Source organism: Rhodococcus sp. IEGM 1408 (genome assembly GCF_033142235.1).
In the GTDB taxonomy this organism is placed as follows: Bacteria; Actinomycetota; Actinomycetes; order Mycobacteriales; family Mycobacteriaceae; genus Dietzia.
Genome location: NZ_JAWLRW010000004.1, coordinates 179,014 through 234,611 on the forward strand (window position 1 = coordinate 179,014; position 55,598 = coordinate 234,611).

A 55,598-nucleotide genomic window follows, 5' to 3' on the forward strand; every position below is an offset into this window, starting at 1 on the left:
GCTAACCCCCGGGCGCGGGGGGGGCCGCGTGGCGCGGCCCGCCCGGCGACGAGGGAGGACAGATCACTTCGAGTAGAACTCGACGATCAACTGCTCCTGCAGCGGCACATCGACCTGCGCGCGCTCGGGGAGCTGGTGGACGAGGACGCGCAGGGTCGTGGGGACGACCTGCAGCCACGCCGGGACGGGACGCTCGCCGAGCGACTCGGTGGCGATCTCGAACCAGTCCATCTTGGTGGACTTGGGGCGCACGTCGACGATGTCGTACTGCGACACCCGGTAGCTCGGGATGGTCACCTTCTGGTTGTTGACCAGGAAGTGCCCGTGGGCCACGAGCTGACGGGCCTGGCGACGCGTCCGCGCGAGACCCGCGCGGTAGACGACGTTGTCCAGGCGCGACTCCAGGATCTGGAGCAGGTTCTCACCGGTCTTACCAGCGCGGCGGTGGGCCTCCTGGTAGTAACGGCGGAACTGCTTCTCCATGACGCCGTAGGTGAAGCGGGCCTTCTGCTTCTCCTGCAGCTGAGTGCGGTACTCAGACTCTTTGATCCGCGCGCGACCGTGGTGGCCGGGCGGGAAGGGACGACGCTCGAATGCAGCGTCTCCACCTACGAGGTCCACGCCCAGACGGCGGGACTTGCGGGTGGCGGGGCCGGTGTAACGTGCCATTATTCTCTACGTTCCTTCCGGCTCAGACTCGACGCCGCTTGGGCGGGCGGCAGCCGTTGTGCGGCTGTGGGGTGACATCGGAGATGGTGCCCACCTCGAGGCCGGCGGCCTGGAGCGAGCGAATCGCGGTCTCGCGGCCCGAACCCGGGCCCTTGACAAACACGTCAACCTTCTTGACGCCGTGCTCCTGCGCCTTGCGGGCCGCGTTCTCGGCGGCGAGCTGAGCGGCGAAGGGCGTCGACTTGCGCGAGCCCTTGAAGCCGACGTGACCGGAGGACGCCCAGGCGAGGACGGCACCGGACGGGTCGGTGATCGACACGATCGTGTTGTTGAACGTGCTCTTGATGTGGGCGTGGCCCAGCGGGACGTTCTTCTTTTCCTTGCGACGGCCCGTCTTCTTGGGGCCCGCAGCGCGTGACTTGGGGGGCATTACTTCTTCTTTCCGGCGACGGTCTTCTTCGGGCCCTTACGGGTACGGGCGTTGGTCTTGGTGCGCTGACCGTGGACGGGGAGACCCCGACGGTGACGCAGACCCTGGTAGGCCCCGATCTCGATCTTGCGACGGATGTCGGCCTGCACCTCGCGGCGGAGGTCGCCCTCCACCTTCAGGTTGGTCTCGATGTCGTCGCGAAGGATCGTCAACTGCTCGTCAGTGAGGTCCTTGGTACGCAGGTCCGGGCTGATACCCGTGCGCTCCAGGATCTGCACCGAGCGGGTGCGACCGATGCCGAAAATGTAGGTAAGCGCGATCTCCATACGCTTGTCACGTGGGAGATCAACGCCGGCAAGACGTGCCATGTGGCGCTTCTCTTTCGTCGTGCGGTAGGTCTGCTCCCCGACCGTCCCCGGTACGGATGGTCATCTCTCGATGAGAATCCGATCGGGGCCCTGGCCTCCGCGTCCAGGGGTACAAAACCCGCCTCGGCCATTAGCCGAGGCGGCTGGTGCGGGGAGTTGAGGTTCTTTACTTGTACCGGTAGACGATCCGACCGCGCGTGAGGTCGTAGGGCGACAGCTCCACGACCACCCGGTCCTCAGGGAGGATGCGGATGTAGTGCTGCCGCATCTTGCCGCTGATATGAGCGAGGACCTTGTGTCCGTTTTCGAGTTCGACGCGGAACATAGCGTTCGGCAACGGCTCGACTACGCGACCCTCGACCTCGATGGCTCCGTCTTTCTTTGCCATGCTGGTTACGGTCCTCCAAGATTCCCCGGGTGATGTCTACCGGATTGTGGTGCACTGGTGGGCACACCGACGTGTAAGCCTACGGGAGCGCTAGCCTGAGCGCCAATCGGACGGGCAGCCCGTGTGCGCCGCCGGCGATCGCGCGGCTCAGACGTAGCAGGCGCGACCCGCCGGCACCCCGTCGAACCTCTGCTGCAGCCAGTCCAGCGCCGCGGGCAGCTTCTCGACGGCACCGATCAGATGCTCGGGCGCGACACCCGGCTCCCAGGTGAGTGGCGTGCCCTCCCGGCAGTACCGCTTGGCGGTGTCCTCCGCGTCCCAGAACGGCACCAGCGGATCAGTACCGGAGTGCCACATGAAGACCGCGACCTTTGGCACGTCCGGCGAGAGCCTCACGCTGTTCTCCGCGAACGCGTCCATCAGCCCCGTCTCCGCCATGAGGTCCCCGCCCTGCAGGACCATCGGAACGGATCTGAACGCACCGAAGGTCAGCAGGGACGCCGTGCACCTGCCCTTCAGCTGGTTGTAGAGCGCCCAGCCGTCCGGCGTGAGCTTCTCATCGAGCCGGATGTCCTCCGGGTACTCCCTGGCCATTCCCACGGCCGCCGCGAACGCCAGACCGAAGGCCGGGTGGGGCCAGTTGCCGATCATCCGCGCCATGGTGGTCATGTCCGTCGGGACACCACCCTGGGCGACGCCCACCAGGTTGACGTCCGGAGCGTAGTCGTCGTGCATGTTGGCCGTCCATGCGCTCGCGATTCCCCCTCCGGAGTACCCGAGTGCGCCGAATCGGCTGTTCCGGGAGTCGAACCGCGGATAGTCCCGGACCGCCCGCATGCCGTCGAGCACGATCCGGGCCGAGAGCTTGCCGCCCGGGTAGGCGACCTTGGGCCCGAGGTGGTCAGGGATGATCACCGTCCATCCCTGGTCAAGGCGCAACCTCAGGAACACCATCGCGCTGTCCTGCACGGTCTCCAGCGTCGGGTTGACCAGGGTCTCGGTGGGCGCGCACCTCTGGCCGAGCGCGTTGAGGTAGTGCTGATAACTGAGGACCGGGCCATCTGGCCTGGCGTTGTGGGGACGGATCACCGTCGCCGTGGCGAGAAGAGGCTGGTCGCGGGAATCCGTGGACCGGTACGCGATCTCGGTGACGGGGTAGCCCAGGAAGGCGGGCATGGTGACGTCCCGGGTGTTGATCACCTGACCGTTGGCAGCAACCGCCAACATCGCAGGGTCCGCGTGGTAGAAGGGCCCCGGCTGGGGGTCCTCCATGAGGGAACCCGCCCCGCCCTCCATCAGCGACTGCGCTCGAGCACCCGGTACCGGGCCCACCACGTGCAGGATCGCCATGAGGGCGGCTGTGAATACAGCGGCGATGACGCGTGCCGAAGTGGAGCGGGCGGCGTCCGCCCTGCTGAGTGCGAGCATATGTTGTCCTCCGGGCGGTCCGATCCTGACGGGACACCTTAACCCGGGGGGACTCCTATCGGTCCGTTCACCCTCCCCGAGCGCGTCGGGATTCCGGACACCTCGAGTTGACGCTCGCCACCCGGGCGTCAGGGGTCAGCTGCCGGGAGGGCGCGGGGTCAGGATGCGGGGGCCGTCCACTGTGACCGCGACGGTGTGTTCCCAATGGGACGCCGGTGATCCGTCGACGGTGACGACGGTCCAGTCGTCGGACAGGGTCCGGGTGTCGGTCTCACCGCCGAGGACGAGCATCGGCTCCACCGCGAGAACCGAACCCACCTGGAGTCTCGGTCCCTTCCCGGGCTTCCCCTCGTTGGCCAGGAACGGCCACTCGTGCATCTCTCGACCGATCCCGTGGCCACCGAACCCGTCGACGATCCCGAGCGACACCCCCAACCGCTCCTCGGCGCGGCGGGTCGCCACCTCGAGGGCATGGGAGACGTCGGTGAGACGGTTCCCGGGGAGCATGGCGAGGATCCCCTCCTCGAGGACCTCGCGGGTCGCCTCATTGAGCTTGGCCACGTCGGGCGCCAGTGAACCGACGCCGAAGGTCCAGGCCGAATCCCCGTGCCATCCGTCCAGGATCGCCCCGCAGTCCACCGATACCAGGTCACCCTCCCCCAGTACGGTGTCGTCGCCCGGGATCCCGTGGACCACCACCTCGTTGACGGAGGAGCAGATCGACCCGGGGAATCCCTCGTAGCCCTTGAAGGACGGGACCGCCCCGGCATCTCGGATCAACTGCTCGACCAACGCGTCCAGCTCTGCCGTGGTCGCCCCGGGCACCGCGGCGTCACTCGCGGCGACCAGGGCGCGGCCGACGATGCGTCCCGCCGCTTCCATGGCGTCCAGCTCACCCGGTGTGCGAGCAGCGACCGCACCCTTGCGCGATCTCCCCAACACGATCGGTCAGCGATCCAGCGCCGACAGGGCGCGGGCGTTGATCTCGTCGACCTCGCCGACCGCGTCGATCGTCTTGACCTCGGAGCCGTAGTACTCGAGCAGCGGGGCGGTCTCGGAACGGTAGACGGACATCCGGTTACGAATGACGTCCTCGGAGTCGTCCTCGCGACCACGGGCCAGCATCCGCTTGACCACGGTGTCCTCGTCCACCCTGAACTCCAGTACGGCGTCCAGCGACAAGCCGGCCTCGGCCAGCATGGCCTTGAGCGCATCTGCTTGCTCGGTGCTCCGAGGGTAGCCGTCGAGGAGGAACCCCTCGGTGGCGTCCGGCTCGCCGATGCGAGCTTCGACCATGCGGTTGGTGACATCGGCGGGGACGAGGTTGCCCGCATCGATGTAGCTCTTGGCTTCTCTGCCGAGATCCGTGTCCTGCGAGATGTTGGCACGGAAGAGGTCGCCTGTGGAGATGTGCGGCACTCCGAGCTTCTCCGACAACAGAGCCGCCTGGGTTCCCTTGCCGGCGCCGGGGGGGCCGAGGAGGACGAGACGCATGGTAGGAACCAGCCTTTCTACAGTCGGAAATTCTCCGGGTGAAGCGGTTATTTCAGGAAACCCTCGTAGTTGCGCTGCATGAGCTGTGCCTCGATCTGCTTCACGGTGTCGAGGCCCACAGACACCATGATGAGCACTGCCGTGCCGCCGAAGGGCATGTTCTGCATATCTCCGCCGCCGCTCCCCATGTCGAGGAAAATATTCGGCAGTACGGCGATGAGCCCGAGGTAGAGCGAACCGAACAGCAGGATCCGGTTGAGTACGTAACCCAGGTACTCGGCGGTGGGGCGGCCCGGGCGGATGCCCGGGATGAAGCCGCCGTACTTCTTCATGTTCTCGGCCTGCTCCATCGGGTCGAACTGGATGGCCACGTAGAAGTACGCGAAGAAGATGATGAGGGCGAAGTACAGGAGGATGTAGCCCCAGCTCGAGGGGTTCTGCAGGTACTGCATGATGTACCGCTGCCAGAAGCCGTCGCCCGAGGGGTCCGGGCCCTGGATCAGCTGGGTGATCAGGATCGGCACGTACATGAGTGACGACGCGAAGATCACCGGGATGACGCCGGCCTGGTTGACCTTGAGCGGGAGGTAGGTGGAGGTGCCGCCGTACTGGCGACGCCCGACCATGCGCTTGGCGTACTGAACCGGGATCCGGCGCTGACCCTGCTCGACAAAGACGACGGCGACCACGATGAGGATCACTGCCAGCATCACCGCGGCGAACTTCATCGTCGAGGCGTTCTGGTAGATGTTGACGCCCTCGGCCGGGATGCGCGAGGCGATGCCGGCGAAGATCAGCAGCGACATGCCGTTGCCGACACCGCGGTCGGTGATGAGCTCACCGAACCACATCACCAGGGCGGCGCCGGCGGTCATCACGACCACGATCGTGAGGAGGGTCAGGATGTCGCCGTCCATCAGGACGGACTGACCGTTGCCGAGAAGCTGCCCTCGATCGGCGAGCGCGACGATGCCCGAGGACTGGAGGACGGCCAGCGCGATGGTCAGATACCGCGTGTACTGCGTCATCTTGGCCTGGCCGGACTGCCCCTCCTTCTTGAGCTGCTCGAAGTAAGGGATGACCACCGTCAGGAGCTGCACGATGATGCTCGCGGTGATGTACGGCATGATGCCGATCGCGAACACGGAGAGTTGCAGGAGGGCGCCACCCGAGAACAGGTTGACCAGGGAGAACAACTGCGCGTTGTCTCCGGTCATCGCCGTGTCGAGTAGTCCCCGGAGTTTGGGGTAGTCGACACCGGGCGACGGGATCTGCGCGCCGAGCCGGTAGAGGATGATGATCCCGAGGGTGAAGAAGATCTTCTTCCTCAGGTCCCGGTCCTTGATCGCGGACGCGAGTGCGGAGAGCACATGTCCTCCTGGTCATGGACGGCTCGTAGCCGCCGCCGTCGTCGAATGCAGATGCGCCGGGTGGGTCAGACCGACGGCAGTGGTGCCGGAGCCCGAACGCACAACAGGAAAAACTCTATCAAGATAAGTGCAGGGGCCGGATCCGAGACTCTCGGACACGACCCCTGCACCCGTTGCCGGGCCCCTGTGGGACCCGCCGGGGAATCAGGCCCCGGACTCCGACGCGGTTCCGCCGGCGGCTTCGATCTTGCTCTTGGCCGAGCCGGAGACCTTGTCGACGGTCACGGTGACGGCAACGGAGATCTCCCCGTCGCCCAGCACCTTGACCGGCTGGTTCTTCCGGACCGCACCGACGGCGACGAGCTCGGCGACGCCGACCTCCCCACCCTTCGGGAACAGTCGCTCGATGTCGGACACGTTGACGACCTGGAAGACGACCTTGTTGCGGTTCTTGAAGCCCTTCAGCTTCGGGAGCCGCATGTGGATCGGCATCTGGCCGCCCTCGAACGCCGCGGGGACGTTCTTGCGTGCCTTCGTACCCTTGGTACCGCGACCAGCGGTCTTGCCCCTCTTACCGCCCTCACCGCGACCCACGCGGGTCTTGGAGGTGTGGGCACCGGGCGCCGGGCGCAGGTGGTGCAGCTTGATGGTCATGGCGTCACTTCCGTCTCTTCGACCACGACGAGGTGGCTCACGACGTTGATGAGACCCCGGTTCTGCGAGTTGTCCTCACGGACAACCGACTTCCGGATGCCCTTGAGTCCCAACGTACGCAGGGAGTCCTTCTGGTTCTGCTTGGTCCCGACCGTGCCACGGACCTGGGTGATCTTGAGGTTCCCCATGATCAGGCCCCCTGTCCGGCACGCGCGCGGAGCATGCCCGCGGGCGCGACGTCCTCGATGGGCAGTCCACGGCGAGCCGCGACCTCCTCGGGACGGTGCAGACCCTTGAGCGCGGCCACGGTGGCGTGCACGACGTTGATGGCGTTGTCCGAGCCGAGCGACTTGCACAGGATGTCATGGACACCTGCACACTCGAGCACGGCGCGAGCGGCGCCACCAGCGATGACACCGGTACCCGGCGAAGCCGGACGCATCATGACGACGCCTGCGGCGGCCTCACCCTGGATCGGGTGCGGAATGGTGGAGCCGATGAGCGGGACGCGGAAGAAGTTCTTCCGAGCCTCCTCCGATCCCTTCTGGATCGCCGCCGGCACCTCTTTGGCCTTGCCGTAGCCGACGCCGACCATGCCCTTGCCGTCGCCCAGGATCACGAGGGCGGTGAAGCTGAAGCGACGACCGCCCTTGACGACCTTGGAGACGCGGTTGATGGTGACAACCCGCTCGATGAACTGCGACTTCTCTTCTTCGCGACCCCGGCCACGGCCGCGGTCGTTTCCGCCACGGCCGCCGCCGGCGCCTCCGCCGGTGCGCCCCTGGGCGTTGTCGGTGGTGGTCTTGCTGTCTGCGGCGGGCCCTGTGCTTCCGCCGTCACGACGCTGACGTCCCGGCATCAGACGGTCCTTCCGTTAGCGGTCAGTGCAATGTTGTTGGTCATCAGAACTCCAGCCCACCCTCGCGGGCGGCGTCGGCGAGCGACGCGATCCGGCCGTGGTACTTGTTGCCACCACGGTCGAATACGACGGCCTCGATGCCGGCGGCCTTGGCGCGCTCGGCCAGGAGCTGCCCGACCTTCGCGCTGCGGGCCTTCTTGTCGCCCTCGAGAGTGCGCACATCGGCCTCGATCGTCGACGCGGCAGCCAGCGTGCGGCCGGCCAGGTCGTCGATGATCTGGGCGTGGATGTGGCGCGAGGAACGGTTGACGACCAACCGCGGCCGCGCGGGGGTACCGGCGACCTTCTTGCGGAGGCGGAAGTGGCGCCGGGCACGACCGATACGACGCTTCGTCGATGCGTCTTTGCCCAGCGGGGAACGCTTCTTTGTGCTGCTCATGGTCACTTACCCGTCTTTCCGACCTTGCGACGGACCTGCTCGCCCGCGTAACGGATGCCCTTGCCCTTGTACGGGTCGTGCTTCCGCAGCCGCTTGATGTTGGCGGCGATCTGACCCACCTGCTGCTTGTCGTTCCCGGAGATCGAGAACTTCGTGGCGGTCTCGACGGCGAACGTGATGCCGTCCGGAGCCACGATCGGGACCGCGTGCGAGTAGCCCAGGGCGAACTCGAGGTCCTTGCCCTTGGCCAGGACGCGGTAGCCGACGCCGAAGATCTCCATGTTCTGCTTGTAACCCTCGGTGACGCCCACGACCATGTTGTTGACCAGGGAGCGGGAGAGCCCGTGCAGGGAACGGTTGTCGCGGTGGTCGTCGGGACGGATCACCGTGATGGTGTTGTCCTCGACCGACACCGTGATCGGTGAGGGAAGGTCCTGGGTGAGCTCACCCTTGGGACCCTTGACGGTGATCGTCTGGCCGTCGACCTTGATGTCGACACCGGACGGAATGCTGATCGGAGCTTTGCCGATACGTGACATATCTCGCCCCTTACCAGACGTAGGCGAGGACTTCCCCGCCCACCTTCTTGTTGTGCGCCTGACGGTCCGTGACCAGACCCTGGGACGACGAGATGATGGCGATACCCAGGCCGCCGAAGACCTTGGGAAGGCCGGTGGACTTGGTGTACACGCGCAGGCCGGGCTTGGAGATCCGCTTGATGCCTACGATCGTGCGCTGCCGCGACGGGCCGTACTTGAGGTTGATGGTGAGCTTCTTGCCCACCTCAGCGTCCTCGACGGCGTAGTCAGCGATGTAACCCTCTTGCTTGAGGATCGCAGCGATGTTGCCCTTGAGCTTGGAATGCGGCATGGAGACGGTGTCGTGGAACGCCGAGTTGGCGTTACGCACACGTGTCAGCATGTCCGCGATGGGATCTGTCATCGACATGGATTGACCATGTTCCTTTCTCGTAACGGTTCCCATGCAACACGGCGTCGGGTGGCCTGTGGGCCACCCACGTTCGTCGTGGGCCTATCACGAAGAGTGCGAATGTTCTGTTGTGTGGGGCCCGATACCTCTGGAGGTGATCGGGGGTCCCGCCGCGCGTGGCGCTCTTCTCACCACTTGCGACCTGACGACTGGGCCGTCTGTCCGGCGTCGGGGTCCCGCTTCGAGCGGAGCCCCGGCGCGGACGGCCGGTCCGGCCCTGACGCGAGGTCAGTCCTCCTTGAAGGGGAACCCGAGGTGCTTGAGCAGTGCCCGACCCTCTTCGTCGTTGGTCGCCGTGGTGACGACCGTGATGTCCATGCCGCGGGGACGATCGACCTTGTCCACGTCGATCTCGTAGAACATGGTCTGCTCGTTGAGGCCGAACGTGTAGTTGCCGTGGCCGTCGAACTGCTTGCCGGAGAGTCCGCGGAAGTCGCGGATCCGCGGGAGGGCGACGGTCGTGAGGCGGTCGAGGAACTCCCACATGCGGTCGCCGCGCAGCGTGACGCGCGCACCGATCGGCATGCCCTCGCGCAGCTTGAACTGTGCGATGGACTTGCGGGCCCGACGGACCTCCGGCTTCTGGCCGGTGATCAGGGTGAGGTCGGTGATGGCGCCGTTGATGAGCTTGGCGTCACGGGCGGCGTCGCCGACACCCATGTTCACGACGACCTTGACGACGCCCGGGATCTGCATGACGTTGACGTACTCGAACGTCTCGTTCAGTGCCGGGCGGATCTCGGAACGGTACCGAGCCTTCAGACGCGGCGTGTAACCGGTGGGAAGAGCAGTATCAGTCATGGTCACAGGTCCTTACCGGTCTTACGCGAGACACGCACGCGCTTACCGTTGTCATCGGTACGGACGCCGACGCGGGTCGGCGTGCCGTCGGCGTCCACGATCATCACGTTGGAAACGTGGATCGGGGCCTCCTGCGTCACGATGCCACCCGAAGAGGCGCCACGCTCAGCAGCCGAATCGGCGGTGTGCTTCTTGATCCGGTTGACGCCCTCGACGAGGACCTTCTCCCGATCCGGGAAGGCCTGGATGACCTTGCCCTTCGCGCCCTTGTCCTTGCCAGCGATGACGAGCACGGTGTCGCCCTTGTGAATTCTCATATCAGAGCACCTCCGGCGCCAGCGAGACGATGCGCATGAACTTCTTGTCGCGCAGCTCGCGGCCGACGGGGCCGAAGATGCGCGTTCCACGCGGATCGTTGTCGTTCTTGATGATGACGGCGGCGTTCTCATCGAACTTGATGTACGAGCCGTCCGGGCGACGGCGCTCCTTGGCGGTGCGCACGATGACCGCCTTGACGATCTCGCCCTTCTTGACGTTGCCACCGGGGATGGCATCTTTGACGGTGGCGACGATGATGTCGCCGACGCCTGCATAGCGACGCTTGGATCCACCGAGAACGCGGATGCACAAGATTTCCTTGGCACCCGTGTTGTCGGCGATCTTGAGTCGCGACTCCTGCTGGATCATTGTTCTCCTGACCAGGTCAGTTCAGATGTGTGCCGGATACCGACCCGACACACGCGGTCATGCGACCCGGCGCCACGCCTTCAAGACGCGGACAGCTCGGGCAACTGGTCCAGTGTAGGGCTCCCGGACCCCGAGCCCCAAATCAGCCTCAGCTGCCGGCGGACCCGCCGAGCGAGCTGGACGACCCGGTTGACCCGGTTGAACCAAGCGACCCCGTCGAACCGAGAGACCCTCCCGAGCCAGCGGACCCCTCCCCCAGCCCCCCTGTCGTCGTCCGACCGTTCGGCGCAGCCGGCGCCAGCCCCGACAGGATGTGGTCCATGCCCGGGAGCATCTGGGTGACGAACACCGGCCAGTTGTGGATCCCGGTGGGCATGTAGTTCATGCGCAGGTTGACCTCGTCCACGTCGCCCAACGCGGCTTCCAGGGCCCTGGTGCTCTCGTACGACCCCTTCTCGAGGATGTGACCGTCGATGAGGATCATCTCGTTGCTCCCGAAGTGCCCCAGCTCGGAGGAGCCGACCACACCCGTGGCAGCGCTGAGGTAAACCGTCTTGCCGGCGAGCCCCGAGGGGTTGGCGACGGTGTCGTGGCTCAGCCACTCGGCCGAACCGCGCGGGCCCCACATGTTGGTGACCTCGCCGTTGCGGGCCGCCACGGTCAACCGGGTGTACTGGTAGCCGAGCTCGTCGGTGGTCGAATACGCCCCGCTGACTCCCGCCACCGCGCCGAACATCTCCCGGGTGTTGGCGAGGTGCACCGCGGACGCGGCACCCATTGACAGCCCCATCACACCCCAGTCACCGTTGTGCGCGAGCCCGTCGACCGTGCCCGGTAGACCCCCCTCCAACAACTCGGGGAGTTCGTCGGTCAGGAAGGTCTCCCAGTTGTTCGGTCCCAGGACCGGGTCGTCCGTCTTCCAGTCGGCCCACATCGAGGCCGGGGCGCCCGTCGGCGCGATCACGTTGACCGCCCGCTCACGCAGCGCCGGGTCCCCCCAGCCCATCCCTGTACTCCACCCCGACGGCGTCTCGCTGCCCACCCCGTCCAAAAAATAGACGTTGGGGGCGTTGACACCGGCCGGTGCACGGTAGACCTCCACGCGCACGGTGCGTTGCATGGAGGCGGAGGTCACGGTCCAGACCTCCGCGCGCTGGTCGTCCGGGTTCACCGAACCCGGGAACAACGGCCTGACCTCACGAACCGTGGACGAGGTGATCGAGTCGTCCCTCGTGACCAGGGGTCCGCTCGGCGCCTCGGAGCTCCCCGGTCGGGGGAACTCACCGGATCCGGCAGCGGCGACCGAGCCGAGCACGGAGGTCAGCGGGATCGGCGCGCCGAGCTGGGTCAGGGCGGCCACGCTGAGCGACGGGGTGCCGAGAAGGCTCCCGGGCGCCACGCTCGGGACGAGAGATCCGGGATCCAGGCTCTGCGCTCCCGCAGGCCCGGTGCCTGCTGCTGCGAGCGCGGCCACCAGAGCCAGGGCAGCTGCGCGGATACCGGTTCGGGCACCCGGCGCCACTCCCCCACGTCGGTCGGTCTGCGGGTGTGCGGTCATGTGACGATCCTGCTCTCGTTCGAGCCGCGGCCCCGGGAGCCGGAGGCCCAGGGGTCGCGCGGGCAATTTCGGCCCATCAGCCGCTGACACAATACAAGGATGTCGTATCAGAGAGAATTTTGTTACATCAGAAACGCCACAGGCCCGGCCCCGGATGATCCGGGGCCGGGCCTGTGGTCTTACGGGGAGCGGTATTACTTGGCGCGCTCCAGCACCTCGACGAGCCGGTACCGCTTGGTGGCGGACAGCGGGCGGGTCTCCATGATCCGCACGCGGTCGCCGACACCGGCGGTGTTGGCCTCGTCGTGAGCCTTGACGCGCTCGGTACGACGCATGATCTTGCCGTACTTCGGGTGCTTCACGCGGTCCTCGAGCTCGACGATGATGGTCTTCTCCATCTTGTCGGACACGACGTACCCGATCCGCACCTTGCGGCTGTTGCGCTCGGTGTTCTCGCTGGCCTCAGTCACAACTGCATCCTTGTCACTCACTTAGCATCACCCGGCGCTGCCGACAGCCCGAGCTCGCGCTCGCGGATGACGGTGTAAATGCGAGCGATGTCGTGACGAACGACCCGCAGGCGACGGTTGTTGGTCAACTGACCGGTGACCATCTGGAAGCGCAGGTTGAACAGCTCTTCCTTGGCCTCACGCAGACGCGCGGTGATCGCGTCGGCTTCGAGCTCACGCAGCTCGGGGGCGGTGATTCCATTTGCCATCAGAACTGCCCCTCTCGGGTCACGATGCGGGTCTTGCACGGGAGCTTGTGCTGCGCACGGCGCAGGGCCTCCCGAGCGGTCTCCTCGCTCGGGTACGACATCTCAAAGAGGATGCGACCCGGCTTGACGTTGGCGACCCACCACTCCACAGAACCCTTACCGGAGCCCATGCGGACCTCGGCAGGCTTCTTGGTGAGCGGACGATCCGGGTAGATGTTGATCCACACCTTGCCGCCGCGCTTGATGTGGCGGTTGATCGCGATACGAGCGGACTCGATCTGACGGTTGGTGATGTAGGCGGGCTCGAGAGCCTGGATGCCGTACTCACCGAACGTCACCTTGTTGCCGCCCTTGGACCCGCCCTTACGGCCGGGGTGGTGCTGCTTGCGGTGCTTGACGCGCTTGGGGATAAGCACTGTCACGCCTCCCTGGTCTGATTCTGCGGAGCCTCAGCAGGTGCCTCGACAGCCGCACCGGAACCAGCGCGGCCGGTCTCGGTGCTCGTGGCTGTGGTGCCCTGGGCTCCGGAGCGACGCGGCCGGCCGGCAGCGCGCTCGCGACGCGGCGCCCCACGGTCCGCGGCACCGCGGTTGTTGGACTGGGTGAACTGATCGGACTCGCGGCGACCGCCGACGACGTCACCCTTGTAGATCCACACCTTGACGCCGATACGACCAAAGGTCGTCTTGGCCTCGTACGTGCCGTAGTCGATCTCGGCACGCAGCGTGTGGAGCGGGACGCGACCCTCGTGGTAGCGCTCCGAGCGAGACATCTCGGCGCCGCCGAGACGACCGGCGCACACCACCTTGATGCCCTTGACCTGCGGCTGGCGCATGGCGGACTGGATGCCCTTACGCATCGCGCGGCGGAACGCCACGCGATTGGACAGCTGCTCCGCGATGCCCTGGGCCACGAGCTGGGCGTCGGCCTCGGTGTTCTTGATCTCGAGGATGTTGAGGTGGACCTGCTTCGCGGTGAGCTTCTCGAGCTCTCCACGGAGACGGTCCGCCTCAGCACCACGACGACCGATCACGATGCCCGGGCGGGCGGTGTGGATGTCGACGTTGACACGGTCACGGGTGCGGGAGATGTCCACGCCCGAGATGCCGGCCCGCTCCATGCCCTTGGACAGGAGCTGACGGATCTTGATGTCCTCGGCCACGTAATCCGCGTACTGCTTGTCGGCGAACCACTTGGACGTCCAGTCCGAGGTGATGCCGAGACGGAAGCCGTGCGGCTGGATCTTCTGTCCCATTTAGCGGGCACCTCCCTGGTTGCGACGTCCCCGGCCGGTCGAACCGGCCTTGTCGGGAACGCTGGTCACCTCGACGGTGATGTGGCTCGTGCGCTTACGGATTCGGAACGCACGACCCTGTGCACGCGGCCGGAACCGCTTGAGGGTCGGGCCCTCGTCGGCGAACGCCGCGGACACGACGAGGGTCCGGGGATCCAGGTCGAGGTTGTTCTCGGCGTTCGCGATCGCGGAAGCGAGGACCTTGCCGACCGGCTCGCTGGCAGCCTGCGGGGCGAACCGCAGGGTGTTCAGCGCGTCGGAGGCGTCCTTGCCGCGGATCAGGTCGATCACGCGACGCGCCTTCATGGGCGTGACGCGGACGAACTTGGCGGTGGCGCGGGCGGTGAGCTGCTGCTCGACCTGCGCCGTGTCGTCTGCGGTCTTCTTCGTTTCAGTGCTCATCGACGCTTACTCTTTCGATCGTCCTTGATGTGCCCCTTGAACGTGCGCGTCGGCGCGAACTCGCCGAGCTTGTGACCCACCATGGAGTCGGACACGAACACGGGCACATGCTTGCGGCCATCATGGACGGCGAACGTGTGGCCGATGAAATCGGGCAGGATCGTCGAGCGACGCGACCAGGTCTTGATGACCTGATGAGTGCCCTTGTCGTTCTGCACGTCCACCTTCGCGAGGAGGTGTTCGTCGACGAACGGACCCTTCTTGAGACTACGAGGCATCCTAGTTTCCCTCCTTATCGCTTCTTGCCGGTGCGACGGCGACGGACAATCATGCTGTCACTCGCCTTCTTGGGCTTACGGGTCCGGCCCTCGGGCTGGCCCCACGGGCTGACGGGGTGACGTCCACCGGACGTCTTGCCCTCGCCGCCACCGTGCGGGTGGTCGACGGGGTTCATGACGACACCACGGACGGTCGGGCGGACGCCCTTCCACCGCATACGGCCGGCCTTACCCCAGTTGATGTTGCCCTGCTCGGCGTTGCCGACCTCGCCGATGGTGGCGCGGCAGCGCACGTCGACGCGGCGGATCTCACCGGACGGCATGCGGAGGGACGCGTACGCACCCTCCTTGCCCAGCAGCTGGATCCCGGCGCCGGCCGCGCGGGCCATCTTGGCCCCGCCGCCCGGGCGCAGCTCCACCGCGTGCACGACGGTGCCCGCGGGGATGTTGCGGAGCGGGAGGTTGTTGCCGACCTTGATGTCGGCGGTGGCGCCCGACTCGATCCTCATACCCTGCTTGAGATTGCGCGGGGAGAGGATGTACCGCTTCTCACCGTCCAAGTAGTGCAGGAGGGCGATGTTGGCGGTGCGGTTCGGGTCGTACTCGATGTGCGCGACCACGGCGTCGACGCCGTCCTTGTCGTTACGACGGAAGTCGATGACGCGGTACTGCCGCTTGTGTCCACCGCCCTTGTGGCGGGTGGTGATACGGCCGTGGCCGTTACGTCCGCCGGTCCTGTTCAGGGGGCGAAGCAGCGACTTCTCGGGCGTCGAGCGGGTGATCTCGGCGAAGTCCGAGACGCTCGAGCCGCGACGGCCGGGCGTCGTGGGCTTGTACTTGCGGATAGCCATGAGGTTCTCTCGTCCTTAACTCTGCCCGCCCTCAGGCGGTCAGACCCGGGATCTCGATGGGCTTGCTGTCGGCCGCGAGGGTCACGATGGCGCGCTTGGTGCTCTTGCGCTGACCGAAGCCCGTGCGGGTGCGCTTGCGCTTGCCCTGACGGTTGGCGGTGTTGACGGACTCAACGGTGACACCGAAGATCTCCTTGATGGCGATCTTGATCTGTGTCTTGTTGGCGTCCGGGGCGACCAGGAACGTGTACACACCCTGCTCGAGCAGGCCGTAGGCCTTCTCGGAGACAACGGGGGCGAGGATCACGTCCCGGGGATCGGCGATGGTGCTCACTTGTCGGCCTCCTTCGCGGCGGTGGTCGTCGTGCCGGCGACTCGCTTGCTCGCCTGCGTGACGAACGCGTCCAGGGCCTCCACCGTGAAGATGACGTCGTCTGCGTTCAGGACGTCGTAGGTGTTCAGCTGATCCGGAGCGATCGGGTGGACGTGATCGAGGTTGCCCACGGAACGCCATGCTGCGACGTCCTCGCGACCGACGACGACCAGGAACTTCCGGCGATCGGACAGGCTGCCGAGGAAGTCACGGACGCCTGCGGTCGACGGCTTCTGGCCCTCGACGAACTCGCTGACCACGTGGATCCGCTCGCTGCTGGCCCGGTCGGAGAGGGCACCGCGGAGGGCGGCGGCAATCATCTTCTTGGGCGTGCGCTGCGAGTAGTCGCGCGGCTTCGGTCCGTGGACCGTGCCACCACCGGTGTAGGCGGGGGCGCGGGTCGAACCCTGACGGGCGCGGCCGGTGCCCTTCTGGGCGAAGGGCTTGCGCCCACCGCCACGGACCTCGCCGCGGGTCTTGGTCGAGTGCGTGCCCTGCCGCGCCGCGGCGAGCTGTGCGACGACGACCTGGTGCATCAGGTGCAGGTTGGGCTCGACGCCGAAGATCTCGGCGGGGAGCTCGACCGACCCGTTGGCCGAACCGGCCGGGGTACGGACGTCGAGCTTGAGATTCACGGTGTTCTCCGTCGTGGTCATGCGCGCGCACCGCCCTTCACTGCGGATCGGACCATCACGAGGCCGCCGTTGCGACCCGGGATGGCACCCTTGATGAGGAGGACGCCGGCCTCGGCGTCGACCTTGTGGACCGTCAGGTTCATGGTGGTCACACGGTCATTACCCATGCGACCGGCCATCTTCTTGCCCCTGAACACGCGACCCGGGGTCGACGCGCCACCGATGGAGCCGGGCCGACGGTGCACGGCCTGGGTGCCGTGTGAGGCGCCCTGTCCGTGGAAACCGTGCCGCTTCATGGTGCCGGCGAAGCCCTTGCCCTTGGAGGTGCCGGTGACGTCGACGAATGCGCCGTCCTCGAACACGTCCGCGCCGATCTCCTGGCCCAGCTCGAAAGCTGCGGCCTGCTCGGCGTTGTCGAGCCGGATCTCCGCGAGGTGACGACGCGGCGTCACACCCGCCTTGGAGAACTGGCCCGTGACGGGCTTGGTGACCTTACGGGGGTCGATCGCGCCAAAGGCGATCTGGATGGCGTTGTAGCCATCGGTCTTCTCGTTTCGGATGCCTGTGACGACGCACGGCCCGGCCTTGATGACGGTAACCGGGACAACCCGGTTGTTCTCGTCGAAGACCTGGGTCATGCCGAGCTTCGCGCCCAGGATTCCCTTGATCTCGGTAGTACTCATGTGTTCACTGTCTCCGCTGCACGTTGCTTGCTGACCGCTGCTCGGTCGGAGGTCACTGGATATTGACGTCGACGCTGGCGGGCAGGTCGATGCGCATGAGCGCGTCCACGGTCTTAGGCGTGGGGTCGAGGATGTCGATCAACCGCTTGTGGGTACGCATCTCGAAGTGCTCACGCGAGTCCTTGTACTTGTGCGGTGAGCGGATGACGCAGTACACGTTCTTCTCGGTCGGCAACGGCACGGGGCCTACGACGCGAGCTCCCGTACGGGTGACCGTCTCGACGATCTTGCGCGCCGAGGCGTCGATAGCCTCGTGGTCATAGGCCTTGAGCCGGATGCGGATCTTTTGTCCCGCCACTTGGTCCTCATTCTCCCCCCGCCCGTGAAGGCGGATGTCGTGAGCGCCCCCGCTCGGCGGGGGACACTGCTGTGTTCGCTGAACATGCGTGACACCGTCAGACCGTCGAACACCCGGTCACATGCATCGATACTCCGTCGTGGAGGGCTGCCGTCGCGCGCTCACGAACGTGACACGACTTCAAAGCTCCCCAGAGGACGGAGTGCCGCACACCCGCGAACGAGGGTGAGACGAAACCGATCCGCTGCCGCTGTTGATGATGTGTCACGACGTGTCCACGCGGTCGGGCGTGTCGCCCTTCCGCTTTTCCAGCGGGTGATCTCTCACCCGCCCGTCGTGCTCGCCCGCCCAACCCGACTCCCGGCGGGAACCCTGAGGTATCCACGCTGGGTCGCCGACTTGTCCGGGCAACTCGACCAGTATGCCGCATGGATGACCGGGGAACAAAATCGAGGCCCCGCCGGCCCGTGAGCCGCCGCCGTCCCCTCGCCCGCTTGGGTACCGTCGGAGGGATGAGCGCGAGCCGCGCCACACACCCAGGAGGCCTGAACGTGAACAGTCGACGCGAACCACGCGACCCCGTCGCCTACAAGCGGGATCGACGTCGGGCCGTCCTGCAACACCACCCCGACAAGGGCGGCGACCCCGACCAGATGCTCCGCGCACTCGAGGAGGTCGATCGCCGACACGGGGTAGTCGGCCCCGGCCGCGCGGATCACGGCGCGAGCGCCGAGCAGGTTGCTGCCATCGCCGTGACCGCCCTTGCCGGCGTTGCCGCGGTCGGTCTCTCCGTGGCGATGAGCCTCCTGGGCCGACGGAGATGATCTGATCCCCCGATAGTCCCGGACGTCCTCTGCAACGAGAAAGGGGCGCCCCACCTTCCGGTGGGACGCCCCTCGATCGTGTGGTTCGGACTATCTCGTCCGATCCGTCATGTCACTCGATCACTTGATGATCTTGGTGACCTGACCGGCGCCGACGGTGCGGCCACCCTCGCGGATGGCGAAGCGCAGGCCCTCGTCCATGGCGACCGGCTGGATGAGCTCGACGCTCATCTCGGTGTTGTCGCCCGGCATGACCATCTCGGTGCCCTCGGGAAGGGTAACGACACCGGTCACGTCCGTGGTACGGAAGTAGAACTGCGGACGGTAGTTGTTGAAGAACGGCGTGTGACGCCCGCCCTCGTCCTTGGACAGGATGTACGCCTGGCCCTCGAAGTTGGTGTGCGGGGTGTACGCGCCCGGCTTGATGACAACCTGGCCGCGCTCGACGTCCTCACGCTTGAGGCCACGGACCAGCAGACCGACGTTGTCGCCCGCCTCGCCGTAGTCGAGGAGCTTCCGGAACATCTCGATGCCGGTGACGGTGGTCTTGGAAGCCTTCTCCTTGATACCGATCAGCTCGACGTCCTCGTTCACCTTGACCGAGCCACGCTCGATACGACCGGTGACGACGGTGCCACGACCGGTGATCGTGAAGACGTCCTCGACGGGCATGAGGAACGGCTTCTCCATCTCGCGGACGGGATCCGGGACGGAGTCGTCGCAGGCCTGCATGAGGTCGACGATGGCCTGGACCCACTTCGGGTCACCCTCGAGCGCCTTGAGCGCCGAGATGTGCACGACGGGGGCGTCCTCGTCGAACTCCTGCGAAGCGAGAAGCTCACGCACCTCCATCTCGACGAGCTCGAGGATCTCCTCGTCGTCGACCATGTCGCACTTGTTCAGGGCGACAAGGATGTAGGGCACGCCGACCTGACGGGCGAGCAGCACGTGCTCACGCGTCTGCGGCATCGGGCCGTCGGTGGCGGCGACGACCAAGATCGCGCCGTCCATCTGGGCGGCACCGGTGATCATGTTCTTGATGTAGTCCGCGTGACCCGGAGCATCGACGTGCGCGTAGTGGCGCTTCTCCGTCTGGTACTCGACGTGGGAGATGTTGATCGTGATACCACGAGCCTTCTCCTCCGGCGCCTTGTCGATCTGGTCGAACGCGAACGCCTCGTTGAGCGTCGGGAAGGTGTCCGCCAGGACCTTCGTGATGGCCGCGGTGGTGGTGGTCTTGCCGTGGTCGACGTGACCGATGGTGCCGATGTTAACGTGCGGTTTCGTCCGCTCGAACTTCGCCTTCGCCACTTGTGGTCCTCCTGGACTGTTCTGTCCCCACTGGGTCGTGGGCACATTCATGATGTGTGGGTACTGATCTTACTCGTCGTGCCGTGGGGCACGTCCGGCGGCCACCCGGGGGTTCGACCGTGCGCCGCCGGTATCGGTCCCGCCCTCCCTGTTTCAGCAGGGCGGGACCACTACCGGTTACTCGCCGGTCGCCTTGGCGATGATCTCCTTGGACACGCTCGCCGGAACCTCGGCGTAGTGAGAGAAGACCATCGAGTAGTTGGCCCGGCCCTGCGTCTTCGACCGGAGGTCGCCGACGTAGCCGAACATCTCGGACAGCGGAACGCTGGCCTTGACGACGCGGGCGCCGGAGCGCTCCTCCATCGCCTGGATCTGGCCGCGACGGGAGTTGATGTCGCCGATCACGTCGCCCATGTAGTCGTCGGGCGTGATGACCTCGACCGCCATGAGCGGCTCCAGGATCACCGGCTGGCATCGACGTGCGGCCTCCTTGAAGGCCATCGAGCCGGCGACCTTGAACGCCATCTCGGACGAGTCGACCTCGTGGTAGGCACCGTCGAGCAGGGTGGCCTTGACGTTGACCATCGGGTACCCGGCGAGGATGCCGTACTGCATGGCGTCCTTGATGCCGTGATCCACGGACGGTATGTACTCCTTGGGCACGCGGCCACCGGTGACCTTGTCCGAGAACTCGTAGGTCTCCCCCGCCTCGATCTGCTCCTGCGGGAGCGGCTCGAGACGGATCTGCACCTTCGCGAACTGGCCGGAACCACCGGTCTGCTTCTTGTGCGTGAAGTCGAACTTCTCCAGGGTGCCCTTGATGGTCTCCCGGTAGGCGACCTGCGGCTTACCGACGTTGGCCTCGACCTTGAACTCGCGCCGCATGCGGTCCACCAGGACGTCCAGGTGGAGCTCGCCCATCCCGCCGATCACGGTCTGGCCGGTCTCGTCGTCGAGCCGCACGGAGAACGTCGGATCCTCACGGGCCAGCTTCTGGATGGCCGTGCCGAGCTTCTCCTGGTCAGCCTTGGTCTTCGGCTCGATCGAGACGTCGATCACCGGCGCCGGGAACGTCATGGACTCGAGGATGACCTGGTTGTTCAGGTCGCACAGGGTATCGCCCGTGGTGGTGTCCTTGAGGCCGATGAACGCGTAGATGTGGCCGGCGACGGCCTCCGAGACGGGCATCTCCTTGTTGGCGTGCATCTGGAAGAGCTTGCCGACGCGCTCCTTCTTCCCCTTGGTCGCGTTCATGACCTGGGTGCTCGGGTCGATCCGGCCCGAGTAGACGCGGACGAAGGTGAGCTCGCCGAAGAACGGGTGCACGGCGATCTTGAACGCCAACGCCGCGAACGGCTCGTCCTTGGCGGGCTGACGGCTGACGACCTTGTCCTCGTCGCCCACGGCGTGGCCCTCGATCGAGCCGACGTCCAGCGGGTTGGGCAGGTACGCGATGACCGCGTCGAGCAGAGGCTGAACGCCCTTGTTCTTGTACGCCGAACCACACAGCACCGGGTAGATCTCGGCGTTGACGGTCATCTTGCGGATCGCGCCCTGGATCTCGGCCTTCGTCAGCTCCTCGCCGCCGAAGTACTTCTCCATGAGGACCTCGTCGCTCTCGGCGACGGTCTCGAGGAGCTTCTCGCGGTACTCGTCAGCCTTCTCCTGGAGCTCCGCGGGGATCTCCTGGACGGTGGCGTCGGTGCCGACGGGCGTGACGCCCGGCCACACGTAGGCCTTCATCTCCACGAGGTCGACGACCCCGTCGAACGCGTCCTCGGCGCCGATCGGCAGCTGGAGGACGAGCGGCTTCGCACCGAGACGGTCGATGATGGTCTGGACCGTGTAGTAGAAGTCCGCGCCCATCTTGTCCATCTTGTTGACGAAGCAGATGCGGGGGACGTCATACTTCTCGGCCTGACGCCAGACCTGCTCCGACTGGGGCTCGACGCCCTCTTTGCCGTCGAACACCGCGACCGCGCCGTCGAGGACGCGGAGCGACCGCTCCACCTCGACGGTGAAGTCGACGTGGCCCGGGGTGTCGATGATGTTGATCTGGTTGTTGGCCCAGAAGCAGGTCACGGCGGCCGACGTGATCGTGATGCCGCGCTCTTTCTCCTGCTCCATCCAGTCGGTCGTTGAAGCACCGTCGTGCGTTTCGCCGGCCTTGCGGTTGACACCCGTGTAGAACAGGATGCGCTCGGTGACGGTTGTCTTACCGGCGTCGATGTGCGCCATGATGCCGATGTTGCGGACCTTGTTGAGGTCGGTCAGCACGTCCTGTGCCACGGATGGTCCCCGATCGTGAGTCGTCGGTGGTCCGTGCGGTCTGAGTCGACCGTCCGAACCGGGTCTGGTGTAGAAATGCCAGCACGCTCTCTCGTGAGAGCGAATACGGGCCCTTGTTCAATAGTGCCACCCTGCGGGCGACAGCGGGACCCGGGCCGGGGCGTCGAATCGACACCGCGCCGGACCGGGCCCCACCGGATCACCAGCGGTAGTGCGCGAACGCCCGGTTGGCCTCGGCCATCTTGTGGGTGTCCTCGCGGCGCTTGACCGCGGCACCCAGACCGTTGGAGGCATCCAGGATCTCGTTGGCCAGACGCTCGACCATGGTGTTCTCGCGACGCTGCCGTGAGAAGGTCACCAGCCACCGCATGGCGAGAGTCGTGGAGCGCCCGGGGCGGACCTCGACGGGCACCTGGTACGTGGCGCCACCGACACGGCGGGAGCGGACCTCGAGTGCGGGCTTGACGTTGTCGAGCCCCTTCTTGAGGGTGACGACCGGATCGGTACCGGTCTTCTCGCGGCAGATCTCGAGGGCCGAGTAGACGATCCGCTCGGCGGTCGTCTTCTTGCCGTCGACGAGGATCTTGTTGACGAGCTGCGTGACCAGCTGCGACCCGTAGACCGGGTCGTTGATGAGGTTGCGCTTCGGGGCGGGACCCTTACGAGGCATTACTTCTCCTTCTTGGCGCCGTAGCGGGAGCGGGCCTGCTTGCGGTCCTTCACGCCCTGCGTGTCGAGGGAGCCGCGGATGATCTTGTAACGCACACCCGGGAGGTCCTTCACTCGACCGCCACGGACGAGCACCATGGAGTGCTCCTGGAGGTTGTGACCCTCACCGGGGATGTAGGCGGAGACCTCGATACCGCTGGTCAGGCGAACACGCGCGACCTTACGGAGAGCGGAGTTCGGCTTCTTGGGGGTGGTGGTGTACACACGGGTGCACACGCCGCGCCGCTGCGGCGAGCCCTTGAGGGCAGCCGTCGCGGACGATGACTTCTTGTCCTGGCGGCCCTTGCGGACCAGCTGGTTGATGGTGGGCATGAACCGTCTTTCTCTAGCTGGCGGCCTCCTCGCGGGGCGACCACCGGTCACTGGGACGTTGCTCGTATCCGGACTCTCGCGCTCCCCGACGGGCGCACGGGCGACCACGTCAGCCGCTCTCGCTGGCCTACTGGGCACGATCCTCCAGCTCGCGTACTGCGAGCACGATGGTCAAGCCTAACCGCCACCGAGAGGATCGGTCAAAACGTGGCCGAGATGACACCGTCGGCCTGCGGCTCCCCCGAATGCGCGAGCACCAGATCCAGGGTCTCGGCCCAGAACCGGATCACCTTGTCCCGGCGGGCCGAATCGTCGGACAGCACGTCCGCGAGGCCGAGTCCGCGGGCCAGGTCCAGGGTCGCCTGGAGGCCCCTGCGCACACCCGTCTCCCGGGGGTCGCGCCCCAGGGCCGCGGCCGCGATGGCCAGGACCTCGCGGGACATGTGGTTCTCGAGCGGCAGCACGCGGTCGCGGAGCGCGGGGTCACTGGCAGCGGCGGTCCATACGTGGAGCGCGGCCTTGAACAGATCGGAGGTGTAGTGCTGGACGATCAGCCGCACCACGGCCACCGTCCGCTCCGGGCCGGGGCCCGGCAGATCGAGGCCCACGCGGCGGACGTCCTCGAGCCGCTGTTCGATCATGTGACCGAGAGCGGCCGTGATGAGGTCCTCGCGGGTGGGGAAATGGTGCTGCGCGGCGCCCCGTGAGACGCCGGCGGCGGCGGCCACCGCTCCCACGGTGGTCGCCGCCCAGCCCTGCGTGGCGAGCAGGTCGATGGAGGCGCCGAGCAGCCGTTCCCGCGTGATGCGGCTACGGTCCTGTTTGGGGGTTCGCTGCTCGGGCTCCGTCATAGCTGCCTCCTGTTACCAGTCCTGCTCGTCATAGATGATCACGCCGCGGATGTTCTTGCCGTCCCGCATGTCCTGGAAGCCCTGATTGATCTCCTCGAGCCGGTACGTCTTGGTGACGAGCTCGTCGAGCTTGAGGTTCCCGGCACGGTACTGGTGGAGCAGATGCGGGATCTGCTTGCGCGGGCCGGTGCCGCCGAAGATGGCGCCCTGGAGGGTCTTCTGCTGCATCGCCAGGTCGAGGATCGAGATCTGTGCGTCGACGGCCATCATGTCGCCGAGGCCCACCACCACGCAGCGACGCCCCTTGCCGGTGAGCAGGAGCCCCGACATGAGCATGGAACCCTCGACGACGCCCGGGGTGAGCAGAACGAGGTCGGCCATGCGGCCCCAGCTCAGCTCGCCGACGAGGGCCATGGCCTCGTCCATCGACGCGCAGGTGTGGGTGGCCCCGAACTCCATGGCCTTCTCGCGCTTGAACTCCACCGGGTCGACGCCCACGATCACGCGGGCACCCGCAGCCGCGGCGCCCTGCACGGAGTTGATCCCGATGCCGCCGACGCCGACGACCACGACGACGTCACCCTCTTTCGCCTGCCCGATCTCGGTGGCCGACCCCCATCCCGTGCACACGCCGCAGCCGAGGAGAGCGGCCTTGTCCAGCGGGATGTCCTTCTCGATCTTGACGACCGATGACTGGTGGACCGTGACGAACGGGGAGAACGTACCGAGCACACACATCGTGGCGACGGGCTCGCCGTCCGCGGTGTGGACCCGGTACGAGTCATCCGTGATCGCCCGACCGGTCAGCAGACCGGCGCCGTTGTCGCAGAGGTTCTGCAGACCCTCGGCACACGGCGGGCAGGTTCCGCAGGCGGGGATGAACGCCAGGACCACGTGATCGCCCTCTTCGAGGCCCATGACCCCGTCCCCGACCTTGGTGACCACACCCGCGCCCTCGTGCCCACCCAGGATCGGGTAGGTCTCGAACTGCAAGTCACCGGTGAGGAGGTGCTCGTCCGAGTGACACAGGCCCGTGGCGGCCAGCTTGACCTGGACCTCACCGGCCCTGGGGTCACCCAGATCAACTTCGACGATCTCCCAGCCGTCCTGCTTCGGCTCCCGGATGATGGCGGCCTTTGTGCGCATGCAAACTCCTCGAAAGAGAACTGGTGGCGTGGTACTGGTCATGTGACCAGCACCACACCACACGTTACTCGGCGGCGGCCGCCCAGGAGGGCGGTCGGCGCTCAAGAAATGCCGTCATCCCCTCGGCTACCTCCGGCGTGGTGAACAGTCGCGCCGTCACCCCGGCCAGGTCGTCTCCACGGGCGTCGAGTTCGGCCAGCATCGGCCCCGCGAGCAGGGCCTTGTTCTCCCTCAGGCCCTGCGGCGAGCAGGGCCGGAACGCGGCGACGAGCTCGTCGACAGCTGCATGGACGTCGTCCACGGCCTCGGTGAGCAGACCGATCCGCCGGGCGTGCGCGGAGTCGAACTTCTCCCCCGTCAGCAGTGCCCGAGCGAGGTCTCGCGAGCCCACCCGCGCCGCCATCGGCACCGAGATCATGGCCGCCGCGAGCCCGAGCCGGACCTCGGTGAGGGCGAACGTCGACGTGGGGCCGGCGAGCGCGAAGTCGCAGGCGGCCACCAGGCCCATCCCGCCGGCGCGGACGTGGCCGTCGACGGCCGCGATCACGGGCTTGGGGTGCGAGATGATCGCGCGCAGCAGACCCAGGAAGATCCGGGTCCGCTCCGCGGCCTGCTCCTCGGGGCTCCCCTGGCTCGCGGAGGCCTCCGAGAGGTCGGCACCGGCGCAGAACGTCCCGCCGGCGTGGCCGAGGACCACGACGCGGGCGCCGTCGTCGGCGGCCGCCCGGTTCAGTGCCTCGTGCAGCTGCGCCACCAGGGCGCTCGAGATGGCATTGCGGTTGTGCTGTGAGTCCAGCGTCAGCCGCGCTGCCCCACCCCGGACCTCGTAGTGCACAAGGGTCTGGCCACCCGCCGTCTGCTCACTCACCGTCTGATCGCTCACCTGCTGTTCATCCACCCCGGCCACCTCAGTAGCTCTTGGGCAGCCCGAGCGAATGCTGGGCCACGTAGTTGAGGATCATCTCCCGGCTGACGGGGGCGATGCGGGGCAGGCGCGATGCCGCGAGCAGGCCGGCCAGGCCGTACTCCACCGACAGCCCGTTGCCGCCCAGGGTCTGGATGGCCTGGTCGACCGTGCGGGCCGAGACCTCGCCGGAGGCGTACTTGGCCATGTTGGCCGCCTCCGCCGCGAGGTCGTCGAGCCCGGCGTCGACGAGGGCCGCCGCCTTCCGCATCATCAACCGGGCCAGCTCGAGCTCGATCTTGCACTGCGCCAGCGGGTGCGCGATGCCCTGGTGGGCACCGATCGGGGTCTTCCACACCGTGCGCTCGTTGGCGTACTTGGTGGCCCGGTCCATCGCGAAGCGCGCGGTGCCGATCGCCATGCCCGAGGCCATGATCCGCTCAGGGTTGAGACCGGCGAACAACATGAGCAGCGCGGTGTCGCCGTCACCGATGAGCGCCTCGGCAGGCAGCCGGATGTCGTCGAAGTACAGCTGGAACTGCCGCTCGGGCGTGCGCACCTCCGTGGGGATGTGCGTCTTCTGCAGGCCCGGGGCGTCGGTCGGGACCATGAACAACGCCGGCTGGAGCTTGCCGCTGGTGGCGCCCTCGAGGCGGGCCACCACGAGGATGGCGTCGGCCTGGTCCACGCCCGAGATGTAGGTCTTCTGCCCGCTGAGCAGGAAGTCCGAGCCGTCGCGGCGCGCGGTGGTGGTGATGGCGTGCGAGTTGGAACCGGCGTCGGGCTCGGTGATCGCGAAGGAGGTGATGGTCTCGCCGGAGGCGATGCCCGGCAGCCACTGCTTCTTCTGGTCCTCGGTTCCGAAGCGCGAGATGATCGAACCGTTGATGGCGGGCGAGACCACCATCATCAGCAGCCCGGCGCCGGCGGCCGAGAGCTCCTCCTCGACGATCGCGAGTTCGGTCATCCCGGCCCCGCCGCCGCCGTACTCCTCGGGCAGGTTCACGCCGAGCAGCCCGAGCTTGCCGGCCTCGTTCCACAGCTCCTCGGTGGTCTCGCCGGCGTCGGACTTCTCGCGCATGTACTCGATCCCGTAGCGCGAGCCCAGGTCGTAGGCGACCTTGCGGAGGGCTTTCTGCTCGTCGGTGTCGACGACGGGATTGGGGATCTGTGAGATGTCGGTCATCGTGATCACTCCTGGGGGGTGGTGGTGTCGGTGGCGGCGTCGGTGCTGGCGGTGTCGGTGGCGGCGTCGGTGCTGTCGAGATCGGCGGGATCGGCGACGACGGCAAGGATGGTGCCGGTCTCGACCTGCGAGCCGACCTCGACGGGCAGCTCGGTGACGATGCCGTCGACGGCGGCGGAGATGGTGTGTTCCATCTTCATGGCCTCCATCCACAGCAGCGGCTGGCCGGCGGTGACGGTGTCGCCCACGGAGACCGCGACGCGGATGACCGAGCCCGGCATGGGGGCCAGCAGCGAACCGGCGGCGACCTCCGCTCCGGGATCGGTGTAGCGCGGCGGCTCGACGAGCGAGACCGGGCCGAGAGGCGAGTCCACCTCGACGACGGTGTCCGATCCGACCACCTCGTACCGGGCCACGGAGAAGGTGCGGAGCACTCCCCTGACCTCGAGGTCCACCGCGTCGGGGCGGACCTGCTCGACGCGGACGATGTCAGCGAGATCGCCGTCCGCGTGGGCTCCGGAGCGGTCGCGGATGTACGTCACCTCGAGCTCGTCCTCGCCGAACCGGTAGGTCCGCTTCTGGAGCGTGCGGCCGACATTGCGGAACCCTGCCTGGGCCAGAGCGACCGGGCCGGCGGCGTGGTCGGCGGTACCGGACACGATCGCGGCGGCGAGGGCCGATATCGCCGTGGCCTCGGGGCTCGCGAGCGGGGCGGCGAGCCCCCCGGCACCGTTCTCGTCGACACCGTGGTCGTCGAGGAACGCGGTGGACAGGTTGCCGGCGATGAACTCCGGGTGCCGCAGCACGCGGACGAGCTGGGCACGGTTGGTCGTCAGACCGTGGACCTTCGCCCGACCGAGGGCACCGGCGAGCGAGGCGCAGGCCTCGGAGCGGGTGCGGCCGTAGGAGATGATCTTGGCGAGCATCGGGTCGTAGTGCACGCCGATGAGCGCGCCCTCGGCCCCGGGCTCGACCCCGCTGTCCAGCCGGATACCCGGCCGGTGGGGGCCCTCGAAGTACGAGGACACACCGGGGACGTCGAGCGCCCACAGCGTGCCGGACCCCGGCGTGTAGTCGTGTGCCGGGTCCTCGGCGTAGAGGCGGGCCTCGAAGGACCACCCGTGGGAGGCCGGGGGCTCAGCGGACGGCAGGGGCAGGCCCGCGGCCACGTCGAGCTGGAGGGCGACGAGATCCAGGCCGGTGGTGGCCTCCGTGACCGGGTGCTCCACCTGGAGACGGGTGTTCATCTCGAGGAAGAAGAACTCGCCGTCGTCGGTCGCCAGGAACTCGACCGTGCCGGCACCGGTGTACCCGATCGCCGCGGCGGCGTCGCGGGCGGCGGAGTACAGCTTCTCCCGCATCCCCGGGGTCCGCTCCACGAGCGGGCTCGGGGCCTCCTCGATGACCTTCTGGTGACGCCGCTGGATCGAGCACTCGCGCTCGCCCACCGCCCAGACGGTGCCGTGGGCGTCGGCCATGATCTGGACCTCGATGTGACGCCCCCGCTCGAGGTAGCGCTCGCAGAACACGGCGTCGTCGCCGAAGGCGGACCTGGCCTCGCGCTGGGCATTGGCGATCTCGTCGTGCAGCGAGTCCAGCGTGCGGACCACGCGCATTCCGCGGCCACCGCCACCGGCGGAGGCCTTGATGAGCACCGGGAGGATGTCCTCGGTGACGTCGGCGGGCTCGAGGTCGGTGAGCATCGGGACGCCCGCCTCGCCCATCATCTTCTTGGCCTCGATCTTGGAGCCCATGGCCTCGATGGACTCCACCGGCGGGCCGACCCAGGTGAGACCGGCGTCGATCACGGCGCGGGCGAACCCGGCGTTCTCGGACAGGAAGCCGTACCCGGGGTGGATGGCGTCGGCTCCGGCAGCGCGCGCGGCCTCGATGATGAGGTCGCCGCGCAGGTAGGTCTCGCCGGGGGTGTTGCCCGGGAGCCGGACGGCGGCGTCGGCCTCACGGGTGTGCGGGGCATCGGCGTCGGCGTCCGAGTAGACGGCCACCGTGGTCATGCCGAGCGCGCGGGCGGTGCGGTGGACGCGTCGGGCGATCTCGCCGCGGTTGGCCACCAGGACTGAGGTGATCGGCGGCTGCGCGGCCGATGGGGTGGGATTGGGTGTGCTCATGATTTCGTTCCTCACATCCGGAAGACGCCGAAGCGGTCGGTTCCGGCGACTTCTCCGGAGTGGATCGCGGACAGGCTGAGGCCCAGCACAGTCCGGGTGTCGCGGGGGTCGATGACGCCGTCGTCGTAGAGCATCCCGGACAGGAAGGCCGGCAGAGACTCCTTCTCGATCTGGTCGGAGATCATCGTCTTGAGTCCGTCGATCGTGTCCTGGGCCATCTCCTCGCCACGCGCGGCGGAGGCCGCCGCGGCCACGGAGGTGACCACGTCGGCGAGCTGCTGGGCCCCCATGACGGCGGACTTGGAGCTGGGCCAGGTGTAGAGGAACCGCGGGTCGAAGGCGCGACCGCACATGCCGTAGTGGCCGGCGCCGTAGGAGGCGGCGGTGATCAGTGACAGGTGCGGGACCTCCGAGTTGGAGACCGCGTTGATCATCATCGCACCGTGCTTGATGATGCCGCCGCGCTCGTACTCGGAGCCCACCATGTACCCGGTGGTGTTGTGCATGAACACCAGCGGGGTGTCGTAACGGTTGGCCAGCTCGATGAACTGGGTGGCCTTCTGTGCCTCCGCGCTGAACAGCACGCCGCGGGCGTTGGCGATGATGCCCACCGGGTAGCCGTGGATCTCGGCCCAGCCGGTCACCAGACTGGCGCCGTACATCGGCTTGAACTCGTCGAAGTCGGAGCCGTCCACGATCCGGGCGATGATCTCGCGCGGGTCGAAGGGGATCTTGAGATCCTCCGGGACGATGCCGAGCAGGTCCTCGTTGCCGTAGAGCGGCTCGATGACCTCGGCGCGCGGGGCGCGCCCCTTCTTGGACCAGTTGAGCCGGCGGACGATGCCGCGCGTGATCCGCGCGGCGTCGGCCTCGTCGAGGGCGTAGTGGTCGGCGAGCCCGGAGACCCGCGCGTGCATCTCGGCGCCACCGAGGGTCTCCTCGTCGGCGATCTCACCGGTGGCGGCCTTGACCAGCGGCGGCCCGGCCAGGAAGACCTTGGATCGCTCCTCGATCATCACCACGTGGTCGCTCATGCCCGGGACGTACGCGCCGCCCGCGGTGGAGTTCCCGTAGACCACGGCGATGGTCGGGATGCCCGCCTTGGACAGCCGGGTGAGGTCGCGGAAGAGCGCACCGCCGGGGACGAACACCTCCTTCTGCGTGGGCAGGTCGGCGCCACCGGACTCCACCAGGCTGATCACCGGGAGCCGGTTCTTGCTGGCCACGTCGTTGAGACGGAGGATCTTGCGCAGGGTCCACGGGTTGGACGTGCCGCCCTTGACCGTGGGGTCGTTGGCGATGAGCAGGCACTCGACGCCCTCGACCACACCGATCCCGGCGACCACGGAGGCGCCGGTCTGGAAGTCCGAGCCCCACGCGGCGAGCGCGCACAGCTCGACGAACGGGGACTCGCGGTCGAGGATCATGTCGATCCGCTCGCGGGCGGTGAACTTGCCGCGCTCACGGTGGCGGGCGACCTTGCGCTCGCCACCGCCGGCCAGCGCCGGTTCGAGGTCGGAGGTCAGCTGCTCGAGCTTGGCCTCCATGGCTTCTTTCGCAGCGCCGAACTCGGCGCTGTTGGTATCGAGCGTGGAACGCAGGATGGTCATGCGGTGTACCCCAAACGTCGTCCGGCGAGGGTGGTCAGGATTTCGGTGGTGCCGCCGCCGATGCCCAGGAGGCGGACATCGCGGTACTGGCGGCTCACCTCGGACTCGGCCATGAAGCCGAGCCCGCCGAAGAGCTGGACCGCCTGGTTGGCGACCCATTCAGCGCACTCCACGGCGGTGTTCTTGGCAAAGCAGACCTCGGCGATCGAGTCGTGACCCGACACCGCCAGGTTCATGCAGTGGTGCGTGTAGTTGCGAGCGACGTCGATGCGGCGGGCCATCTCGGTGACCGTGTTCTGCACGGCCTGACGGGACAGCAGCGGGCGACCGAAGGTCTCGCGCTCGCGCACCCACTCGAGGGTGATGTCCAGGCAGCGTTGGGCGTGGGAGTACCCCTGGGCGGCCAGCGCGGCGCGCTCCCCCACGAAGCCGATCGCGATCTGGGCGAACCCGTCGTTCTCCGCTCCCACGAGGTTCTCCACCGGCACGCGGCAGTCGGTGAAAGTGAGCTCGGCGGTGTCCGAGGCGCGCCAGCCGAGCTTGTCGAGCGGCGCGGAGACGTGGAAGCCGGGGGTGTCGGTGGGGATCACCAGGAGGCTGACGCCGGCGGCGCCCTTGAGCTCGGCGCCGCCGGTGCGGACCGCGGTGACCACGAAGTCGGCGCGGGTGGCGGAGGTGATGTAGGTCTTAGAGCCGTTGACCACGTAGTGGTCGCCGTCGCGACGAGCCGAGGTGGTCAGGTGACCGACGTCCGATCCGCCGCCGGGCTCGGTGATGGCCAGGGAGCCGATCATCTCGCCGGCGAGGGTGGGCTTGACCCAGCGGTCGATCTGATCGGGACGCCCGGACTGGGCCAAGTGCGGGGTGGCGATGCCGCAGGTGAACAGCGAGGCGAACACGCCGCCGGACACCCCGGCCTCGTGCAGCGCCTCGCACACGACCAGGGAGTCGATCGGGTCGCCACCGCCGCCGCCGACCTCCTCGGGGAACGAGACCCCGAGCAGGCCCAGCTCGCCGGCCTTGCGGTGCAGCTCGCGAGGAATCGCGCCCGCGGCCTCCCACTCGGCCAGGTGGGGGAGGATCTCCCGCTCGGCGAAGCGGGTCGTGGTCTCGCGCAGGGCGAGGCGCTCTTCGGAGTACCAGGGATCCCCTGGTACATGGGGCGGGATGGTCACGCGTTCTCCTCTGTGGGGTCGACTGCAGTGGGGGCGACTGCGGTGGATGTCGCGGCGGTGAGTGCCGGGGCGGTGATGTGGTCGGGGATGTCGACGACGCGGGAGCGCAGCCATTCGGCGAAGCCCTTGGCCTGCGGGTCCCAGCGGTAGCCGTGGGCGACGCCCTTGCCCAGGAGCCCGTCGACGACGAAGTTCACCGCGTTCAGGCGGGGCAGCTCGAAGCGCTCGACCGGCAGATCGGCGGTCTCGGGCAGCAGGCGGCGGAACTCCTCGACGGTGAGGGCCTCGCGCATCCAGCGATAGGCCTCGGGGTCGCCGGCCCACAGCCCGATGTTGGCGGTGCCGCCCTTGTCGCCCGAGCGGGCCCCGAGCACGTCACCCAGGGGCCGACGCGTGGTGGGGACGGCCGACGTGGTGGCCCCGGCCGGCGTGGTGGCCCCGGCCGGCGTGGTGGCCCCGGTCGACGGCGTGACCGGGGCCAGCGGTGCGCCGTCGGCGTCGAGGCCGTCGGACGCGTGCCCGTCGCCCATCTCCGCCATGGTCTCCGGCGGCGCGATGTCCACCCGGGTCCCGTCGGGCAGCACCGCGATGTGCGGGATCTCGCCCTGCGCGAGGTAGGCGGGGATGTACACGCCGTAGGGGCCCCCGCGTCCTGGCGGAGCGCTGGGCGTGGCACCCGGGTAGCTGGACAGGGTCATGGCCACCGCGGCGTCGGAGAACGCGCGACCCACGACGTCCTTGTCCGGGTCCCACGCCACGATCGTCAGCATCGCGGTGGCGGCGGCCTGGGTGTCGGCGTCGGGGTGGTCGGTGCGCTGCAACCGGAAGTCGATCTCCGCGGGGCGGTCCGGGAGTCCGGCGAGGAACTGGCGCTCGACCAGAGCAGCCTTGGCCTCGATGTCCAGGCCGGTGAGCAGGAAGGTGAGCTCGTTGCGGAAGCCGCCGAGGCAGGTCACCGACACCTTGGTGGTGGTGGGGGCGGTCTCGCCGCGCACCCCGGAGATCCGGACGCGGTCCGGGCCCTCCTGCTCGAGGGTCGCGGTGTCGAGGCGGGTGACGACGTCGGGTCCGCCGTAGCGCGCGCCGGTGACCTCGTAGAGCAGCTGCGAGGTGACGGTACCGACCGTGACCGCTCCCCCGGTTCCGGCGTGCTTGGTGATCACCGAGCTGCCGTCGGCGGAGATCTCCGCGATCGGGAAGCCGGGCGTGACGGGGTCGGCGATCTCGCCCCGGTTGAAGAACGAGTAGTTGCCGCCTGTGGCCTGCGTGCCGCACTCGATGACATGCCCGGCGGCGGTGGCGCCGGCCAGGGCGTCGAGGTCGTCGCGGCCCCAGCCGAAGTGGCTGATGGCCGGTCCGACGATCACCGAGGCGTCGGTGACGCGCCCGGTGACGACGATGTCGGCGCCGGCGTCCAGGCAGCGGGCGATCCCGAAGCCCCCGAGGTACGCGTTGGCGGTGACCGGGAAGCCGGCGTCGGCCGGGATGTCGAGCTCGCCGATGCGGCCGATGAGGTCGTCACCCTCCACGTGGGCGACGACGGGCGCCAGGCCCAGCCGCGTGCCGAGCTCGCGCACGGCGGTCGCCAGTGCGGCGGGGTTGACCCCGCCGGCGTTGGCGACGATCTTGACGTTCTTCTCCATCGCCAGCCCGAGGCAGTCCTCGAGCTGACGCAGGAAGGTCTTGGCGTAACCGAGCTCGGCGTTCTTCATCCGGTCGCGGCCGAGGATGAGCATGGTCAGCTCGGCGAGGTAGTCGCCGGTGAGGACGTCGAGCTCGCCGCCCTCGAGCATCTCGCGCATGGCGGAGATGCGGTCTCCGTAGAAGCCGGACATGTTGCCGACGCGCAGCGCAGGCACCGTTGACTCTGTGCCGACGCGCAGCGGCGCGGTGCGGTTCTGATCGCTCATGCTCGTGCTCCCTTCTCACGGCCGCCGCCGGGGAGTCCGGCGAAGGCCTGGGCGATACGCAGCCACCCCAGCGCGTCCTCGCCGACCGCCTCGAGCGCGGTGTCGTCGAGGTGCACGCGCTGGGTGACCAGCAGGCAGAAGTCGAGGATCGGGCCGGTGACGCGCTGCTGCGCGTCGGCGGGGCCGAACTCGAGGACGGTGCCGTCGGTGCGGGTGAGCGCGACGTGGACCTCGGAGGCGGGGGCCTCGAGCCCGTTCATCAGGTAGGCGAAGCCGCGGGTCTTGAAGCCCAGACGGGCGATGTGCGGGAGGGCACCGTCGAAGGCCGGATCGGCATCGACGGGCACGCCGAGTGCGTCGGCGACGTCCACGCCGTGCGCCCAGGTCTCCATGATCCGGGCGGTGGTCATGGACTTGGACCGCATCGGCGGGCCGAACCACGGGATCTGGTCCCCCGGGTCGGCGGCCTTGAGCGCGTCGGCGAGCTCGCCGCGGGCCAGGCGCCAGCGGGCCAGCACCTCGTCGCGGCCGGTGGCGGCGATCTCGGCGGCTCCGACGTCGACGAAACCGGTCGGATCGGCCATGGCCTTGTCGACGACGGTCTGGAAGGCGTCCGGGTAGTTGATGGCGGTGACGGAGACCTCGTCGGTCCAGGCCAGGTGGGCGATCTGCATGGCGACATCCCAGCCGGCTGCCGGGGTGTCGGTGTTCCAGCGTTCAGAACCGGCGGTCTCGACGAGCTCGTCCACCCGGGCGTTGAGCGCGGCGAGAGCCGCGTGCGGGTCCTCTGTCGCGGAGGGCTGTGCATTGGTCATGACCAGAACGATCCCATCCCCGACGAAATAAAGCAAGCACGCTTGCTTGCTTTATTCGGAGCCTTTTGGAAGTCTTGACGCGTGGTGATCCCGGTCACAGGACCACGGACGCCCCGACCCTCTTGGAGACACCGTGCGACTGGACCTGACCGGGATCGACCCCGTTGACCACGCCCTGGCCCGACGCTGTTCGGTGGGTGACATCGCGACCCGCGCCGCGGCCACCTTCGCAGGCCGGACCGCCCTCACCGACGACGCCGGGTCGTGGACCTTTTCCGAGCTCGAGGCCGTGTCCAACAGGTTCGCCCACGGCCTCGTCGCGCACGGGATCGAGGCGGAGGAGCCGGTCGCGATCCTGTCGACCAACTGTCGCGAGTTCGTGGCCACCTACTTCGGGACGGCCAAGGCCGGGATGGTCTCGCTGCCCATCAACCTCCTGTCCGGGCTGGACAACATCGCGCACGCCCTGACCGACTCGGGGACCCGCATCCTCGTGGTCCAAGGCTCACTCGCGGAACTGGTGTTGGGGGCGGTCGCCGCCATTCCCGCGATCCGCACCGTCGTCGTCGTCGGGGGTGTCCCGGGCGGCCTGGAGGCCCCCGCCGACGGTCCCGCGCTGATCGGCTGGGACGACCTCCTCGCCGATGACGCCACCAACCCCGACACGGTGATCGGCGACCGCCAGGTCGTGCAGTGCCTCTACTCCTCCGGCACCACCTCGCGCCCCAAGGGCGTCCTCACCTCGCACCTCGCGGTGACCGTGGCCGCGCTCGGCAACGGGGCGGTGTTCGGCCTCAACTGGGGCGCCGAGGCCTCGGTCACCGTGTGCCCGCTCCCCCTCTTCCACACCGCCGGCCTCAACGGGGTCCTGCTGTCCGCCGTCACCATGGGCGCGACGGTCCACCTCCTGCCGGGTTTCGACCCGGTCGGGTACGCCGACACCGTCGCCCGCGTCCGCGCCACCCACCTGGTGGGGTTGCCGCTCATGCTGGAGGCGCTGGCCGACGGCACGGACCGCGGACTGGACCTCTCCTCGATCCAGTTCCTCCTCTACGCCATGGCCCCCATGTCCGCGGACATGCGCACGCGCCTGGAGGCTGCGCTCCCCGACGCCAAGATGGTCCTGGCCTCGGGCATGAGCGAGTGCACCCCGGCGACGGTCATGCAGTGGCCCGAGCTGAACCCGGACAAGTCCGACTCCTGGGGTTACCCCACCCCGATCGCCGAGAACCGGATCAGCGAACCGGGCGCCGGCACGCTGGTGCCCACCGGCGAGGACGGCGAGATCGTCTACCGCGGCCCGACGGTCATGGAGGGCTACTGGAACAACCCGCAGGCTAACGCCGAGGCGTTCGTGGGTGGCCGCCTGCACTCCGGCGACCTGGGACGCATCGACGACGAGGGCGTGGTGTGGTTCTCCGACCGCGTCAAGGACATCGTCAAGTCCGGCGGCGAGAACGTCTCCTCGATGCACGTGGAGCGCGTCCTCATGGATCACCCGGACGTCGCCGAGGTGGCGTGTGTGGGGCGGCCGGACGCTAAGTGGGGCGAGCTGGTGGTCGCCGTGGTGGTCCCGGTGGAGGGTGCGCCGGACGACGACGAGCTGATCGCCTCCGTCATGGAGTACGGCGCCGAGCGGCTCTCGTCCTCACACCGCCCGCGCGACGTCGTGATCACCGACGCCATCCCCCGCACCGCCACGGGCAAGATCCGGAAGGTGGAGCTGCGCGGGATGCGCTGATCACCCGGGTGGCGCGGTGATAGTGCTGCGGCGGTCCGGCTAGGGGCCGACTTCCAGGAGCTCGCCGGGGATCTCCAGGCGGGCGGAGGCGAGGTCGGCCCCCACCGCGGTGTCGAGCACCGTGCCACGCGGCGGGCGCGCGACCAGGTTGACGGCCCGGAGGTTGGGCAGCAGGTAGAGCATCGTCTCCATACCCTCGAGCCCGGGGACGAGCTCACGGAAACGCTCCACCGTGAGCTCACCGGCCAGCCACGCGAACGCCGAATCGTCCCAGGTCCACACCGCGATGTTGACCCCGCGGCCCACCACACCGCGATGCACGCCGGCGATCGAACCCAGCACCGACGTGACCGGGGCCCCTCCGGGGACGGATCCCGGGGACCAGGGAGTGGGGAGCTCGCCGGGCCCGATGTCCGCGGTCTCCGGGGGGACGGGGACGGCGACCCGCTCGCCCCCGGGCAGCACGACGGTGTGCCCGGCCTCCTCCTGCGCCAGTGGGCGCGCGACCCGTTGCGGCCGCCCGGGCCCCCTGGTCATGGCCACCACCGCCACGACCGGCGGGGCGGGCTCGCCGCGCGCGCCCGTCAGTCGCACGCGGTCGGAGCCCTCCTGCGCGAGGCGCACGGAATCCAGCCGGAGAACCACGTCGGGGGCGGCGTACCGCGACCCTGCCACTCCGTCGAGCAGCTGGTCGGTGACGGTCCCCACCGTGACGGAGCCGAACGCCGACGGGTGCCGGGTGATGACGGCCGAACCGTCGGCTGCGATCTCGGCGATCGGGTACCCGCCCGTCACCGGATCGGTGGTGCGGGTGACATCTGTAGAGGAGTCCACGACGCCGGTGGCACCCGGACCGCCGGACAGGACGTGCCCCACCGCCACCGACCCGGCGAGCGCGTCCAGGGCGGCCGGCGTCCAGCCGTGGTGGGCCGCCGCGGCGCCGGTGACCAGGGCCTCGCGACTGACCCGACCGGTGACGACGACGTGGGCGCCCCCGGCGAGTGCCCGCGCGATCCCGAACGCCCCGTGGCGGACGGTGGCGACGTCCGCTTCGCCGAGACCCAGGGCGACCGCGCGGTCGGTCACATCACCGGAGTCCACCGAGGCCACCGACAGCAGGACACCGGCCTCGGCGGCCACGCCGCGCAGTGCCTCGGCCAGCCCGGCAGGGTCCAGGGCACCCGCGTTGGTGACGATCCGCACGCCGCCGGCGCCGATGAGCTCGAGGCACTCCCCGATCTGCACGAGCGCAGCGGACTCGTAACCGGATCCACCCCGGGCACCCTGCTCGGCGAGCTCCAGCATCGCCTCGTCGGACAGCATGTCCAGCGCGAGGACGTCCAGGGCGGCCGCCGAGAGGAACTCGGCGGCCGCGGAGGCGCGGTCGTTCCGCGAGGCGGAGACGTTGCCGATACGCAACGGGCTCGAGGGAGTGGTCATGGGTCCTCGGGGTCCTTCCGGTCGGGAGCGGGTCCTACCGCAGCATGCTCCCGGTCCCCGCGAAGCGGGTGTGGAACGAGAACGCCTCCTCGAGGATATGCGGTGTGTTCCCGGAATCGGGCCGGGCCTCGGCGCGATCGAGATAGTCGTGCAGCAGCGGGCGGAACGACGGGTCGGCACATCGGTCCACGATGAGCCGCGACCGCTTGCGGGGACTCAGGCTCCGCAGGTCCGCGAGGCCGTGCTCGGTGACGATGACCTGCACGTCGTGCTCGGTGTGGTCGACGTGCGGCACCATCGGGACGATCGCCGAGACCGCACCGTTCTTGGCCGTCGACGGACTGAGGAACATCGAGACGTTGCCGTTGCGGGTGAAGTCACCCGAGCCGCCGACCCCGTTCATGATCTTGGTGCCGCCGACGTGGGTGGAGTTGACGTTCCCGTAGATGTCGGCCTCCAGCATCCCGTTCATCGCGATGATCCCGAGCCGCCGCACGACCTCCGGGTGGTTGCTGATCTCCTGCGGGCGCAGCGTGATGTGGCGTCGGTAGCGATCGAAGTTCTCCACCAGCTCGGACAGCCCGTCCCCGGACAGGGCGAGCGCCGTGGCCGAGGCGTGCGAGACCTTGCCGTCCTTGATCAGCCGGAGCATCGAGTCCTGGATGACCTCGGAGTAGCAGGTGAGGTCCGAGTACGGCCCCGCCGCGAGTCCGGACAGGACCGCGTTGGCCACGTTGCCGATGCCCGCCTGGAGCGGGAGCAGGCTCCCCTCCGGCAACCGCCCGACACTGACCTCGTGGTGGAAGAACTCCAACACGTGCCCGGCGATCGCCTCGCTGACCGCGTCCGGCGGCGTGAGGATGGTCTTGGAGTCCCAGTGGTTGGTGGGGATGACGGCGATGACCTTCGCCGGGTCCACCTCGAGGTGGACCTGACCGATGCGGGAGTCCGCGCTGGTGAGCATGATCGGTGTGCGGTCCGGCGGCAGCGCCGTGCCGTAGTAGATGTCATGCATCCCCTCGACGCCGAGGGGGACCCACGAGTTGACCTCGAGGATCACCTTGTCGGCCACGTCGAGCCAGGTCTTGTTGTTGCCCACGGACATACCGGGGACCAACTTGCCGTCCTCGGTGATGGCGGCCACCTCGACCACGGCCACGTCCACGTTCCCGTAGTAGCCCTGCCACACCTGCTGGGCCACGTGGGAGAGGTGGACATCCACGTAGTCCATCTCGCCCGCGTTGATCTTGCGCCGGGCGGTGGGCTCGCTCTGGTACGGCATCCGGAGCGCGATGCCGTCGACCTCGGCCAGGGTGCGCTCCGCCTCATTGGCGACCGAGGCCCCGGTGAGCAGATTGACCGACATCCGCCCGCCCTCGGACCTGACCGCCCGGATGCGCTCGGCGAGGGCCGGGGCGAAGGCCTTGGGGGTACCGGCGCTGGCGAACCCGCTGATCGCCACGGTGTCACCGTCGCCGATCGCGGCTACTGCCGAGGCTGCGTCAGTGACCAACCCCTGGAAATACCTGTTGCGGACGCGGGACGGATCGTAGGCGATTCCCGCCTGGTGGACCGGACTGCTCATTGGGTGAGCCTATAACCGGGTCACGCAAATCCCTGTGCCCGGACGAGGCAGCCACCCCTGCGTTGGTGCACCCGCGGTGACCACTTCACTCCCCCGGGCCGCTACCGCTGGTCTGCCGGACGCTACCGCTGGTCTGCCGGATAGGTGGCGGTCATACGGATAGACTCTGCTGATCAACCGCCGACGTGTCCTCCAGGAGAGTCAGTTGCCGCCCAGGACCGCCCCGATCCCCGATCGCATCGACCAGGCCCGCGCCAACTGGGAGCGAGAGGGCTGGACGGACGCCGCGCAGGGGATGACCGTGGTGACCTCCGTGATGCGCGCCCACCAGATCCTGCTCGCCAGGGTCGAGGACACCCTGCGGCCCTGGAACCTGTCGTTCCCCCGCTACGAACTCCTCCGGCTGCTCGCCTTCTCCCGGTCGGGATCGCTGCCCATCACCAAGGCCTCCGAGCGCCTGCAGGTGCACGTCACGAGCGTCACCAGCGCGATGAAGCGTCTGCTCGACGCAGGACTGGTGGAGCGACGACCGCACCCGACCGACGGCCGCACCACCCTCGTCGAGATCACGGCGGAAGGCAGGCGCGTGGTCTCCGAGGCCACCGATGCCCTCAATGCCGGCGTCTTCTCGGAACCGGGGATGGACCCTGCCGAACAGCTCGCGCTCATCGACGCCATCTCCTCGCTGCGGCACTCCGCCGGAGACTTCTGACCACCTCTCGCGGGGTCGCGCACCTGCGGCGCACCTGCGCACCGTCGTGGTGACGTAGCCGCTCCCGGACCGGGCGAGGTCACCGCCGTCGGCATACACGACACCGCGCCCGGCCCCCTCTCGGGTGGGGCCGGGCGCGGCTGCTGTGGGGTGGAGCAGTGAAGCGGGCTGACGGAGCGTCAGCCTCGGGTCACGGCATCTCGGTGACGAGGACTCCGCCCTCGCCCACCTCTGCGTCGGCATGGATCTCGTTCTTGCTCGACTCCTTCATGGCCAGCACGCAGAGCATCGAGATCACCGAGAGCACGGCGAGCATGATCCCCACGCCGAGCGTGTTACCGCGGGCGACCATCGCGGCGGCGGCCAGCGGCGGGAGCGCGCCACCGAGGATGCCCGCCAGGTTGTAGCCGAGGCCGGCTCCCGTGTAGCGGTAGCGGGCCTGGAACAGCTCCGGGAGGAGCGCTCCGGCCGGGCCGTAGGCGATACCGAAGATGACCAGCGTCACCAGGAGCACCACGGCGAACGCGATGGGTGATCCGGTATCGAGGATCGGGAAGACGAACATCGACCAGAGGATGGCCAGTCCGACCGAGGTGCCGATGACCTTCTTCCGACCGATCCGGTCCGAGTACATGGCCGACACCGCGATGGCCACGCCGAACACCAGTGCGGCGACCATGCCCATGCCCAGGACGAACGGGCGGGAGTGCTCGAGGTTCTTGGTGGCGTAGTTCGTGAGGAACGAGGTGCCCATGTAGAAGAGGGAGAACAGCGAGGTGAGCGCGCCACCTGCGATGAGGATCTCCTTCCACTGGTAGCGGAGCGCATCGGCGAACGGCAGGGTCTTGGGCGCGGCGTCGACTGCCGCCTTTTCGCGGTCCTGCTGGAAGACCGGGGTCTCCTCGATGGAGATACGGATCCACAGGCCGATGAGCACCAGCACGGCCGACAGCAGGAAGGGGATGCGCCAGCCGTACTGCATGAACGGGCTGTTGACGTCGGAGCTGTCGCCGGCGACCAGCGAGAAGATGAGGAACGTGGTGGAGGAGAGGAAGAACGCGAAGGCCACGCCCAGCTGCGGCCACATCCCCATCATCCCGCGCTTGCCAGCGGGTGCGTACTCGGCCGTGAGCAGGGTCGCGCCGGCCCATTCGCCGCCCACTGCGAAGCCCTGGAAGAAGCGGCAGACGACGAGCAGGGTCGGCGCCCAGATGCCGATACCCCCCTCGAACATGCCGAACGCCCCGGTGCCGTACCCGGGCAGCAGGCCGATGAACACAGTCGCGATGCCCATGATGAACAGCGTCCACACCAGCGTGCGCTTCCGGCCGATGCGGTCGCCGAAGTGGCCGAAGATCGCGGCGCCCACCGGTCGGGCGAAGAACGCGACGGCGAACGTCGCGAACGACGAGAGCGTGGCAGCCGCGGGGTCCTGACCGGGGAAGAACAGCGTCGGGAAGACCAGCGCAGCGGCGGTGCCGTAGATGAAGAAGTCGTACCACTCGATCGTGGTACCGATTGAGGACGCCGCGGCGACCTTCTTGAGCGAGGTCTTGGGCTGGACAGGGGGGAGGTTGGGCGACAGTGGTGCCGCGCCCTCCGGCGGGGTGTTGATGGACTGCGTCAAGACAGCTCCAGTCTTGTCAGGTTCACCGGGTATCGGACCTCCGGTGAGGCGGGTGATCGCCGACGCGTCAACGTCGATTGCCAAAATCGTATGTGATGGGGACCACACCCGATACACCCGAAAGTGGATGGGTGGTGAGCTAGGCCACACCTGAGACCAGGGGTTCACCGATAAACGCGAGTAGCCGCCACCCTGGGCGGTCACGGGTGGCGGCTGAGGGTGGCGGCTGAGGGTGGCGGCGCAGGGTGGCGGCAGAGGACCGAGATCGACGACGACAACCCGGTGTTCCGGGCGCTCGCCGGCAGCCCCTCCCTGCTGGCCCGGTCAGAGCCGGGTCAGACGGGTCAGACGGGTCAGAGCAGGACGCCCAGGAGCCGGGCGCGGGCCACGGATTCCATCCGTGAGCGCGTCCCCAGTTTGGTGCCGATGTTGCGCATGTAGGCCTTGATCGTCTCGGGCGAGAGGGACAACCGTGCCCCGACCTCGGCGTTCGAGCAGCCGAGCGCCACCTGGGACAACACGTCGATCTCCCGGGGGGACAGGATCGACGGCGCCGGGGCCGGGTCCTCCCCCGGGATCTGGACCCGGCCGACACCGGCGAGGGCCGATCCCGCCGCCAGGAGACGTTCCCGCAGCTCGGTATCCCCGAGCTCGGCCGCGATCGCCCGCAGCTCCCCATGGAGAGCACGGAGCTGCTCGCGGTCGGTCGACTCCAGGCCCACGCTGTGCTCGGCCGCCGCCAGGTCGGCCATCCGCAGACGACGGTCCACCTCGTCCCGGACCTCGAACTCCGACGCCAGATCAGCCGCAACGGAGACGAACGACCTGGACACCTGCTCGCCGAGCTGGGTGGCCACGCGCGCCGAGCCGTAGAGGATCGTGCGCGCCACACCCGAGACCATGACGGGCACCGAGATGATCGCCCGCAGCCCCTCACGCTCGACCGCGTGGGCGTAGTCGCGGGTGATGTTGGAGCAGTCCTCGTAGTCGCGGACCGTCGCCGGACGGCCGGAGGCCATGACGTGGCCACCCAGCCCCCGACCCTTGGCCACGGCCAGTCCCTGCATGGAATCCGTTCGGGCGCCGATGAAGCTGGTCAGCCTGGCCGTCTCACCGTCGGCCTCCCCGGCGAAGACGATCGGGAGTCCGGTGTCGTTCCGGGCTCTGCGCAGGGCACTGAGAACAGCGTCGGAGTCCTTGGGTCGGAGGGTGGGCATGGTGGTCTCCCGAGAGTGGAGTGCGTCAGCCCCGCGAGGAATCGCGGATGCTGGTGATGATGGCACTGAAGTCCTTGCCACCGTTGTCCTGCGCGAACTCGTCGTACAGAGCCGCCGCCGCCGCGCCGAGTGGGGCGACTGTTCCCGTGCTCTCCAGGGCCGCGAGCGCGAGCCCGAGGTCCTTGTTCATGAGCGCCGTCGCGAACCCGGGCTTGTAGTCGTTGTTGGCGGGAGAGGTGGGGACCGGGCCCGGGACAGGGCAGTTGGTGTGCAGCGCCCAACTGTTGCCCGTGGCACCGGTGACGACGTCGAACAGTGCCTGGTGCTCGAGCCCCAGCCGCTCGGCCAGCACGAACGCCTCGCCGATCGCGATCTGGTGCACGGCGAGCACCATGTTGTTGCAGACCTTGGCGGCCTGTCCGGCACCCGTGCCGCCGCAGTGGATGACCTTGCCCGCCATCGGCTCGAGCACGGGCTCGGCGGCGGCGAACGCCTCGTCCTCGCCGCCGACCATGAACGCCAGCGAACCGGCGGTGGCGCCCTTGACGCCGCCCGAGACGGGGGCGTCGACCTGCAGCATCCCCGCCGCCACGGCCTTGGCGTGCACGGCGCGGGCGTCGTCGACCGAGATGGTGGAGGAGTCGATGAACAGCGTCCCGGCCTCCGCCTCGCCCAGGACGTCGTCGTAGGTCGAGGTCACGAGCGCGCCGTTGGGCAGCATGGTGATGACCACGCCCGCCCCCCGCACGGCCTCGGCGGGCGAGTCACACACGGTGATCCCGGCGCCGCGCGCAGCCTCCTGAGCCGCCTCGACGGGGTCGAAGCCGCGGACCCGGTGGCCGGCGCCGACCAGGTTGGCGGCCATCGGCCCGCCCATGTTGCCCAGGCCGAGAAACGCCACGGTATGCGATCCGTTGTTCATGTCCTACGCTCCCAGTCCGCGTGTGGCGACGGCCCGGCCGACGACGACACGCATGATCTCATTCGTCCCCTCCAGGATGCGGTGCACCCGGAGATCTCGCACGATCTTCTCGATTCCGTACTCGGCGAGGTACCCGTACCCCCCGAACAGCTGCAACGCACGGTCCGCGACCTCGAAGCAGCGGTCGGTGACGAAGAGCTTCGCCATCGCGCACTGCTCGACGTAGTCCGGCTCCTTGGCGTCGAGCGCCACGGCGGCCCGCCACAACATCAGGCGGCTCGCCTCCAGGTCGGTGGCCAGCTCGGCGAGCGTGAAACGGATGGTCGGCTCGTCGATGAGGGCACCGCCGAAGGCCTCGCGGTCCCGCAGGTGGGCCACGGCGCGGGTGTACGCGTCCTGCGCACCGCCCAGCGAGCAGGCCGCGATGTTGATGCGCCCGCCGTTGAGGCCGCGCATGGCGATGGTGAAGCCGAGTCCCTCGCCGCCCTCGTCGGCGCCGCCGATGAGGTTGGCGGCCGGCACCCGCACGCCCTCCATGATCACCTGCGCGGTGGGCTGCGCGTTCCAGCCCATCTTCTGCTCGTTCGGACCGAAGCTGAGCCCGGCCGAATCCGCCGGGACGAGGAACGCCGAGATCCCCTTGGCCCCGGCGGCACCGGTGCGCGCCATCACCACGTAGACGTCCGACTGGCCGCCCCCGGAGATGAACTGCTTGGTACCGGTGAGGACGTACTCAGCGTCCGGGCCCTCACCCTCCTTTACCGCCTTGGTCCGCAGCGCGGCCGCGTCCGAACCGGCGCCCGGCTCGGTCAGGCAGTAGCTGGCGAAGTGCTCCAGGGTCGCCAACCGCGGGATCCACTCGTGACGCTGCGCCTCCGTGCCGAACTCGTCGATCATCCACACGCACATGTTGTGGATGGACAGGTAGGCGGCCACGGACGGACATCCCCGGGCGAGCTGCTCGAAGATGCGGACCCCGTCCAGGCGGCGCATCCCGCTGCCCCCGACGTCCTCCGAGATGTAGATCGCGCCCATCCCCATCTCGGCCGCCTCGCGAAGCACGTCTTTGGGGAAGTGGTGTGTGGCGTCCCACTCCAGCGCCTTGGGCGCGATCCGCTTGGCAGAGAAGTCGCGGGCCGCTTCGACGATGACCTTGTCGTCGTCATCAAGAGTGAACATGGTGTGCCCCTCCTACGCCGGCCGCCGTCAGTCCATCGTCGGGATGTTGAAGTCGGCGCCGTCCTTGATGCCCGACGGCCAGCGCTGCGTGACCGTCTTGACCTTGGAGTAGAACTTGATCGACTCCGGGCCGTGCTGGTTGAGGTCGCCGAATCCGGACTTCTTCCAGCCGCCGAAAGTGTGGTAGGCGATCGGCACGGGGATCGGCACGTTGACGCCGACCATGCCGACCTCGACGCGGGAGACGAACTCGCGGGCGGCGTCGCCGTCGCGGGTGAAGATGGCCACGCCGTTGCCGTACTCGTGCTCGTTGGGCAGGGCCAGGGCCTCCTCGAAGTCCTTCGCGCGCACGATCGTCAGGACCGGGCCGAAGATCTCGTCGGTGTAGATGCTCATGTCCCTGGTGACGTTGTCGAAGAGCGTCGGGCCGACGAAGTAGCCCTCGCTGATGTCCTCGCCGTTGAAGCTGTCCGTGTACCCACCGACGCCGCGGCCGTCGACGAGCACCGTCGCGCCGGCCTTCTCGCCCTGGTCGATATAGTCCAGCACGCGGGCCTTGGACTCGGGGGTCACCAGCGGGCCGTAGTCCGACTGCGGGTCGTGGCTGTGGCCCACCTTGAGCGCCTTGACCTTGGGCAGGAGCTTCTCCAGCAGCCGCTCGGCCGTGCCCTCGCCCACCGGAACGGCCACCGAGATGGCCATGCAGCGCTCGCCGGCGGAACCGAAACCGGCTCCGAGCAGGGCGTCCGCGACCTGGTCCAGGTCGGCATCGGGCATGATGATCGCGTGGTTCTTGGCGCCACCGAAGCACTGGGCGCGCTTGCCGGTGCGGGCCGCGGTCTCGTAGATGTACTGCGCGATGGGCGTGGAGCCGACGAAGCCGACCGCCCGGATGGTGTCGCTGTGCAGGATGGCGTCGACGGCCTCCTTGTCACCGTGGACCACCTGGAAGATGCCGTCCGGCAGACCGGCCTCGGTGAAGAGCTCGGCCAGGCGCACGGGCACCGAGGGGTCGCGCTCGGAGGGCTTGAGGACGAAGGCGTTGCCGCAGGCGATGGCCGGGCCGGCCTTCCACAGCGGGATCATGGCCGGGAAGTTGAACGGGGTGATGCCCGCGACCACGCCGAGCGGCTGGCGCATGGAGTAGACGTCCACGCCGGTGCCCGCGTTCTCGGTGAACTCGCCCTTGAGCAGGTGCGGGATGCCGATCGCGAACTCCACGACCTCCAGGCCGCGCTGGATGTCACCCTTCGCGTCCGGGGTGGTCTTGCCGTGCTCGATGGCCAGCAGCTCGGCGAGCTCGTCCATGTTCTGGTTGACCAGGTCCACGAAGCGCATCAGGACGCGGGCGCGCTTCTGCGGGTTCTGGGCGGCCCACTTCTTCTGCGCGGCGGCGGCCTTGGCGATGACGTCGTCGACCTCGGCCGTGGTGGCCAGCGGCACGATGGCCTGCGCCTTGCCCGTGCTCGGGTTGAGCACCTCCTGCGAGCGCCCGCCCGTCGCGGCGACCCGCTTACCGTTGATGAAGTGCTCGATCTGCCTGAGATCCGACATGGACATCCCTTCGTCGTGGGGCCGCGGTCTCGGAATGACCGCGTGCCACCGCTCCCGTGATGCCCATCACCCTATACTTGCAAGTCCTAGTAATCCAGGCCAGGTGCCTCCGTCTGCCCCCCTCCCCTCCCCTTTCGGGTGTACCGCCACCTCGTCACCAACCCATACTGTGAGCTGACTCACGTCCGCTGCCTTTCTCGACCCATGCTCGTTGTCAGGAGATCCCATGGCCCCGCTCGCCACCGACGCCACCGCACGCTTCCGCACCGCCCGCGACTTCCTGCAGGCGCATTCGGAGGACTACGACGCCGCGCGCGCGGGCTTCGCCTGGCCCGAGCTCGACGAGTGGAACTGGGCACTCAACTGGTTTGACGTGCAGGCCGAGGGCAACACGGACCCGGCGCTGTGGATCGTCGAGGAACACGACGGAGGCGGCGACCCGACCGAGACCAAGTACTCGTTCGACGAGATGCGGGTCCGCTCCGACCGCACCGCCAACTGGCTACGCGAGCGCGGGGTCGGCCCGGGCGACCGGATCCTGCTCATGCTGGCCAATCAGGTCGAGCTGTGGGACGTCATGCTGGCCGTCATCAAGCTCGGCGCCGTCGTCATCCCCGCGACCACGCTCCTGGCCGAGGGCGACCTGCGCGACCGCATCGCCCGCGGCGGGATCAAGCACGTCATCGCCCGCGCCGAACTCGCCGAACGATTCGCCGGCATCTCGGGTGACTATCAGCGCATCTCGGTCGGCGGAACCGGCACGTCGACGCCCCTCGGCGGAGCGCCCGAGGGGTGGACCGACCTCGCCGGCGCGATGGACGCCTCCCCCGACTTCGAGCCGAGCCACACCACCCACGCCGACGACACGCTGCTGCTCTACTTCACGTCCGGGACCACCAGTAAGCCCAAGCTCGTCGAGCACACGCACGCCTCCTACCCGGCCGGCCACCTGTCCACCATGTACTGGATCGGCCTCCAGCCCGGCGACGTCCACCTCAACGTGTCCTCGCCCGGCTGGGCCAAGCACGCCTGGTCCAACGTGTTCACCCCGTGGATCGCCGGGTCGTGCGTGTTCATCTACAACTACTCGCGCTTCGACGCCACGGCGATGATGCGCGAGATGGACCGCTGCGGGGTGACCAGCCTGTGTTGCCCGCCCACCGTGTGGCGCATGCTCATCCAGGCCGATCTGACCCAGCTCCAGACCCCGCCGCGACTGGCGGTGGGCGCCGGGGAACCGCTGAACCCCGAGGTGATCGGCCGGGTCCGCGACGCGTGGGGCGTGACGATCCGCGACGGGTTCGGCCAGACCGAGACCACCGTGCAGATCGCCAACACCCCGGGCCAGCCCATCAAGGACGGCTCGATGGGTCGGCCGTGTCCCGGGTTCGAGGTGGCGCTGGTGGATCCGGCCACGGGCCGGGAGGTCGAGGGCGCCGGCGCGGAGGGCGAGATCTGTCTGCAGCTGGACCCGCGCCCGCTCGGGCTGATGGTCGGCTACCACGGCGACGCCGAGCGCACCGAGGCCGCCTACGCCGACGGTTTCTACCACACCGGCGACGTGGGATCGCGGGACTCCGACGGTTACATCACCTACGTCGGCCGGACCGACGACGTCTTCAAGTCCTCCGACTACCGGATCTCACCGTTCGAGCTGGAGTCGGTGTTGCTGGAGCACCCGGCGGTCGCCGAGGCGGCGGTCGTCCCCTCGCCCGACCCCGTGCGGCTGAGCGTGCCCAAGGCGTTCGTCGTCCTGGCCGGCGGATGGGAGCCGGACGAGGACACCGCGCGGCAGATCTTCGAGTACTCGCGGAACCACCTGGCGGGCTACAAGCGGATCCGCCGACTGCAGTTCACCGACCTGCCCAAGACCATCTCGGGCAAGATCCGCCGCGTGGAACTGCGCCGCGGCGAGAGCGCGAACGGCCCGTCGGTGGACTTCCCCGGGGAGTTCCGCGAGGAATCGCTGCGCTGACCGACGGCGGGCTCCGCTCAGGCCCGGATGAACGCGTCGATCTCCTCGGGGGTCCACGGCGGGTTGTCGTGGAAGTCGCGGTAGGCCAGGATCGTCGCCTCCGGCGTGGGGAAGCGTCCGACGAACCCGCCTGCTCCGGCGAAGAGCCCGCCGGTGATGCCCTCCGCGAGATCGGACACCAGATAGGTGTAGAGGGGCGCCACGTACTCGGGGCCCGCCGGGTCGAGCGCGCCGGCCACACTCAGCTCGTCGAGCATGCCCCGGCGGCCGAGTTCGCGGATCTGCTCGTCGTAGTCGTCGCCGCTCGAGAGCCGGGTCCGGGCCCCGGGACACACGACGTTGGCCCGCACCCCGTGCTCGGCGAGCTCCGCGGCGATCGCCATGGTCAACGACGTGACCGCACCCTTGCCTGCCGGGTATCCGGTGCCGCCGTAGTCGCCCTTCCAGGCGAACGACGAGGTGGTGACGATCGCGCCCGCTCCCGCGGCGACGAAGTGTGGCGCGAACACGCGGCACGTGGCGAACACCGTGCCGAGGTGGGCGTCCATGAGTCCGGCGAACTCCTCGTGGGACACGGTGAGGATCGACGACCCCGGGGACTCGGCCACCCCGGCGCACGTGATGAGCCCGGCTACCGCCGATCCGCCATCCGCCGCCGCGTCGAGCAGCGCCCGGGCGACGGCGGGTTCGTGCGCGGATCCTGCGACGCCGACGATCCGCCCGTCGGACCGGGCGGCGAGCTCGGCCACCCGGTTCTGCAGCGCCTCGTCGTCGCGCCCGTTGAGGACCACGTCCGCACCGCGGGCCGCCAGGTCGTCGGCCACCGCCGCCCCGATGCCGCGGGAGGATCCGGTGACGGCGAAGGCCCGGCCGTCCAGACGAAGGCCGTCGGGCCGGAGCCGGGCGTCACCGGCCGGCGGGGTCACGGGGGCGGGGTCACGGCGGGCGGGGTCACGGAGCGGGGTCACAGCCGCCGGTCGTGGTCCGGGGCCGCCCCGGTGACAACGCGGCGAGCCCAGCCGTAGTCGGTCTTGCTGCTGGGATGGCGTTCGACGGCGGGGACCACCCAGAACGCCACCGGCACCTTGTAGCCGGTGAGGTCGGTGCGCAGGGCGGCTTCGAGTGCGGCGAAGTCGCCCTCGTGCCCGTCGGACCACTGCAGCACCGTGCCGACCCGGTGGCCGAAGCGCTCGTCCGCCACCCCGAGGACGACCGCGTCCTCCACGCCCTCGACCGCCTTGAGCGCGGCCTCGACCTCCTCGGCGAAGATCTTCTCGCCACCGGAGTTGATCACCTGGCTGGCACGGCCGAGCATGACCAGCGAGTCGGGCCCGTCGTAGCGCCCGCGGTCCCCGGTGAACACGCTGTGGACCCCGGCGATCTCGCGGAAGGTCTCGGCCGACTTCGCGGGGTCCTTGTAGTAGCCGCGCGGCAGGTAGCCGGTCTTGACGATCCAGCCGATCTCGGTGGAATCGTCGGACAGCGGCTCGTCGAGGTCGTCGACGAGCCGCAGCGTGGTGCCCCGGGGGATACGCGGCCCGTGACTGGCGAAGAGCGAGCCGTCGTCGACGTTGGCCTTGGTGACCACGCCGAGTCCACCGAACCCGCTCTCGGACGACCCGAAGGCGTCCATGATCATCAGATCCGGGCGCAACTCGAGCAGCTCCGCCTTGACCTTCGGGGAGAACAGTGCGGCGCCGGAACTGATCATGAACATGCTCGAGGTGTCGGTCTCGCGCATCTGTTCCAGCATCGGGCGGACCATCGCGTCGCCCGCCAGGATCACCACCTGGATCTTCTCGCTCTCCACCTCCGCCAGCACCTCGTCGGCCCGGAAGTAGGGCAGGTAGTGGCACGTGCCGCCGGCGAACAGGCCGGTGAACGACGGCATGAGTCCCGAGGTGTGGATGAGCGGCAGGAGGATGAGATACCGCGCGGGATCGCCCCCGAGGCCCGACCTGGACTGCTGGTACTCATCGGCCACCGGCTCACCCGAGTGGTAGTCGGCGCCGCCGCCGAGGCTGCGCCACAGATCCTCCTGGCGCCACATCACGCCCTTGGGCTTTCCGGTCGTGCCGCCGGTGAACACCAGGAAGAGGTCGTCGGCGCTGCGCTCGACCCCCACCCGCTCGGGCGAGGCGGCGTCCAGGATCTCCCGCGCCTCCAGCACCTCGCCCGGGAGGTCCGTGACCGAGGACCCATCGTCGACGACGACGGTGTGGCGCAGCGAGTCCAGACCCGCGACCGCGTCCGTGACCGCCGGCCCGAACTCGCGGTGGAACACCAGCACGCAGGTGTCTGAGTAGTCGTAGAGGTACCGCAGCTCGGGCCCCGAATAGCGGTAGTTGATGCTGATCGGCACCGCCCGCAGCTTGAGCACCCCGAGGAACAGCGCCAGGCAGTCCACGCCGTTGCGCAGGTGCACGCCGACGTGGTCGCCGGCCCCCACCCCGAGCCCGGTGAGGGCGGCGGCCCACCTGTTGGCCTCGGCGTCGAGCCCGGTGTAGGTGAGACGACGGTCGTCCTCGACCACCGCGAGGCGGTCCTCCCCGTAGGCGTCTACGGCGTGTTCGAACAGGTCGGCCAGGTTGTGCGCCATTCGGGTGTCCTCCGGGACGGGTGGGGGTGCGAACTCAGACGGGCGTGATGGGCAACGAGGTGCGCGTGGGTCCGAAGCTGAACGCCGCGCCGGTGCTGAACCGGGTGACGGCCACCTCCTCGGGCTCCGTGGCGGCCTCGTCGCCCAGGCGCAGTACCGCCTCCACCCTGGAGCCGTCCGTGGGGACGCGCTCCACGGTCCAGTGCGGGTCGACGGCCTGCGCGGCGGCCTCCAGCGGCCGCAGACCGTCTCGCGCCAGCAGGGGCAGCCAGGTGTCGTCGGCGAACCCGTCGGCGGAGGAGTCCCAAGCGACGGTGAGGGCCGCGCCGTCGTCGGAGACCGACGACGAATACCCGGTGTAGGCCGTGGGTCCGGCCAGCGGGTGCACGTCGAGCACCGCCGCGAGCCCACGCGCATCGCCGTCGACCCCGAGGACGTCGCGGATCCGTCCCGCTGCCACACCCGCGATCCCGGCCGCCTGGTACGCGAGCAACCGGTCCGCGATCGTGGCGTCCGACCGGCGGCGCACCGCCTGGTGGAAACCCACCGCCAGCAGGTGCATCTGGAGGTACACCTCGCGCGTGATGCGGATGAGCGCGGCCGAGGTGAACTCGGAGAACACCAGGTCGGTCAGCAGCGGGCCCGCGTAGTCGTCCCGCGCACCCTCCCCCGCGGTGTCCCCGGGTGCGGGCGACTCGAAGACGAAGTCGATCAACCGGCTGGTGGCCGACTCGACCGCCGGCCCGGGCAGTGTCGCGGGCGCGATGTCCGGGTCGATCCGCACGGACCAGTGGCAGTGCGGGGTGCGGCCCTCGGGACTCCGGGGCGGGCGGTGGATCGCCTCGAACACCGCCCGCGGGTTGGTGGCCAACGCGGTGGCGGGGAAGGTGGGGTCCTCGATGTGGTGGCACATCGTGGTGACCAGGCGGTCCCCCATCGGCTCGACGTCCATGAGCGCGCCGCAGTGGTCCAGCCAGAACTCGCCGTTGTCGTGGTCGGTCACCCCGTAGCGGAAGTCCATGAACTCCGGCGGCGCACCCACGTCCAGTTGGAAGCCCTTGAAGATCTCGGCGACGCCGTCACCGGTGATCAACAGCGCGGCCTTCATCCGGCGGGTGTAGTGCGGGCTCGCGGCCAGCCACTCGTCGATGGCCACGTCCTGCATGCCGTCCACACCGAACTCGCTGAGCAGGGCGGGCATGCCGGCCCGGTCGATGAGCTGGCCGATCAGCAGCAGGTCGGGGAGCAACCGTGCGAGGGTCGCATGGTCGAGCGACTCGAGGGGGTCGGGGCGACCCGCCGACGGACCCGTGGACGTGGTCACGGCGGCTCAGACCTCGTCCGGCGCGGACACGGGCCACAGCGGAGCGGGGCTGTCCTCGATGCGGTACCAACCGGCCGGCTTGTCGCCGGCGGCCGCGAAGCGCTCCTTCATGGAGTCGGTGAGCGCGTCGGCCTCGTACATGCGCATGAACAGGTCCACCACGTTGCCGAAGTCGAAGAAATCGCGGTGCCAGGCCCACTGCTGGTCGCCGTTGTAGAGGAACCACGAACCACCGAGACCGTGGACCTCGTACGGCTCACCGGTCTTGGGATCCACGGTGTCCCGGGCGATCTGCTTCCACAGGCACAGGACGTCGCCCGTCTCGGGGTCGATGATCGTCCGGATGTACGGGTACTCCCAGCCGTCGAGCCCGGCCATCTCCTGGCCCAGGGCGATGTCGCGGATCTCGTCGCGACCGACGGCCATGAAGTCGTCCTTGGTTCCGTAGTTCCAGCCGTAGGTGGCGTCCTCCGCGTAGAACTGCGCGAGCGGCGTCCAGTCCTTGTTGCGCTCGCACTCCCGGTTGGCCTCCAGCCAACGGTCCACGAACTCGGCGATCTCGGCACGGTCGAAACGGGTCACGTCACTCACTCCTGGCTTGTCTGGTCGTCGACGAGGCGGAGCGCCTGCGTCGGGCAGTACTTGACCGCGTCCTTGACGGCCGCGAGCTGATCGGCGGGGATCGCCCCGCGCTTGGCACGCACCTTGGCCTCGGAGCCCTTGCCGACGGTGAACCAGTCGGGAGCCTCGGCCTGACACTCCGCGTGTCCCTGGCAGAGGTCGAAGTCAACCTCCACGCGCAGGGGCTTTACCTCGGCCATCAGCGCTGCCTCCTCCGGTACCGGACGGTGCACGGCTGGGCCAGCTGGACGACCATCTTGGAGTGGTCGTTGTGGTAGCTCTCGGCCGGCTGGGCGAGCTCGAACTCGAACTCGCGTAGCAGGATCGAGAAGATGGCCTTGATCTGGAGCTGGGCGAACGCCGCCCCCACGCAGCGGTGCCGGCCGGCGCCGAAGGGGATCCAGGTCCAGCGGTTGACGATGTCCTCCTGCCGCGGCTCGGCGTAGCGGTCCGGGTCGAAGGCCTCGGCGTCGGGGAAGTCCTCGGGCAGCCGGTTGGAGACGGCCGGCGAGGCCGCGACGGTCTGTCCGGCCCGCACCACGTGCTCGCCGATCTGGACGTCCTCCTGGGCCACCCGCATGAGGATGATGAGCGGCGGGTGCATCCGCAGCGTCTCCTTGAGCGCGTTCTCCACCTTAGGCATCTGCCGCAGCGCGCCGAAGGAGTACTCCGCGCCGTCAGCGTAGACCTCGTCGAGCTCGGCGACGACCTGGGCCAGGTACTCGGGGTGCTTGAGCAACTCGATGAGCATCCACGCGCTCGTACCGGAGGTGGTGTGGTGCCCGGCGAACATCATCGAGATGAAGATGCCGGTGACCTCGTCGGGACTGAACTTGTTGGTGCCGTCGTCCTCCTTGACCGAGATCAACACGTCGAGCAGGTCCCGGTCCGCCTTGTCGGTCGGCGGGTTGGCGACCCGGTCGTCCATGATCGCGGAGACGAGTTCGACCAGACCGGCCCGCGCCGCGTCGCGGGTACGGAACGCCGGGATGTCGGCGTAGGCGTCGATGTAGGCGTGGGGATCGGTGCCCTGCTCGAGGTCGTGGTACAGGTGGGCGAAGCGCGCGTCGAGCTGCTCGCGGAACTTCGGTCCGATCAGGCACGCCGAGGAGGTGTAGATGGTGAGCTCGGAGAACCACTCGAGCAGGTCGATCTCGCCCTCGTCGCCCCACTCGGCCACCATGCGCTGGACCTCGTGGGGGATGGTCACGGCGTGCTGACGCATGTGGTCACCGCGCAGCGCGGTGTTGTGCAGCATCTCCGATCGGCGCTCCGGGCTGGCGTCGAAGACGACGCCCTCGCCGAACACCGGGGTCATGAAGGGATAGGCGGCGGCCTGGCCGAGCGACTCGTCCGGGGCACGGAAGAACGCCTCGTTGGCGGCGGCGCCGGAGGCCAGGCAGATGTCCCGGTCGACGATCTTGAAGACGCCGAGGTCGCCACACTCCTCGCGGACCCGCCAGAACAGGCTGATCGGATCGGTGCGCAGCTCATCCATGTGGCCGAGTTCGCCCTCACCGCCGGACACTCTCCCCGGCACCTTGAGGGTCGAGAAGTCGGTCGGGTTGTCGGTGGAGCTGTCGGTACTGGTCACGAGAAGTCCTCCTCGATAGGGGCCTCCGGCTGGATCTCCAGCTCGGTGATCTGGGCGCCGCGGGGCATCGACACCATGGCGGCGACCCCTCGGGCGAGGTCGGCGGGCTTGCACATGCGCGGGTGGCGCCCGAACCCGTGCTTGACCCAGTCGTTGATGACGGACTCGGCGGTCTCCGGGTCGAACTCGGACCCCATCTCCGTCATGACGGGCCCGGGCCGGACCACTCCCAGCCGGACGCCCGTACCCTCGAGCTCCTTGCGGAGCTGGTGGGCCATGGTCTCGAGGCCGGCCTTGGCCGCCACGTACGCGCCGGAGCGCGGGCGTGCGGTGTAGGCCACGTCGGAGCCGATGAGCACCACGTCGCCCCGTCGGCGGTCCACCATCCCGGGGACCACCGCGTGCAACAGCCGCTGCACCGAGAGCAGGTGGACGTCGATCTGGTCGGCGAAGTCGGCCGGGTCCATCTCCCACGCGCGGGCCATCTTGAGATGCCCGGCGCTCGAGAGCAGGACCTCGGGGGGACCGTAGGCCTCGGTGGCGGCGCCGACGAACGCCTGGACGGACACCGAACTGGTGACGTCGACCGC

Annotated in this window: 60 protein-coding genes (1 of these 60 running past the window's edge); 4 read left to right on the forward strand and 56 right to left on the reverse strand. The window is 68.5% G+C overall.

Translation table 11 applies throughout. The annotated features are described in order from the left end of the window. Positions 1-63: 63 nt before the first annotated feature. From rpsD to rpsJ, 29 genes are all read right to left on the reverse strand, one after another. Positions 64-669, reverse strand: coding sequence for a 30S ribosomal protein S4 (rpsD, locus tag R4P08_RS08135; protein ID WP_317813296.1), 606 nt, complete (start codon positions 667-669; stop codon positions 64-66). A gap of 22 nt (positions 670-691) precedes the next feature. Further along, a complete protein-coding gene (rpsK, locus tag R4P08_RS08140; RefSeq protein ID WP_317813297.1) occupies positions 692-1,099 on the reverse strand; it encodes a 30S ribosomal protein S11 in 408 nt (135 codons plus the stop codon). Next, positions 1,099-1,467, reverse strand: coding sequence for a 30S ribosomal protein S13 (rpsM, locus tag R4P08_RS08145; RefSeq protein WP_317813298.1), 369 nt, complete (start codon positions 1,465-1,467; stop codon positions 1,099-1,101). Before rpsM ends, rpsK begins: the two co-directional genes overlap by 1 nt. 166 nt (positions 1,468-1,633) lie before the next feature. Then, on the reverse strand, positions 1,634-1,855 hold the full coding sequence (gene infA, locus R4P08_RS08150; protein WP_010541191.1) for a translation initiation factor IF-1: 222 nt from the start codon (positions 1,853-1,855) through the stop codon (positions 1,634-1,636). A 147-nt stretch (positions 1,856-2,002) separates the two neighbouring features. After that, complete coding sequence (locus tag R4P08_RS08155) at positions 2,003-3,283, reverse strand: lipase family protein (protein ID WP_317813299.1); 1,281 nt, start codon at positions 3,281-3,283, stop codon at positions 2,003-2,005. Between the two features lie 135 nt (positions 3,284-3,418). Continuing rightward, the gene (gene map / locus R4P08_RS08160; RefSeq protein WP_317813301.1) at positions 3,419-4,225 is read right to left on the reverse strand and encodes a type I methionyl aminopeptidase; all 807 of its coding nucleotides are present in this window, start codon (positions 4,223-4,225) and stop codon (positions 3,419-3,421) included. A gap of 6 nt (positions 4,226-4,231) precedes the next feature. Next, positions 4,232-4,777: an adenylate kinase gene (locus R4P08_RS08165; RefSeq protein WP_317813302.1), complete on the reverse strand. Its 546-nt coding sequence runs from the start codon at positions 4,775-4,777 to the stop codon at positions 4,232-4,234. Between the two features lie 47 nt (positions 4,778-4,824). Continuing rightward, a complete protein-coding gene (gene secY / locus R4P08_RS08170) occupies positions 4,825-6,147 on the reverse strand; it encodes a preprotein translocase subunit SecY (RefSeq protein WP_317813303.1) in 1,323 nt (440 codons plus the stop codon). 204 nt (positions 6,148-6,351) lie between these two features. After that, a complete protein-coding gene (rplO, locus tag R4P08_RS08175; protein ID WP_317813304.1) occupies positions 6,352-6,801 on the reverse strand; it encodes a 50S ribosomal protein L15 in 450 nt (149 codons plus the stop codon). Continuing rightward, the gene (gene rpmD / locus R4P08_RS08180; RefSeq protein WP_317813305.1) at positions 6,798-6,989 is read right to left on the reverse strand and encodes a 50S ribosomal protein L30; all 192 of its coding nucleotides are present in this window, start codon (positions 6,987-6,989) and stop codon (positions 6,798-6,800) included. The genes rplO and rpmD overlap by 4 nt, the downstream gene beginning before the upstream one ends. Positions 6,990-6,991: 2 nt before the next feature. Then, positions 6,992-7,660 (reverse strand): 30S ribosomal protein S5, encoded by a 669-nt coding sequence (gene rpsE, locus R4P08_RS08185; protein ID WP_317813306.1) that lies wholly within the window; start codon positions 7,658-7,660, stop codon positions 6,992-6,994. Positions 7,661-7,703: 43 nt separating this feature from the next. Next, the gene (rplR, locus tag R4P08_RS08190) at positions 7,704-8,099 is read right to left on the reverse strand and encodes a 50S ribosomal protein L18 (RefSeq protein WP_317813307.1); all 396 of its coding nucleotides are present in this window, start codon (positions 8,097-8,099) and stop codon (positions 7,704-7,706) included. A 2-nt stretch (positions 8,100-8,101) separates the two neighbouring features. Beyond that, positions 8,102-8,638 carry a 50S ribosomal protein L6 gene (gene rplF / locus R4P08_RS08195; protein WP_317813308.1) on the reverse strand — a complete coding sequence of 179 codons (537 nt, stop codon included), beginning with the start codon at positions 8,636-8,638 and terminating at the stop codon, positions 8,102-8,104. A 10-nt stretch (positions 8,639-8,648) separates the two neighbouring features. Continuing rightward, positions 8,649-9,047, reverse strand: coding sequence for a 30S ribosomal protein S8 (gene rpsH, locus R4P08_RS08200; protein WP_317813309.1), 399 nt, complete (start codon positions 9,045-9,047; stop codon positions 8,649-8,651). Between the two features lie 270 nt (positions 9,048-9,317). After that, positions 9,318-9,890: a 50S ribosomal protein L5 gene (gene rplE / locus R4P08_RS08205; protein WP_317813310.1), complete on the reverse strand. Its 573-nt coding sequence runs from the start codon at positions 9,888-9,890 to the stop codon at positions 9,318-9,320. A gap of 2 nt (positions 9,891-9,892) precedes the next feature. Continuing rightward, positions 9,893-10,207: a 50S ribosomal protein L24 gene (rplX, locus tag R4P08_RS08210; protein WP_317813311.1), complete on the reverse strand. Its 315-nt coding sequence runs from the start codon at positions 10,205-10,207 to the stop codon at positions 9,893-9,895. 1 nt (position 10,208) lies between these two features. Continuing rightward, positions 10,209-10,577, reverse strand: a complete 369-nt coding sequence (gene rplN / locus R4P08_RS08215) for a 50S ribosomal protein L14 (protein WP_010541179.1) — start codon at positions 10,575-10,577, stop codon at positions 10,209-10,211. A gap of 148 nt (positions 10,578-10,725) precedes the next feature. Then, entirely contained in the window at positions 10,726-12,135 is a 1,410-nt protein-coding gene (locus R4P08_RS08220) for an alpha/beta hydrolase family protein (RefSeq protein WP_317813312.1), read from the reverse strand. A 194-nt stretch (positions 12,136-12,329) separates the two neighbouring features. Continuing rightward, positions 12,330-12,626 (reverse strand): 30S ribosomal protein S17, encoded by a 297-nt coding sequence (rpsQ, locus tag R4P08_RS08225; RefSeq protein WP_317813314.1) that lies wholly within the window; start codon positions 12,624-12,626, stop codon positions 12,330-12,332. Beyond that, positions 12,623-12,853 carry a 50S ribosomal protein L29 gene (rpmC, locus tag R4P08_RS08230; protein WP_317813315.1) on the reverse strand — a complete coding sequence of 77 codons (231 nt, stop codon included), beginning with the start codon at positions 12,851-12,853 and terminating at the stop codon, positions 12,623-12,625. Before rpmC ends, rpsQ begins: the two co-directional genes overlap by 4 nt. Further along, complete coding sequence (gene rplP, locus R4P08_RS08235; RefSeq protein WP_317813522.1) at positions 12,853-13,269, reverse strand: 50S ribosomal protein L16; 417 nt, start codon at positions 13,267-13,269, stop codon at positions 12,853-12,855. Before rplP ends, rpmC begins: the two co-directional genes overlap by 1 nt. Positions 13,270-13,271: 2 nt before the next feature. After that, on the reverse strand, positions 13,272-14,108 hold the full coding sequence (rpsC, locus tag R4P08_RS08240) for a 30S ribosomal protein S3 (protein ID WP_317813316.1): 837 nt from the start codon (positions 14,106-14,108) through the stop codon (positions 13,272-13,274). Next, complete coding sequence (gene rplV, locus R4P08_RS08245) at positions 14,109-14,549, reverse strand: 50S ribosomal protein L22 (protein WP_317813317.1); 441 nt, start codon at positions 14,547-14,549, stop codon at positions 14,109-14,111. It lies immediately after the preceding gene. Then, on the reverse strand, positions 14,546-14,827 hold the full coding sequence (gene rpsS / locus R4P08_RS08250) for a 30S ribosomal protein S19 (RefSeq protein ID WP_007628126.1): 282 nt from the start codon (positions 14,825-14,827) through the stop codon (positions 14,546-14,548). Before rpsS ends, rplV begins: the two co-directional genes overlap by 4 nt. A gap of 14 nt (positions 14,828-14,841) precedes the next feature. Next, on the reverse strand, positions 14,842-15,678 hold the full coding sequence (gene rplB / locus R4P08_RS08255; protein WP_317813318.1) for a 50S ribosomal protein L2: 837 nt from the start codon (positions 15,676-15,678) through the stop codon (positions 14,842-14,844). A 31-nt stretch (positions 15,679-15,709) separates the two neighbouring features. Next, positions 15,710-16,012, reverse strand: a complete 303-nt coding sequence (gene rplW / locus R4P08_RS08260) for a 50S ribosomal protein L23 (protein WP_317813319.1) — start codon at positions 16,010-16,012, stop codon at positions 15,710-15,712. Then, positions 16,009-16,707, reverse strand: coding sequence for a 50S ribosomal protein L4 (gene rplD, locus R4P08_RS08265; RefSeq protein WP_317813320.1), 699 nt, complete (start codon positions 16,705-16,707; stop codon positions 16,009-16,011). The genes rplW and rplD overlap by 4 nt, the downstream gene beginning before the upstream one ends. Continuing rightward, on the reverse strand, positions 16,704-17,369 hold the full coding sequence (gene rplC, locus R4P08_RS08270; RefSeq protein WP_317813322.1) for a 50S ribosomal protein L3: 666 nt from the start codon (positions 17,367-17,369) through the stop codon (positions 16,704-16,706). Before rplC ends, rplD begins: the two co-directional genes overlap by 4 nt. A gap of 52 nt (positions 17,370-17,421) precedes the next feature. Beyond that, complete coding sequence (gene rpsJ / locus R4P08_RS08275; RefSeq protein ID WP_003938093.1) at positions 17,422-17,727, reverse strand: 30S ribosomal protein S10; 306 nt, start codon at positions 17,725-17,727, stop codon at positions 17,422-17,424. A gap of 551 nt (positions 17,728-18,278) precedes the next feature. On the opposite strand from rpsJ, the gene R4P08_RS08280 reads away from it, so the two are divergent. Then, positions 18,279-18,551, forward strand: a complete 273-nt coding sequence (locus R4P08_RS08280; RefSeq protein ID WP_317813323.1) for a hypothetical protein — start codon at positions 18,279-18,281, stop codon at positions 18,549-18,551. Positions 18,552-18,671: 120 nt separating this feature from the next. Here the strand turns inward: R4P08_RS08280 and tuf are convergent, their stop codons facing one another. The 13 genes from tuf to R4P08_RS08345 all read right to left on the reverse strand — a co-directional run bounded on the left by tuf (position 18,672) and on the right by R4P08_RS08345 (position 34,918). Further along, positions 18,672-19,862, reverse strand: coding sequence for an elongation factor Tu (gene tuf, locus R4P08_RS08285; RefSeq protein ID WP_317813324.1), 1,191 nt, complete (start codon positions 19,860-19,862; stop codon positions 18,672-18,674). A gap of 177 nt (positions 19,863-20,039) precedes the next feature. Further along, on the reverse strand, positions 20,040-22,151 hold the full coding sequence (fusA, locus tag R4P08_RS08290) for an elongation factor G (protein WP_317813325.1): 2,112 nt from the start codon (positions 22,149-22,151) through the stop codon (positions 20,040-20,042). 199 nt (positions 22,152-22,350) lie between these two features. Continuing rightward, on the reverse strand, positions 22,351-22,821 hold the full coding sequence (rpsG, locus tag R4P08_RS08295; RefSeq protein WP_317813326.1) for a 30S ribosomal protein S7: 471 nt from the start codon (positions 22,819-22,821) through the stop codon (positions 22,351-22,353). Then, entirely contained in the window at positions 22,821-23,192 is a 372-nt protein-coding gene (gene rpsL, locus R4P08_RS08300) for a 30S ribosomal protein S12 (RefSeq protein WP_107746260.1), read from the reverse strand. Before rpsL ends, rpsG begins: the two co-directional genes overlap by 1 nt. A 200-nt stretch (positions 23,193-23,392) precedes the next feature. Further along, on the reverse strand, positions 23,393-24,043 hold the full coding sequence (locus R4P08_RS08305; protein WP_317813327.1) for a TetR/AcrR family transcriptional regulator: 651 nt from the start codon (positions 24,041-24,043) through the stop codon (positions 23,393-23,395). Positions 24,044-24,055: 12 nt separating this feature from the next. Beyond that, positions 24,056-25,189 (reverse strand): NDMA-dependent alcohol dehydrogenase, encoded by a 1,134-nt coding sequence (locus R4P08_RS08310; RefSeq protein ID WP_317813328.1) that lies wholly within the window; start codon positions 25,187-25,189, stop codon positions 24,056-24,058. 64 nt (positions 25,190-25,253) lie between these two features. Beyond that, positions 25,254-26,072: an enoyl-CoA hydratase family protein gene (locus tag R4P08_RS08315; protein ID WP_317813523.1), complete on the reverse strand. Its 819-nt coding sequence runs from the start codon at positions 26,070-26,072 to the stop codon at positions 25,254-25,256. 25 nt (positions 26,073-26,097) lie between these two features. Next, a complete protein-coding gene (locus tag R4P08_RS08320; RefSeq protein WP_317813329.1) occupies positions 26,098-27,279 on the reverse strand; it encodes an acyl-CoA dehydrogenase family protein in 1,182 nt (393 codons plus the stop codon). Between the two features lie 5 nt (positions 27,280-27,284). After that, positions 27,285-29,408 (reverse strand): acetyl/propionyl/methylcrotonyl-CoA carboxylase subunit alpha, encoded by a 2,124-nt coding sequence (locus R4P08_RS08325; RefSeq protein WP_317813330.1) that lies wholly within the window; start codon positions 29,406-29,408, stop codon positions 27,285-27,287. 11 nt (positions 29,409-29,419) lie between these two features. Further along, positions 29,420-31,018, reverse strand: coding sequence for an acyl-CoA carboxylase subunit beta (locus R4P08_RS08330; RefSeq protein ID WP_317813331.1), 1,599 nt, complete (start codon positions 31,016-31,018; stop codon positions 29,420-29,422). Continuing rightward, positions 31,015-32,193: an acyl-CoA dehydrogenase family protein gene (locus R4P08_RS08335; RefSeq protein WP_317813332.1), complete on the reverse strand. Its 1,179-nt coding sequence runs from the start codon at positions 32,191-32,193 to the stop codon at positions 31,015-31,017. The genes R4P08_RS08330 and R4P08_RS08335 overlap by 4 nt, the downstream gene beginning before the upstream one ends. Next, positions 32,190-34,103 carry an acyclic terpene utilization AtuA family protein gene (locus R4P08_RS08340; RefSeq protein WP_317813333.1) on the reverse strand — a complete coding sequence of 638 codons (1,914 nt, stop codon included), beginning with the start codon at positions 34,101-34,103 and terminating at the stop codon, positions 32,190-32,192. Before R4P08_RS08340 ends, R4P08_RS08335 begins: the two co-directional genes overlap by 4 nt. Then, the gene (locus R4P08_RS08345) at positions 34,100-34,918 is read right to left on the reverse strand and encodes a TIGR03084 family metal-binding protein (RefSeq protein WP_317813334.1); all 819 of its coding nucleotides are present in this window, start codon (positions 34,916-34,918) and stop codon (positions 34,100-34,102) included. Before R4P08_RS08345 ends, R4P08_RS08340 begins: the two co-directional genes overlap by 4 nt. Before the next feature lie 133 nt (positions 34,919-35,051). Here R4P08_RS08345 and R4P08_RS08350 point away from each other — a divergent pair, with 133 nt between their 5' ends. Then, the gene (locus R4P08_RS08350) at positions 35,052-36,659 is read left to right on the forward strand and encodes a class I adenylate-forming enzyme family protein (protein ID WP_317813335.1); all 1,608 of its coding nucleotides are present in this window, start codon (positions 35,052-35,054) and stop codon (positions 36,657-36,659) included. A gap of 39 nt (positions 36,660-36,698) precedes the next feature. On the opposite strand, the gene R4P08_RS08355 is transcribed toward R4P08_RS08350, so the two are convergent. Continuing rightward, entirely contained in the window at positions 36,699-38,099 is a 1,401-nt protein-coding gene (locus tag R4P08_RS08355; protein WP_317813336.1) for an acyclic terpene utilization AtuA family protein, read from the reverse strand. A 34-nt stretch (positions 38,100-38,133) separates the two neighbouring features. After that, on the reverse strand, positions 38,134-39,684 hold the full coding sequence (locus tag R4P08_RS08360; RefSeq protein WP_317813337.1) for a succinate CoA transferase: 1,551 nt from the start codon (positions 39,682-39,684) through the stop codon (positions 38,134-38,136). Positions 39,685-39,889: 205 nt separating this feature from the next. Between R4P08_RS08360 and R4P08_RS08365 the strand changes: the two genes are divergently transcribed. Continuing rightward, positions 39,890-40,396, forward strand: coding sequence for a MarR family transcriptional regulator (locus tag R4P08_RS08365; RefSeq protein ID WP_317813338.1), 507 nt, complete (start codon positions 39,890-39,892; stop codon positions 40,394-40,396). Positions 40,397-40,586: 190 nt separating this feature from the next. On the opposite strand, the gene R4P08_RS08370 is transcribed toward R4P08_RS08365, so the two are convergent. The 5 genes from R4P08_RS08370 to R4P08_RS08390 form a co-directional block, all read right to left on the reverse strand. Continuing rightward, a complete protein-coding gene (locus R4P08_RS08370; protein WP_411741181.1) occupies positions 40,587-42,023 on the reverse strand; it encodes an MFS transporter in 1,437 nt (478 codons plus the stop codon). Between the two features lie 353 nt (positions 42,024-42,376). Continuing rightward, positions 42,377-43,240, reverse strand: a complete 864-nt coding sequence (locus R4P08_RS08375; protein WP_317813339.1) for a LuxR C-terminal-related transcriptional regulator — start codon at positions 43,238-43,240, stop codon at positions 42,377-42,379. A gap of 25 nt (positions 43,241-43,265) precedes the next feature. Beyond that, on the reverse strand, positions 43,266-44,162 hold the full coding sequence (mmsB, locus tag R4P08_RS08380) for a 3-hydroxyisobutyrate dehydrogenase (RefSeq protein ID WP_317813340.1): 897 nt from the start codon (positions 44,160-44,162) through the stop codon (positions 43,266-43,268). A 3-nt stretch (positions 44,163-44,165) separates the two neighbouring features. Continuing rightward, on the reverse strand, positions 44,166-45,341 hold the full coding sequence (locus R4P08_RS08385) for an acyl-CoA dehydrogenase family protein (RefSeq protein ID WP_317813341.1): 1,176 nt from the start codon (positions 45,339-45,341) through the stop codon (positions 44,166-44,168). Positions 45,342-45,368: 27 nt separating this feature from the next. Next, a complete protein-coding gene (locus R4P08_RS08390) occupies positions 45,369-46,895 on the reverse strand; it encodes a CoA-acylating methylmalonate-semialdehyde dehydrogenase (RefSeq protein ID WP_317813342.1) in 1,527 nt (508 codons plus the stop codon). Positions 46,896-47,121: 226 nt separating this feature from the next. Here R4P08_RS08390 and R4P08_RS08395 point away from each other — a divergent pair, with 226 nt between their 5' ends. Then, positions 47,122-48,870 carry an AMP-binding protein gene (locus R4P08_RS08395; protein ID WP_317813343.1) on the forward strand — a complete coding sequence of 583 codons (1,749 nt, stop codon included), beginning with the start codon at positions 47,122-47,124 and terminating at the stop codon, positions 48,868-48,870. 17 nt (positions 48,871-48,887) lie between these two features. On the opposite strand, the gene R4P08_RS08400 is transcribed toward R4P08_RS08395, so the two are convergent. The 7 genes from R4P08_RS08400 to R4P08_RS08430 all read right to left on the reverse strand — a co-directional run. Continuing rightward, complete coding sequence (locus R4P08_RS08400; protein ID WP_317813344.1) at positions 48,888-49,796, reverse strand: SDR family oxidoreductase; 909 nt, start codon at positions 49,794-49,796, stop codon at positions 48,888-48,890. Positions 49,797-49,834: 38 nt separating this feature from the next. Next, the gene (locus R4P08_RS08405) at positions 49,835-51,469 is read right to left on the reverse strand and encodes an AMP-binding protein (protein WP_317813345.1); all 1,635 of its coding nucleotides are present in this window, start codon (positions 51,467-51,469) and stop codon (positions 49,835-49,837) included. A gap of 34 nt (positions 51,470-51,503) precedes the next feature. After that, a complete protein-coding gene (locus R4P08_RS08410; protein ID WP_317813346.1) occupies positions 51,504-52,793 on the reverse strand; it encodes a hypothetical protein in 1,290 nt (429 codons plus the stop codon). A gap of 6 nt (positions 52,794-52,799) precedes the next feature. Continuing rightward, positions 52,800-53,375 carry a nuclear transport factor 2 family protein gene (locus R4P08_RS08415; RefSeq protein ID WP_317813347.1) on the reverse strand — a complete coding sequence of 192 codons (576 nt, stop codon included), beginning with the start codon at positions 53,373-53,375 and terminating at the stop codon, positions 52,800-52,802. Positions 53,376-53,380: 5 nt separating this feature from the next. Then, positions 53,381-53,614: a ferredoxin gene (locus R4P08_RS08420; RefSeq protein ID WP_317813348.1), complete on the reverse strand. Its 234-nt coding sequence runs from the start codon at positions 53,612-53,614 to the stop codon at positions 53,381-53,383. Further along, positions 53,614-54,912, reverse strand: coding sequence for a cytochrome P450 (locus R4P08_RS08425; RefSeq protein WP_317813525.1), 1,299 nt, complete (start codon positions 54,910-54,912; stop codon positions 53,614-53,616). Before R4P08_RS08425 ends, R4P08_RS08420 begins: the two co-directional genes overlap by 1 nt. Before the next feature lie 92 nt (positions 54,913-55,004). Next, positions 55,005-55,598: the 3' portion of an SDR family oxidoreductase gene (locus R4P08_RS08430; protein WP_317813349.1), read on the reverse strand. 201 nt of this gene lie beyond the right edge of the window; only the last 594 of its 795 coding nucleotides appear in the window; the start codon falls outside the window, past its right edge; it ends in the stop codon at positions 55,005-55,007.

Excerpts from the sequence above, each read along its gene's own strand:
- rpsD (WP_317813296.1), bottom strand. The coding sequence starts at position 669 with ATGGCACGTTACACCGGCCCCGCCACCCGCAAGTCCCGCCGTCTGGGC.
- rpsK (WP_317813297.1), bottom strand. The coding sequence starts at position 1,099 with ATGCCCCCCAAGTCACGCGCTGCGGGCCCCAAGAAGACGGGCCGTCGC.
- rpsM (WP_317813298.1), bottom strand. The coding sequence starts at position 1,467 with ATGGCACGTCTTGCCGGCGTTGATCTCCCACGTGACAAGCGTATGGAG.
- infA (WP_010541191.1), bottom strand. The coding sequence starts at position 1,855 with ATGGCAAAGAAAGACGGAGCCATCGAGGTCGAGGGTCGCGTAGTCGAG.
- R4P08_RS08155 (WP_317813299.1), bottom strand. The coding sequence starts at position 3,283 with ATGCTCGCACTCAGCAGGGCGGACGCCGCCCGCTCCACTTCGGCACGC.
- R4P08_RS08165 (WP_317813302.1), bottom strand. The coding sequence starts at position 4,777 with ATGCGTCTCGTCCTCCTCGGCCCCCCCGGCGCCGGCAAGGGAACCCAG.
- rplO (WP_317813304.1), bottom strand. The coding sequence starts at position 6,801 with ATGACCATCAAGCTGCACCACCTGCGCCCGGCGCCCGGTGCCCACACC.
- rpmD (WP_317813305.1), bottom strand. The coding sequence starts at position 6,989 with ATGGGGAACCTCAAGATCACCCAGGTCCGTGGCACGGTCGGGACCAAG.
- rpsE (WP_317813306.1), bottom strand. The coding sequence starts at position 7,660 with ATGCCGGGACGTCAGCGTCGTGACGGCGGAAGCACAGGGCCCGCCGCA.
- rplR (WP_317813307.1), bottom strand. The coding sequence starts at position 8,099 with ATGAGCAGCACAAAGAAGCGTTCCCCGCTGGGCAAAGACGCATCGACG.
- rplF (WP_317813308.1), bottom strand. The coding sequence starts at position 8,638 with ATGTCACGTATCGGCAAAGCTCCGATCAGCATTCCGTCCGGTGTCGAC.
- rpsH (WP_317813309.1), bottom strand. The coding sequence starts at position 9,047 with ATGTCGATGACAGATCCCATCGCGGACATGCTGACACGTGTGCGTAAC.
- rplE (WP_317813310.1), bottom strand. The coding sequence starts at position 9,890 with ATGACTGATACTGCTCTTCCCACCGGTTACACGCCGCGTCTGAAGGCT.
- rplX (WP_317813311.1), bottom strand. The coding sequence starts at position 10,207 with ATGAGAATTCACAAGGGCGACACCGTGCTCGTCATCGCTGGCAAGGAC.
- rplN (WP_010541179.1), bottom strand. The coding sequence starts at position 10,577 with ATGATCCAGCAGGAGTCGCGACTCAAGATCGCCGACAACACGGGTGCC.
- R4P08_RS08220 (WP_317813312.1), bottom strand. The coding sequence starts at position 12,135 with ATGACCGCACACCCGCAGACCGACCGACGTGGGGGAGTGGCGCCGGGT.
- rpmC (WP_317813315.1), bottom strand. The coding sequence starts at position 12,853 with ATGGCAAATGGAATCACCGCCCCCGAGCTGCGTGAGCTCGAAGCCGAC.
- rpsC (WP_317813316.1), bottom strand. The coding sequence starts at position 14,108 with ATGGGACAGAAGATCCAGCCGCACGGCTTCCGTCTCGGCATCACCTCG.
- rplV (WP_317813317.1), bottom strand. The coding sequence starts at position 14,549 with ATGAGCACTGAAACGAAGAAGACCGCAGACGACACGGCGCAGGTCGAG.
- rpsS (WP_007628126.1), bottom strand. The coding sequence starts at position 14,827 with ATGCCTCGTAGTCTCAAGAAGGGTCCGTTCGTCGACGAACACCTCCTC.
- rplB (WP_317813318.1), bottom strand. The coding sequence starts at position 15,678 with ATGGCTATCCGCAAGTACAAGCCCACGACGCCCGGCCGTCGCGGCTCG.
- rplD (WP_317813320.1), bottom strand. The coding sequence starts at position 16,707 with ATGACCACGACGGAGAACACCGTGAATCTCAAGCTCGACGTCCGTACC.
- rplC (WP_317813322.1), bottom strand. The coding sequence starts at position 17,369 with ATGAGTACTACCGAGATCAAGGGAATCCTGGGCGCGAAGCTCGGCATG.
- rpsG (WP_317813326.1), bottom strand. The coding sequence starts at position 22,821 with ATGCCTCGTAAGGGTCCCGCCCCGAAGCGCAACCTCATCAACGACCCG.
- rpsL (WP_107746260.1), bottom strand. The coding sequence starts at position 23,192 with ATGCCCACCATCAACCAGCTGGTCCGCAAGGGCCGCCAGGACAAGAAG.
- R4P08_RS08305 (WP_317813327.1), bottom strand. The coding sequence starts at position 24,043 with ATGACGGAGCCCGAGCAGCGAACCCCCAAACAGGACCGTAGCCGCATC.
- R4P08_RS08310 (WP_317813328.1), bottom strand. The coding sequence starts at position 25,189 with ATGCGCACAAAGGCCGCCATCATCCGGGAGCCGAAGCAGGACGGCTGG.
- R4P08_RS08320 (WP_317813329.1), bottom strand. The coding sequence starts at position 27,279 with ATGACCGACATCTCACAGATCCCCAATCCCGTCGTCGACACCGACGAG.
- R4P08_RS08325 (WP_317813330.1), bottom strand. The coding sequence starts at position 29,408 with ATGAGCACACCCAATCCCACCCCATCGGCCGCGCAGCCGCCGATCACC.
- R4P08_RS08330 (WP_317813331.1), bottom strand. The coding sequence starts at position 31,018 with ATGACCATCCTGCGTTCCACGCTCGATACCAACAGCGCCGAGTTCGGC.
- R4P08_RS08340 (WP_317813333.1), bottom strand. The coding sequence starts at position 34,103 with ATGAGCGATCAGAACCGCACCGCGCCGCTGCGCGTCGGCACAGAGTCA.
- R4P08_RS08345 (WP_317813334.1), bottom strand. The coding sequence starts at position 34,918 with ATGACCAATGCACAGCCCTCCGCGACAGAGGACCCGCACGCGGCTCTC.
- R4P08_RS08355 (WP_317813336.1), bottom strand. The coding sequence starts at position 38,099 with ATGACCACTCCCTCGAGCCCGTTGCGTATCGGCAACGTCTCCGCCTCG.
- R4P08_RS08360 (WP_317813337.1), bottom strand. The coding sequence starts at position 39,684 with ATGAGCAGTCCGGTCCACCAGGCGGGAATCGCCTACGATCCGTCCCGC.
- R4P08_RS08375 (WP_317813339.1), bottom strand. The coding sequence starts at position 43,240 with ATGCCCACCCTCCGACCCAAGGACTCCGACGCTGTTCTCAGTGCCCTG.
- mmsB (WP_317813340.1), bottom strand. The coding sequence starts at position 44,162 with ATGAACAACGGATCGCATACCGTGGCGTTTCTCGGCCTGGGCAACATG.
- R4P08_RS08385 (WP_317813341.1), bottom strand. The coding sequence starts at position 45,341 with ATGTTCACTCTTGATGACGACGACAAGGTCATCGTCGAAGCGGCCCGC.
- R4P08_RS08390 (WP_317813342.1), bottom strand. The coding sequence starts at position 46,895 with ATGTCGGATCTCAGGCAGATCGAGCACTTCATCAACGGTAAGCGGGTC.
- R4P08_RS08395 (WP_317813343.1), top strand. The coding sequence starts at position 47,122 with ATGGCCCCGCTCGCCACCGACGCCACCGCACGCTTCCGCACCGCCCGC.
- R4P08_RS08405 (WP_317813345.1), bottom strand. The coding sequence starts at position 51,469 with ATGGCGCACAACCTGGCCGACCTGTTCGAACACGCCGTAGACGCCTAC.
- R4P08_RS08420 (WP_317813348.1), bottom strand. The coding sequence starts at position 53,614 with ATGGCCGAGGTAAAGCCCCTGCGCGTGGAGGTTGACTTCGACCTCTGC.
- R4P08_RS08425 (WP_317813525.1), bottom strand. The coding sequence starts at position 54,912 with ATGGATGAGCTGCGCACCGATCCGATCAGCCTGTTCTGGCGGGTCCGC.